Below are 57,671 nucleotides of genomic sequence, written 5' to 3'. Positions count from 1 at the left end.
GCATTGGCAATCTGTTGCTCAGACAGATCATTAAGCTGTGCGAGTTGAGGGGAGGTGTGTTCACCCGCTTGAAAGGCGACTAAGGTGTCGACTGTTTCAGGCTGATGGTCGATAAACTGAAAGGTTTCAGCATTTGCAGCCCCAATATTGAGTAGGCTAAGGCATAGTACAGAGGGTAAAAGAGTTTTTTTAGTTAGCATAATTGTCTCTATGTGGAGGCGTTTCATTTTTTAGTAAATATTGCGAGTGATTTTCATATGCTTTGGGGGGATAACTCATCGCCTGTCTTGTAACAAGTGAGCTAAATATCCCTAGCATGCATCACAAGGTTTGCTAGTGTACAAAATGAAAATTAGCCGAAGCTGAAGAGGTGCCAAGTGCCAGGATATGTGCGGACGGTAGCGCTGGGATGGGGGAAGTCAGAAAGAAAAACGGGCTTCTCCTTAAGGAAAAACCCGTTTAAATACAGCCAACTAAGATTAATTCTTAGTTCATGCCATACTTTTTCAATTTTTTGCGTAGCGTACCACGGTTGATACCTAGCATGTTGGCAGCGCGAGTTTGGTTGCCACGAGTGTGTTGCATGATGATATCTAGTAGAGGTGCTTCAACTTCACATAACACCATTTCGTAAACTTCTTCAGCTTCTTGGCCGTCCATTTGAGCGAAAAAGTTAGTTACTGCGCGCTTTACTGCATCACGTAGTAGCTGAGGCTTGATAGTTCCGTTAGCGGTTTCGATTTTGCCTACGGTAAGCTGATGAGCTTCTGGTTGAGTTGTCTGATCAAACATTCGTATTCTGCTCTTTATTAATTCTGTACTAATTCATCAAAATAACGTTCCAACATGGAACATTGTTCTTCAACAGTTTCTAGCCGATTAAAGTCGGCTCTAAGTTGTCTCTGCGCTTCTTGGCTGAGATACCATCCAACATGCTTTCTGGCGATACGCAAACCTTTGTATTCACCATACAGTGCATATAAGTCTTTGAGGTGTTCCTGCATCACTTGACGCATTTCGTCCACTTCGATGGGCGCTAGCTTATTACCTGTTTCCAAGTAATGTTGGATTTCTCTGAACACCCAAGGTCGTCCTTGAGCACCTCTTCCTATCATTAGAGCATCTGCGCCAGTATGATCGAGCACAAAACGTGCTTTTTCTGGGGTGCAGATATCTCCGTTAGCAACAACGGGAATAGAGACATTCTGTTTTATAGCGGCAATCGTGTCGTACTCAGCATTACCCTTGTACATGCATTGTCTCGTGCGGCCATGAACGGCTAATGAGGCAATGCCACAATCTTCGGCTATTTGGGCTATATGAACACCGTTACGATGTTCTGGTGCCCAACCAGTGCGAATTTTCAGTGTAACTGGGACATCCACTGCGGCAACGACAGCTTGCAAAATCGCTTTTACTTGCTCTGGTTGCTGTAGTAGCGCTGATCCAGCCAGCTTCTTATTCACCTTTTTTGCAGGACATCCCATATTGATATCGATGATCTGTGCGCCTTGTTGTACGTTGACAACGGCGGCATAGGCCATCATATCTGGATCTGCACCTGCAATCTGTACTGAGCGAATCCCATCTTCACCAGCGTGTGCCATGCGCTGACGGCTTTTATCTGTATCCCAAACCTCAGGATTCGATGAAAGCATCTCTGATACGGCTAAGGCTGCGCCATAGCGTAAACAGAGGTTTCGAAAGGGTTGGTCGGTGACTCCTGCCATAGGAGCCACGATCAGCTGATTTTTCAGTTGATAGGGTCCAATCTGCATTTATCATTACACCTTGCGCTTCAAAGGGGCGCTATAGTACGCCTTTTTCAAGCCGGTGAAAAGGTCAATAAATGACCTGAGAGCAACTTTTTTACTTGACTTTTGCATGTTGAGAAGTCAATTGCGGCCTTGAGGCCGCTGGCGTTTACCGTTATTTACGGGTGCCTGTCAAGCGACTCCAATCTTCTTTGTGAGCGGGCGCGTCCATGTCAAACCATTGGGCATAGTGTTGACTAATTTCATCAGCTTGCTCTTTGAGTAAACCTGAAAGTGCGAGCAAACCACCCGGTTGCACCTTTTCTGCAATTAGCGGGGCTAGTTCTCGAAGTGGTCCTGCTAAGATATTGGCGACTAAAACTTCTGCTTTAAGATCGGCTGGTTGATCTTCGGGTAGGAACAGCGCGAGTTTATCTGCGACACCATTACGTTCAGCGTTTGCTTTAGAGGCATCGATAGCTTGATAGTCGATATCAATGCCGGTGACTTTTGAGGCCCCCAGTTTTAGTGCAGCGACCGCAAGGATGCCCGATCCACAACCAAAATCGATCGCTTCTTTGCCTTCAAGATCGAGTCCATCTAGCCATTCTAAACACAGCGCCGTGGTTGGGTGGGTGCCGGTGCCGAAGGCGAGGCCTGGGTCTAACATTACATTGACCGCTTGTGGGTCAGGCACTTCACGCCAGCTAGGACAGATCCATAGACGACGGCCAAATTGAATAGGGTGGAAGTTGTCCATCCACTCACGTTCCCAGTCTTTATCTTCGACTTGCTCTATTTTATGGCTAAAGTCTGCGCCTAAGTATGGTTGTAGCTTTAGCATTTCAACGATAGGAGTCAGGTCATAGTCGGCTTCAAATAGGGCGGTTAACACTGTGTGGCTCCACAGTGGGGTTTCGCCCAAGTTTGGCTCATAAATAGGCGTGTCTTTACCATCTTCATAGGTAATAGACAGTGCGCCAAACTCCATGAGCAAGTCGCTTAATTGGTCGGCATGTTGGTTATCGGTATCGATTTTTATCTGGATCCAGGCCATGGGATCTTCTCTCTTAGGTCATTAATGGCGTTATTGTAAACCATGCGGCAATTAAAGGTAGAATGATCTGTTATCGATATTTACAGTCTTTTGAATAGAGCTGTAGATTCAACTGGTTATCAGTTGAGTTTTTCAGTATCTGTTTTGTTTGAATTGATCGTTTAAATGCATGATTAACATTGGTAAATTGGCTTTACCTATGTTTCTATTTCTGAAACTGTTTGTGATCTTAGTCAAATGTTTGAGCTGCTATTGGTGAGGTATGTCACGCTTTGGTTTCCTGATGATTTTATGGTTTTCGCATACTGCTATGGTGTAGATCCCGACACTAGGCGCTGAATGAAAATGAATCCAAAAAGCATGCAATCTCATCATATCCATTACGCTTCGCTTGGAAGCCCATGGTCTGCTCTGGCCGATAAACTACAGAGTGCGACTGGCATTATGCTCGGTTGTTTTTTATTGGCTCATCTTCATTTTGAATCGAGCATTTTGCTGGGTAAGGAAGCCTTCTATCATGTGGTGCAGTTTTTGGAAGGGGGCATGTTCAGTTCGACGGGTCATGGCATGCCAATAGTCACCAAAGTGTTTTCTATTTTTATCATGTTGGTGGTCATTGTTCATGCTGCGGTAGCCTTGCGACGTTTTCCTGCGCAATTGGGCCAGTGGCGGGCATTAAGGCGTCACATGCATGGTATTCATCATAAAGACAGTCACGCTTGGTTTTGGCAATTAGCCACTGGATTTATTCTGTTTTTCTTAGCCCCTGTACATATTTTTACCATGATCACCAACCCCGAGATTGGCCCCTATCTTTCGGCAGAACGGGTATACCATGCTAATGCTTGGCTGCTTTATATATTGTTGCTTCCTGCTGTCGTGATCCACGCCATGATAGGTTTGTATCGCGTTACGGTGAAATGGGGTTTTACTGCCAATCGTAGTGGCGTGCGAAAAATAGCCAAATTTTTGATTATTTACTTGATTACTATCGGGTTACTTAGTTTGCTTTCTTACATCATGATTGGCCGTCAGCTGACTTTACCTATCACACCATTCGTTCCCTAATTGTGGTCTACACTCAGTAGATTAGCGTTTTGTGAATTATCAGACGGTGTTTTGATCTATCGCACGGTTTACATTGGATTCGTGAGAGACATTAGCATTAAGTGTTTCATATTTTATATAAACCGTGTTGCATACCCAGTAGGGAGAAAATATGTCGTTGACTCGTAACAAACAGAACTTAAGTGGTTGGCTCGATATCAGTCAGAGTCTTACGGGCGTGATTCTGACGTTATTTTTATGGACACATTTAGTCTTAGTCTCATCAATTTTACTTGGCGCCGATGCAATGACTTTTGTTGCTAAAACCATGGAGCTGAGTTTTCTTAGTGCCGATGGTCATGGTTATCCCTGGGTCGTGTCGACCATAGCCGTTGTTGTTGCTGTGCTAGCACTTATCCATGTGTTAGTCGCTGCGCACAAGATGCCGCTTAACCTTGCTCAACAGCGGGCGTTACGCAAACAGATGAGTGTCATTCATCATGACGATACCAAGCTATGGGTGTGGCAAGCGATTACTGGGGTAGGTATTTTTCTACTATTACCTGTTCATTTATGGCTAATAGGCAGCGCGCCAGAAACGATTGGCCCGACAGGCAGCGCTGAGCGTATTTGGAATGATGGTGTATGGATGGTGTATGTGCCATTGCTGCTCTGTGTCGAGCTTCATGCCGCTATTGGCATTTATCGAGTTGCGATTAAATGGGGAGCGGAAAGAGCGCTCAACAATCGATCACGGATTAAAAAAATAAAAACCATAGTAAGTGTTGTATTTGTGGTGATTGGCATTGCGTCATTATTGGCCTTCTTGCCCTACGCCAGTTAATCGATTTGAACGTAATGTGATCTCTCATTCCTCGTAAGGAGCAAGTGTGAAACTGATATATACCGATTCTCTAGTCGTTGGTGCTGGATTGGCAGGATTAAGGGTCGCCATCGCGTCGAAAGAGCGCGGCTTGGATACCCTGGTACTATCGCTGATCCCCGCCAAGCGTTCGCATTCGGCCGCGGCCCAGGGAGGCATGCAGGCCAGTCTGGGGAATACCGTTAAAGGCATGGGAGATGATGAGGACGTACATTTCCAAGATACGGTAAAAGGATCGGACTGGGGGTGTGATCAAGAGGTCGCACGCATGTTTGCGCATTGCGCGCCTAAGGCCGTCCGTGAATTGGCAAACTGGGGCGTGCCCTGGACTCGGGTGACTAAAGGTCCTCGAGATGTGGTCGTTAATGCGCAGAAGGTAACTATCGAAGAAGCAGAAGAAGCACATGGATTAATTAATGCCCGTGACTTTGGTGGAACCAAGAAGTGGCGTACCTGTTATACCGCCGATGGCACGGGGCATTCGTTGTTATATGCGGTCGACAATAAAGCTATTTCGATGGATATTCCGGTGCATGAACGTATCGAGGCATTGGCTCTTATCCATGATGGTAGTCGATGTCATGGGGTGGTCGCACGTTGTCTCATTACTGGCGAGTTAAGGGCATATATCGGTAAATCGACAACCATAGCGACCGGCGGTTATGGGCGTATTTATGAGGTCTCCACCAACGCAATTATTTGTGAAGGTATTGGCCAGGCATTAGCCCTTGAAACTGGCGTTGCCAAGCTGGGTAACATGGAAGCGGTGCAATTTCATCCCACCGCAATTGTGCCTGTGGGGATTTTGACTACCGAAGGCTGCCGTGGTGATGGCGGCTTATTACGTGATAAAGATGGTCATCGTTTTATGCCAGATTATGAGCCTGAGAAGAAGGAGTTGGCCTCTCGGGACGTAGTATCACGGCGGATGACCGAGCATATTCGTAAAGGTAAAGGGGTCGATAGTCCTTATGGGCCTCATTTATGGCTGGATATTACCCTGCTTGGTCGCAAACACGTGGAAACTAACCTGCGTGAAGTCAAAGAGATCTGCGAGAACTTCTTAGGCATAGATCCCGCTAAAGATTGGATTCCCGTGCGCCCGACCCAGCACTATTCAATGGGGGGGATCCGTACCGATGCCACAGGTCAAAGCCCGCAGCTAAAAGGGCTGTTTAGTGTTGGTGAGGCCGCTTGCTGGGATATGCATGGCTTTAACCGTTTAGGTGGGAATTCTCTGGCTGAAACTGTGGTGGGTGGGATGATCATCGGCAAATATGTCGCTGACTTCTGCGAGCAAAATACCTTAGAGATCGATACTGCACTGGTGGACAAGTTTGTCACTCAAGTTGGCAGCGAAATTGATGATCTGCTTGAAGGTCAGGGCAGTGAGTCTGCTTTTGATATCAAGCGTGAGATGCAGCGTATCATGATGGACTACGTTGGTATTTTCCGTAATGGTCCCGAATTACAAAAAGCGGTTGAGCAATTACAAGCCCTGTTGCTGCGTTCACGTAATATCGGTTTGAGTTGCAAAAAACGACATGCCAACCCAGAGCTAGTCGAAGCTCTAAGAGTTAAACGTATGCTCAAGGTGGCGCTCACGGTTGCCTGCGGTGCTGAGGCGCGTAACGAAAGTCGTGGTGCTCATGCTCGTGAAGACTTCCCACAACGTAATGATAAAGATTGGCTTAATCGAACACTCTCTAGTTGGCCAAATCATGATGCTACGCTGCCCGAACTTGATTATGAGCAACTTGACGTGATGAAGATGGAGTTGCCACCGGGATATCGTGGCTACGGGATCAATAATGCGATTGCGCACCCAGACACTGAAAAGCGTGAGCTGCAGATCACTGAAATATTAAGTGGCTTAGGGGAAGACGCCGATCGCTATGAGCGGCAGCGGGCGATAATGCCTTTTGATGTTCCGCCTTCATTAAAAGAGAGAAATGAGCGTTTACACGATAAGCAACTTAAAAGTAGTCAACAGCTTGGAGATAAAAGCTAATGAGCCAGGGGCGTACATTAACCTTTAATATTTTTCGTTATGATCCGCAAGAGCCTGGCGATAAGCCCAAGATGGTCAAATATCAGCTTGAAGAAGCGCCAGGTATGACGGTGTTCATTGCACTCAATATGCTCAGGGAAAAACAAGATCCGTCATTGCAGTTTGATTTTGTCTGCCGTGCTGGGATTTGTGGCAGCTGCGCCATGGTGATCAATGGTTATCCAACATTGGCGTGCCGTACACTCACCAGCAAATACCCTAAAGGTGAGATCACCTTGATGCCACTGCCCGGATTTGAGCTAATAGGCGATCTTTCGGTGAATACTGGTAAGTTTATGCGTGAACTCGCCGAGCGCTTGAAACTATGGTTGCACCCCAAAACTGATGAAATAGATATTCATCGTATCGAAGCGCCAATGGCACCTGAAGAGGCAGCAAAGCTGTATGAGCTTGAGCGCTGCGTCGAGTGTGGCGTGTGCGTCTCGGCCTGTGCAACTAAGCAGATGCGCGACACGTTTGTGGGGGCGGTTGGGATGATGAAAATCGCCCGCTTCGAACTCGATAGCCGTGATGCCCGTAGTGTAGAAGATTTTTATCATGTTATCGGCAATCAAGATGGGGTGTTTGGCTGTATGACGCTACTCGGCTGTCAGGACAACTGCCCTAAAGATCTGCCACATATGCAGCAAATTGCATATCTACGTCGTAAGATGGCTACAGCTTTGGTTTAGCCTACTTGTTCACTATCCAGTAAAAAGCCTGCTAAATGCATAATGCCGATCAGTTAATGCCAATATGATCGGTTGACTGATCTTTAAAAGCCGTCAAAATCCAGTACAGACTCTTGTTTGTACTGGATTTTTTAATGGAACTTTCTGAAGCTTTAGCGCGTACTTCTATCAATCGACCTACTGAGTTCACCAATCTTGGGGAGCTTCTTTGTCCAGAGCTTATTCAAAACTGTTTACAATCCAATGGTGTAGCCACGCTTCGTAAGCGAAAATTACCTATGGAGTCTATGATTTGGGCTGTTATCGGCATGGCTTTATTTCGGGGGGAGTCCGTTAGGCAACTGATTAATAAACTGGATATTATCCTCCCAAATAAGGTCGATTATGTTGCTCGAAGTGCTGTCACTCAGGCAAGAAAGAAATTGGGCAGTGACGTTGTAAAAGATATTTTTCGACAGACTCAAAAGAGATGGAACATGCTGGCTGAGCATCCACAATGGTGCGGCCTTAATCTTTATGGCGTGGACGGTGTCGTCTGGAGAACCCCTGATACACCTGAAAACGATAGCGCCTTTTCTCGCACGAGCAACCAATCGAGTAATGCTTCCTATCCTCAAGTTCGCATGGTGTGTCTAATGGAACTCAGTAGTCATCTGTTAGTCGACTCATCTTTTGGGAGTGTAGCTGAAAATGAAATGGCATTAGCCGCTAATCTCATCAACAATACGCCGGATAACAGTTTAACCCTGTTCGACCGGGGCTTTTACTCGTTGGGGTTATTACATGACTGGTCACAAGCTGGCAGTAATAGACATTGGTTAATGCCATTGAAGAAGAATACACAATATGAAGTGGTACGTTCTTTAGGGCGACAAGATAAGCTTATCAGGCTAACCACAACCCCTCAATCTAGAAAGAAAAGGCCTGATTTACCTGAGTTTATGGAAGCACGTTTACTCACTAAAACAGTGAAAGGAAAAACGCTGCAAATCATCACTTCACTCACAGAGCCAATGCGTTATCCATCAGGTGAAATCGTTGATTTATATGCACATCGATGGGAGATAGAGTTGGGGTACAGAGAGATGAAGCAGTATATGCTTGAAACTCGGTTTACACTCAGAAGTCAGCTTCCGGAATTAATTAGGCAGGAGTTGTGGGGAGTCCTTCTTGCGTATAACTTGCTGAGATATAAGATGGTATTGATGGCACACTCATTAAAAGGGGTCTTCCCTAACCAATTGAGTTTTAGAGAAGCGTCGTCGCATATTATTTTTAAACTATCCCAACTTCCTAGCATATCTCCCGGCAATATTCCTAAGGTAATCTTTGATATAGAAAAAAATGCAAAACAGTTTGTTTTAGAAGGAAAGAGGGAGCGTAGTTATCCTAGAGTGTTGAAGTGTTCGAAGGACCGATATCCCATAAAAAAGAAAGCCGTTCACGTTAAGTGAACGGCATTATGCTAAATGCAGGCTTTTCTTTGAATACTAAAATTTTTTATTGAGACTGCATCGCTAACTATTTTGGTGCAACACAAGAAAAGCTTGCCGCGTCCTCAATGTTACCAGTGCCGTTGTAAGTGGCAACTTGTGGATATGGGCAAAGTGGTCTCGTACGTGTTGGTGACCAGTTGCTTGGTAGTTCAGCATTGTCAGGTCGAACGGATGCTTCAATACTTTGTGGTTGCATACCTTGTTCAACCCAGTCTACAAGCTTGTCGAGCATCTCAAATCTATCGGTGGATGGGCCATTGCCGCAATGATTCATGCCAGGTACAAGGTAAAGGCGGGCAAATTCATCGGCATTTCTGCCGTTAGCATCTTGCAGACCTTCATACCAATTAATGGTGTCCGCTGGAGAGAATACTGAATCAGAAGAACCATGAACCACCATCATCTTAGCACCGCGATCACGAAGCGTTGATAGGTCAGTTGCATTTGGTGGGGTCATAAAGTCGACTGAGGATTCGGTAAAATTCTCATCAATCGCATATATTCTTCCTACATCGGTATCTATGTTGAAGGAGTTGATATATTCAAGTTTACCCATATCGGTACTGCCATCAAATGGTGTCGGCGGGGTAGAGAAGACATAACTAACCGATCCAGAGTCGAACATCATTGCCATAAAGAATTCCCAACCATAATAATCACTCGTTCCCATGCCTGCGTCGTATGGGAAATTGCTATATATAGCTTCATTGGTAATGCTGTTATGTGGGCCCGACATAATATTGTTTAGTACATCTTTTTGTGCGTTTGTTAAGCAGGTTCCATCACGCTCAGTTACACAACTTGGTACATCACGATAGAGATCGAATGCTTCTTGGCAGCCAGCAAGATCGTTGACCATACCATCGCTTGCACCATCTAATGCGTCACACTGCTGTAAAACTTTTTCAGAGACAAGTGCGTATTCTTGCTGAGTAAAGCCGCTTTGAAGAGAGCCAAGGACGTTTTCTGGATCAACATCAACCAGAGTCGCATATTGCTGGATACCATATATTTGCGATATGGCAGATTTAGGAAGATTAAAGCCTGGGTTACCGACTAAGAAACCATCGTACATGTCAGCAAAGCGCGCTGAAGCGACCATCGTATGGCGGCCACCATTAGAACAACCTGCAAAATAAGAGTGATCAGGTTGTTTACCGTAAGCCTTTTCGATTAATGATTTTGCCATTGGCGTGAGTGTCGCTACGGCGTTATAGCCGTAATCGAGGCGTGCTTGCGGATCTAGGCCAAAGGTTGGTGCTGGTGATGGATGCCCCGCATCTGAGCTGATCACCGCAAACCCTTTGTTTAATGCTGATTGACTTTCATCTTCAACGCTCAAAAACTGCCCAATAGCTTGTTTGACGACACCGTCAAACCCACCGTTAGCTTGGTAATAAAAACGGCCATTCCAGTCGACAGGCAGACGCATTTCAAAACCGATTTTATATGTTTGGTTATCAATTAAACTTACACGTTCATTCATGGCTCCAGTAACTACACAATGGGCTGGTGTCGGGGATTGAACTGTATTACTACCTTCGGGTAAAAGCTCTGCGCTGACAATTTTAGTTTCGGAATAGTTAAATTGCTCAGCAAGCTCATGACATAAATTCAGATTTCCCGGGGTCGCAGCTTCAACATCAGGCTGTGACTTATGGTCAGAAGAGCTACTATTACACCCATAAAGAGTGATACATAGCGGAGTCACAATGAGAGGGAGCCACTTAGTTTTTGTTTTCATATAAGCCTTAACATCCACTTGATGATATTTAGCATAAGCAAAATATCGATTAAACATACGTCAAATGTATTATGTATGTATTTTTAGGTAAATGTTAATAAATGCAAATTGAACAGCGGCTCACAAAGTTTAATTTTGTCAATGTTTGGTCACCGATTGAATAAAAAGTGTTTGTTATTCATTGTTTTTTTGTTAGGAATGCGAAGCGAGTATAGAAAGTCAGTCGGTTTTGATAGAGCGGATTAGGTAAGATGCTCAACAAGATCACACTGTTGTAATGGTCACCCTCTCAAAAGGGCATGTAGTGTTTTATGATAGATATATGGACTGCAAGTCGCCGACGATAACTGAACGTTTAAGCCTTGCGTTTAGCCCTTTAAATGGGGCGCGGAGATCAACTGCTCTAAGGACTGTTATGCAATTAGCTGATTTAATCTTGTTTGTCCGTGTAGCCGATTGTGGCAGTCTCACCGGTGCTGCCGTGGAGTTGGATATTTCGACTGCGGTTGCCAGTGCCGGGCTGAAACGTTTGGAGAAAGAGCTTGATACCGTACTCTTTATTCGTAGCACTCGAAGTTTACGTTTAACCGCAGCGGGAGAGCGTTATCTAAGTTACTGCAGGCGAGCGTTGGAGGATCTTCGTTTAGGCGAGCAGGCACTGGCCTGCGCTAAGTCACAGATAGGTGGGTTGCTTAGTATTGCACTGCCATCGGATGCTGGGCGCAACTTTATCTTGCCGTGGTTGGATATGTTGATGGATGAACATCCCAATTTGCAATTACGATTGCACCTGTCGGATAGTTTGACTGACTTTTATCACGATAAGATAGACGTAGCACTGCGTTCTGGTACTCCGAAAGATTCAAACCTCGTCGCATTTAAGATCTGTTCGGCGAAGCGTGTCTTATGCGCTTCTCCCGATTACCTTAAAATTCATGGTCAACCTGAATCTCTTACCGATCTTGAACAGCATAATTGTTTGTTTTTCATGTTAGATCAGCGAACTCATGATCAATGGTGCTTCTATAAGGATGATCAGGCCCAAAAGGTTCGAGTTTCGGGAAATCGAACCTGCAATGATGCAGAGGTCGCACGTAAGTGGGCGATAGCAGGTAAGGGAGTCGTATATAAATCTTCATTAGATCTGGCTGATGATCTTAAAAGTGGTGCTTTGGTTCCACTGTTGACTCAATACACAGGGGAGAGTGCCGATCTCTATTTGGTGTGTCCTGGTAGACAGCATGTGACACAGCTGGTGATCATGCTACGTGAACATTTAAGGGCGCTGTGTCAGCAAAGGATTATAGGGGTCGACAACATTCAGACATAAAAAAAGCCGCATCGAGCGGCTTTTTATATCATTTTCGGTTAAGACTTAGCGCGCTTCATCGCAGTGAAGAACTCTTCATTAGTCTTGGTCATTGCAAGCTTATCGATAAGGAATTCCATCCCGCTGACCTCATCCATTGGATTCAGGATTTTACGTAGGATCCACATCTTTTGTAGCTCATCTGGTGTGGTGAGTTTTTCTTCACGACGAGTACCAGAGCGGTTGAAGTCAATGGCTGGGAAAACACGTTTCTCAGCGGCTTTACGAGAAAGGTGTAACTCTTGGTTACCAGTACCTTTAAACTCTTCGTAAATCACTTCATCCATTTTCGAACCAGTATCAACCAAGGCGGTTGCAATAATGGTTAAGCTACCACCATGTTCGATGTTACGCGCCGCACCAAAGAAGCGCTTTGGACGATGCAGTGCGTTAGCATCGACACCACCAGTAAGTACTTTACCTGATGATGGGATAACCGTGTTATAGGCACGAGCAAGACGGGTGATAGAGTCAAGTAAGATCACTACGTCTTTCTTGTGCTCAACTAAACGCTTTGCTTTTTCTATAACCATTTCAGCAACTTGTACATGGCGGCTGGCCGGTTCATCGAAGGTAGAAGCGATAACTTCACCTTTTACCATGCGCTGCATTTCGGTTACTTCTTCCGGACGCTCATCAATGAGAAGCACCATCAGTACAACTTCAGGGTTGTTGTAGGCGATGCTTTGCGCCATGTTCTGAAGTAATAGTGTTTTACCCGCTTTTGGCGGCGCGACGATTAAGCCTCGTTGACCTTTACCAATTGGTGAACACAGATCTAAGATTCGAGAAGTAATGTCTTCTGTTGAACCATTACCGCGTTCCATACGCATACGTTCTTCAGCATGCAGAGGGGTAAGGTTTTCAAAGAGGATTTTATTACGAGAGTTTTCTGGCTTATCGAAGTTAACTTCGGTCACTTTTAATAGGGCAAAATAACGTTCGCCCTCTTTCGGTGGACGAATTTTACCGAAGATGGTGTCGCCTGTACGCATATTAAAGCGGCGTATTTGGCTTGGAGACACATAGATATCGTCAGGACCTGCTAGGTATGAACCATCAGAGCTACGAAGGAAACCAAAACCATCTTGAAGAATCTCTAAAACACCGCCACCGAAAATATCTTCGCCGCTTTTTGCGTGGGCTTTAAGGATGGCGAAAATGATGTCCTGCTTGCGAGCGCGGGCCATATTTTCTAGCTTCATGTCTTGGGCAAGTTGTACTAAATCTGAAATCGGTGTGTCTTTTAATTCTGATAAATTCATCGTGGTGGGTCTTGTTCTTACGTGACAATGCCATCTTTGATCAACTGATATATAGCTTTAAGAGTATCGATCGGATAGCAAGAAGTGGGTTAGTTAGAATTAGTCTGGTTATTAAAGTAGCACTAACAGGGCTAGTCGTCTAGAAATTTAGTGACTCTCGACAGAATAACTTCACAAAGCTGTGTCGAGAATCACTTTCTATGACCAAAAATGTCATAGCGAACATAATTTTTATAACTGGGCGTCGATAAACTCTTTTAGTTGAGTTTTAGACAGTGCACCAACTTTAGTGTCTGCTAACTCACCATTTTTGAATATAAGTAGTGTTGGGATACCACGCACGCCATATTTAGCTGGTGAAGCGTTATTTTGATCAACGTTTAGCTTGGCGATAGTCACCTTGCCTTCATACTCTTCAGCTACGTCACTTAAGATTGGAGCAATCATTTTACAAGGACCACACCACTCAGCCCAGAAATCAACCAATACAGGAATTTCAGACTTAATTACGTCGTTTTCGAAGCTGTCGTCAGTTAAGGTAATAATTTTATCGCTCATGATGTTCTCCAGTTAGGGTGCCATTGCTGGTTTGTTAATGGCTTAACCTGTATATTGGGTCTGAAATTAGCTTTTCAAGATATTTTAGCGGCTTTCAGAGCTCTTTTTTCATTAGCCGTTATTTCAAACGATCGAGTTCCTTATTGCAACCCTAACTGGTATGCTTGCGCTATGAGCGAAACACATTTAACAAATCAAAAGTTTGCCGACTTTTCTCTTCATCCAGAGATCCAAAAGGCACTAATCGAAAGCGGCTTTGAATATTGCACACCTATCCAGGCATTATCATTACCGATTTTACTTCAGCATAAAGATATTGCGGGTCAAGCGCAGACGGGTACAGGTAAAACCTTAGCCTTTCTAGTCGCCACCTTTAACCACTTACTGACAACTCCTGTTCCTGAAGGTCGTGAAACTAATCAGCCTCGTGCGATTGTTATGGCGCCTACACGTGAGTTGGCGATTCAAATTGCTAAAGATGCAAATTTACTTGCTAAACATACTGGTCTAAAAGTCGGTATTGTCTTTGGTGGTGAAAGCTACGATGTGCAGCGTAAGGTGCTGGATAAGGGCGTAGATATTTTGATCGGTACAACCGGGCGTATTATCGATTATGTTCGCCAAGGTGTACTGAACGTTAGTTCGATTCAGGCCGTAGTGCTCGATGAAGCCGATCGTATGTTTGATCTGGGTTTTATCAAGGATATTCGCTTCCTATTTAGACGTATGCCTGATGCCAAATCACGTCTTAATATGTTGTTTTCAGCTACGCTGTCGATGAAAGTGCAAGAGTTGGCTTATGATCATATGAATGATCCTGAAAAAGTCGAAATTGCACCTAGCGAAAAAACCTCGAAAAATATTACTGAAGAGATCTTTTATCCTTCACAGGAAGAGAAGATGCGCTTGCTGCTGACCTTGATAGAAGAAGATTGGCCTGAAAAAGCGATTGTATTCTCTAACACTAAGCACAGCTGCGAAAATCTATGGGCGCATCTAGAAGGTGACGGTCATCGCGTTGGCTTGCTTACTGGTGATGTGCCACAGAAGAAGCGTATTCGCATTCTTGAGCAGTTCACCTCTGGCGAGTTAGATATCTTAGTGGCAACTGATGTTGCGGCGCGTGGATTACATATTTCAGATGTGTCGCACGTTTACAACTATGATTTACCCGATGATTGCGAAGATTATGTACACCGTATCGGTCGTACCGGACGTGCTGGTCAAAAAGGGATATCAATTAGTTTTGCCTGTGAAGAATACGCGCTTAACTTGCCAGCCATCGAGAGCTACATTCAGCATACTATCCCTGTGACTAACTATGATAGTGAAGCCTTGCTTGATGATCTTCCTCCACCAGTACGAATTCATCGTAAACATACGACACGCCCAGCGGGTCGTCCTGGTAGTGGTAAACCTCAAGGTGGTCGCCCTGGTGCGCGTCCAAGACGTCATGATAGGACTCGTAGACACAGTTAAATGAAGCGCTCCAATTCAGGGCTGCTCTACGCAGCCATCACTTTAGGCTCAAATAGTTTTAATATGCTGGTGGCTAAAACTGTCGCTGGTACGCCTAAAGTTGTGGCTAAGTATAAGCGTAAGGTTCGATTGGCCGAAGGCATTGGCCCTGATGGTACCTTGAACCAAACCGTGTTTAAACGCGGTTTAGATTGTTTAACGATGTTCTCTTCGATGCTCGATAAAGAGGGCGTTAACCGCGATAATATTGCTGTTATCGCCACCGCAACATTGCGTAGTATCAATAACTCAGAGGCATTTTGCGATGCGGCCTTGCCAATTTTAGGTCAACCTATTGAGGTCATTTCAGGCTTGCGAGAAGCTGAACTGATCTATCAAGGTATGGTCGCGACAACCTGCGGTGAAGGACGTCGTTTAGTGATCGATATCGGTGGTGCGAGCACAGAATTTATTATCGGTGATGGCAATAAGGTGCTTTTAAAAACCAGCCTTGATATAGGTTGCGTGACCTTCAATGATAAATTCTTTAATAGCTTCCCTTTCCAACAATTAGATTTCGATGCTGCACAAAACTATGTTGAATCCGCTTTAGGGGGTTATCGAGCCCAGTTGCTCGATTATGGCTGGCACTGTGTTGTCGGTGCTTCTGGTGCGGTGCAATCTGTGGTTGAGTTACTTAACGCTCGAGGTGTATCTGAAACGATTACCTCTGCAGTATTGATGCAGCTCAGAGACGAGGTATTAGCGCAAGCCGATGTTAGCATGCGAGATGTCTTTGGTTTGCATCATGAGCGCGCGCCCACGTTTGCCGCAGGCATAGCGATTTTGTTATCTCTGTTTAATTTGCTGCAGATCCAATCGCTAAATTTATCTGGTGGTGCACTCCGAGAGGGAGTACTTCAGTTACTTGCCGAGCGTATATCACAGGTAGAATCTGTTTAGATATAAATAAAAGTGATCGTAGTTTTGCACTGTTACTGCATGCTTTTTGATTTTTAAATCCATAATATTGTTCTCTCCTAAATTGTTGCGTTATTCCTATCTATAACCTTAGCCTTGAATGAATAATACCAATCAGTATAAGAAAGTGATCTACTCAGCGTGTTTTTTGGCACTTTTGATGTTGCGCTAACGAGTTTGAGCCTAGTTCAACTATGCTCTTCAACCGTTGACTTGCCTCATCTGCGCTAATCTTTAGTGCTAAATCGTCGCTGAGCGATCATACCTTTCTACTCATGGGGCTTCAATTGTGGTGATAAGAATATTGGTGATGATTATGCGGATAGTTTCCAAACACCAAGGTATGTAAGTGCATTAGTACGTTATGATTTCTAGTAAATACAAAAAAGGCCGCATTCGCGACCTTTTGTATCTGCTAACCCTTTAAACGGATTAGTATTAGTTTAAGATTTTCGCTAAATCGACTTCCAGTGAAGTCTCTGGACGCTCAACGATACGACCAATCTCTTCACCTTTTTGCATCACGATAAATGTTGGAATGCGGGTGAATTCATATTGTGCGGCAAGTCCTTCGGGGTCCTTCTTCTTACGATCTACGCCAATATAGGTGACTTTGATATTGGGATTGTTGACCTCTTCCATAATACGAATAAAGCGCGGGGTTTCACGATGGCAATCTGGGCACCAAGTACCAATAATGACCACAATCTCTGTTGGCTCATCAATCGTTTTAAGTGGGGTAATGGCTGCCGTATCTACTTGGTATGTTTTGTAGCCTTTAGTGAACTCATCAAGTTCGGTGACTAAGGTTTGCGATGCGACTTGACCTGTTAAAATCACTTCCTGTTTCTCCTCACTACAAGTGGCAATAAAGCCATCTTGTTTTTCGTCAAAAGCACAACCGCTATTGGCTAGTGCCTGGGTGCTAAAAAAAAGCGCGGTGGTGGCAAGCAACGCTTTAATATTGTTGGTCATGTTATTACCTCTGGCCAGAATAGGAAATGGTAATCGAGTCTCGATTCATATGAACTTATTCAATCATCTAAATCGTTTACAGAATAGCGTTTAACTGAAGAGCTGTTAACTGGATCACTAGATCTACTTGATATAATTCGTGTAGTTCACATGATTTACTGATTTTGCTTTGATCATTGCGGTTTGCGTAACCTTTTAGTCACACAAAAACACACAATAGGCACTTTATGTAGTGTGCCTATTTACCCTAGATGTGTTTTAGTCGCTTGCTAAATTAGGCCGCAACTAACTTAGTGAGATCTGCTGGACGATAATAGACAGATTTGAGTACTTTGCCTTGTCGAACAACTTTACCTGCCATCTCTACATCTTTTGCGCATTTGGCGATAATAAAATCCCCTTTTTGGCTACCGACAATCTCAACGCCTTGCTGGGCGTAATGAGCGATGGTTTCTTCTAGCTCCTGTTCGTTGCGACATACCTTGCTCATATTGCTTGAATGCACTTCATCCCAGCAGCTCACAAAGTCGATATCACGATTTTTAGCGACATGGAGTAATAGGTCGATAACGTAGCTAATTTCAAGCCTATCCTCGACTCGTTTAGCGCCTAGGTGAACAAGACGTCCCATCAATACATATACAGAATCGACAATTGCGTCGGCTTGTTCGACACGGCTATCGGCTTCGGCCAGCTCGGTAAGCTCTTCGATTGCTAATGACGTGTGCAATGTGTCAGCCTTTTCATCGAGTGTATTTTCATCTTCAATCGGTAGATCGAAGGTTGAACGGAACTGGTGAATGTCGCGATATAAATGGTCGTACAGGGGCTGATTGAGAGCGGTGAGTTTCATCTATTTTTGCCTTGGAAGCTAAATTTTATAAACGGTAATTCTAATTTAATGGTCGAGTAATTAAAAGTGAGGGGTCTTCTGCAGCGTTAAGTCAGGCTGTGGCAATTGATTAAAATTTAGATTTATAAAAGTTATTGTAATCACTTCATAAATAGAGGTTATTTGGTGTTCTTGGTGAATGTTGAGTCTGAAGTTTGATAAGACCTTCTGAATGACAGGCTTATTCGAGTAGGAGTTCCTAGACTGGGTTGTTAATTTTGTGTAAATATGGCAAGCCGTAAAGCCTGATAAGTGGACACAGATCCCTAAGATGAGCTGAGCGTAGGAATAGAAATAATGATAATAAGGAATCCCCATGACCTCTAATCAGTCTTTGTCTGATAATCCCAAGAAGCCGACTCATAAAACCCCCTCGTTACTTGATGCCTTAATCCCTTTAATTGCTTTGGTTTGTATGTTGACTGCGTCGGTGTACTTATTCTCATCAGATAGCTCCTATGGTGCTAACCAGATCGCGCTTATTATGGCCGCATGCATCGCTCTAGTTGTCGGCGTAAAAAATGGTTATAGCTGGCAGGAAATGGAGGCTGGGATTGTCAAAAGTGTATCGCTGTCAACTGGGGCGCTACTCATCTTATTTGCTGTAGGTTCGCTTATCGGTACTTGGATTTTAGCGGGTACAGTACCGACCATGATTTTTTATGGCATGAAACTGCTTGATCCTGATTACTTCTATGCTGCCAGCTGTCTTTTATGTGCGGTTGTAGCGTTGAGTATAGGCAGCTCATGGACAGTTGCTGGAACCTTAGGGATTGCGTTAGTCGGTGTGGCTGCTGCTATGGGGTTAAGCGTCGAAATCACCGCCGGCGCGATTATTAGTGGTGCCTATTTTGGCGATAAGATGTCGCCCATGTCTGATACGACCAACTTGGCCCCCGCTGTAGCAGGCAGTGAGCTATTTAGTCATATTCGTCATATGGTGTGGACTACGGCTCCGAGTATCATCATTGCTCTGATTGGCTTCTTATTCTTAGGATTTACCACTGAAGCTGGTGAAGGCGTGAGCAACTTAACGACGACAATGGCATTAATTGATCAGGCCTATAACCCTGGGTTACACCTGTTGTTACCTCTATTGGCCGTGCTGATACTTGCTTACAAAAAGCTACCTGCTTTCCCTACGGTTATTTTAGGCACGTTGGTGGGCGCTATCTGTGCGGTATTGTTCCAATTTGATGGGGTGATTAAGTTTGTGAATGATGAGAGTTTGCCCACAGTGGTCGCCCTTATTAAAGGTGTGTGGCTTGCTATGTTTGACGGCTATACCGCCAACACGGGGGATAAAACGCTCGATAGCCTTTTAAGTCGTGGTGGCATGAGCAGTATGGTTAATACTGTTTGGTTAATTCTCTGCGCCATGGCCTTTGGTGGTGTGATGGAGAAAACGGGCTTACTTAAACGTCTAATGCAAGATGTGTTAACCATGGTTAAGTCTAGCGGTAGTTTGATCATCACCACATTAGCGAGTTGTATTGGTGCTAACTTAATTACGGGCGATCAGTTTATCGCGATATTGCTGCCTGGACGCATGCTTAAAGTTGAGTATGAAAAGCATGGCCTAGCGCCAGTGAATTTAAGCAGGGCATTGGAAGACTCTGCCACCATCACCAGCCCTTTGGTGCCCTGGAATACTTGTGGCGCGTATATGGCGAGCACCTTGGGCGTAGCAACGATCGCCTATCTTCCTTTCGCCTTCTTTAACTTAGTTTGTCCTTTTATCAGCGCCGCATATGCTTATTATGATTTTAAGATTGAGAAGTTAGAAACGGTCGAGCCACAACAGGCACTTGCTTGAGTTTAGTGCGGTGATATTCCTATTTGATCGGTATCAACTATTTTTCAAAACATGTCAGAGGTGATAAAAAAGCCCTAGAATTAACCTTCTAGGGCTTTTTTATCAAATACAGCGGCCTCATTTATTTAATAAAGGCAAACGCATCGCCGTAGAGGTGCTCTTCTTCAACACCGATCTCGCGGAACACTTCACGGGCGGCGCCAACCATATCGAAACGGCCAGCAATATAGATGTCATAACCATTTAGGCTAATAAAATCGCGTTTGATCTGCTCTAGCAGATTGGCTTGTTTGCCATCCCAATCTGCAGGCGCTTCTTCGACGACTGGAACAAAGTGGAGCCATGGATGATCTTTATGCCATTGACGTGCAATGGTTTCATAATACATCGCATCTTGGTTACGACAGCCCCAGTAAAGCGTGGTTTCTACATTTTGTTCCAGCGCTATTTGTGCCTCGACAATGCTTTTTATGTATGAAAACCCAGTGCCGCCAGCAATTAGCAAACGCGGTCTGCAGCTGTCGTCGCGCAGATGGGCCTCTCCACCGGGCGCTTCGATATCGATATAGTCACTTTGTTTTAGTTTCTCAACCACTTGCATTGGGTAGCTTTCGCTAACCGCTGCGCCAATATGTAACTCGATTTGCTCGGCGTGAGGTGCAGATGCGATAGAGAAAGGACGCTTGTCTTTTTCACCCATTACGACGCAAAGATATTGACCAGCCTTGAAGTCGAAACTGGTCTCTGGAGTTAATGTTACCCGATAAACGGCATCATTAAAGGCGGTAACATGTTCTACTTTACAGCGAATGGTGTTCATTACATTTCCTTCTAGACCTCTCTTTGGAGGCTTGCTTTCATGTCTAATACTTGACTGATTATATCGGTTATTAAGCGACTTGGCGCGATTAAAGTCAATATGGATAATATTTCAAATGATCTGCACCATATCTAAAGTTTAGCTAGAGTGTTGGTGCGTCATCGATGCCCAACTCATCCCATATCTTATCGACCTTTTGCTTAACGGCCTCATCCATCACTATGGGGGTACCCCATTCGCGATCGGTTTCACCTGGCCACTTGTTGGTCGCATCCATACCCATTTTTGAGCCTAAACCCGCTACAGGTGACGCAAAATCAAGGTAATCGATAGGGGTGTTGTCGATCATGACTGTGTCACGTTTAGGATCCATACGCGTAGTAATGGCCCAAATCACATCATTCCAATCGCGGCAATTGACATCCTCATCCACTATGATGATGAACTTGGTATACATGAACTGGCGCAAGAAGGACCAGGCCCCCATCATCACCCGCTTGGCATGCCCAGGATACTGCTTGCGAATGGAGATCACCGCCATTCGATAAGAGCAGCCTTCGGGCGGCAGATAGAAGTCGATAATTTCTGGGTATTGCTTACGCAATATCGGCACAAATACTTCATTGAGTGCCACACCTAGCATCGCTGGCTCATCGGGTGGACGGCCAGTATAGGTGCTGTGGTAGATGGCATCTTTTCTATGGGTAATATGGGTTACGGTAAATACAGGGAACTCATCGGTTTCATTATAATAACCAGTGTGATCGCCATAAGGGCCTTCTTCGGCCATTTCACCAGGCTCAATATAGCCTTCCAGAACGATCTCGCTGGTGGCAGGTACCTCTAGATCACAGGTCAGAGCCTTACATACCTCGGTACGTTCACCGCGTAGTAGCCCTGCAAAAGCGTATTCGCTCATGGAGTCAGGCACAGGTGTCACAGCACCTAAAATCGTAACGGGATCGCTACCTAGCGCGACAACGACGGGGTAACGCTCGCCTGGATGTTTTTCTTTAAAATCTTTAAAGTCGAGTGCCCCGCCGCGATGGTCAAGCCAGCGCATGATTAGCTTATCTTTGCCCAGCAGTTGTTGACGGTAGATGCCTAGATTTTGTCGTTTCTGGCGTGGGCCTTTGGTGATGGTTAATCCCCAAGTAACTAGAGGGGCGACGTCACCGGGCCAGCAATGTTGAATGGGCAGCTGGGTTAAATCGACGTCATCGCCCGTTAGTACCACCTCTTGGCAAGGGGCGTTGCGTACCGTTTTGGGTGGCATATTAAGCGCTTGCTTAAACATAGGGATTTTAGCTATAGCGTCTTTAAAGCCACGAGGGGGCTCCGGCTCTTTTAAAAAGGCCAGCAGTTCACCCACATCGCGTAACGCCAGCGGATCTTCTTTCCCCAGCGCCATTGCAACACGCTTAGGTGTGCCAAATAAGTTGGCAAGCACGGGCATGGTTTTGCCGACAGGATTTTCAAACAGTAATGCAGGACCTTTGGCGCGTAGAACCCGGTCTGCTATCTCTGTCATCTCTAAATGGGGGTCGACAGCGTAGCTAATACGTTTAAGTTCACCATTGCTTTCAAGGTGATCAATGAAACTGCGTAAATCCTTAAAACTCATATGGAAATACTCATGCTGAGAAAATGTGATATGGGCCGCACTATACCATTTTTGGACGTTATTCCCAAATGACTTCAGCAGCCCACTATTGGCACAGTGACCTAAGTTTAAACCATGTCACAATCAGCGTAGTATGGTCTTACTGTTTTCTTATGGAGAACTCAAGATGGCACATGAAATACCGAGCAAAATCATTGGTGGTGTTTTGTTAGTTGGTGTGACCTGTTTACTCATTATTACGGGAGTAAATGCTACTGAACGCGTTAGAGATGATGATCGATTTAACTGGTCTAGCAATGTTTGGGTGCAACCAACATGGAGCTCGAGTTGGGGAGTAGGCAGGCACAATGGTTATCGAGATCCTTGGCGAGTCGGTATTGGGTTTAATACAGGTTATCCCTATTGGAATCATCATTACCGTCCATATTGGAAAAACAGCTGGCGATATCCCTATCGTTATGAACGGCGTGAATATGTAGAACCTAAGCCGCGCGTGATTACGCCACCTCAACTCATCACTACTGGCGTAAAGGTCAGCCATGGGATTAAGAGTTTACCTGCTAATGCAAGAGTGAAGCAAAAGAATGGCCGCATGGTCTATGAATGGCAAGGGGTTGAGTATCTTTACGATTGGACAACAGAGAGTTACAAAGTCATAAAGTAAGCTCGCTTGGCTTAGTTCTTGATATTAGAATGAGCGACATTTGATGGTTGAATTCATAAGTTGGAGTGTTTGATGAAGTACCAATGGATATTGTTTGATGCCGACGAAACCCTGTTTCATTTCGATGCATTTAAAGGATTAAGGCTCATGTTTTCACGCTTTGGCGTGGATTTCACTCGTGAGGACTTTGATCTTTATCAAACCGTTAATTTACCGCTTTGGGTTGACTACCAAGACGGAAAAATTAGTGCTGCGCATCTACAAGTCACGCGTTTTCAGACTTGGGCTGAAAAACTTAAAGTTAGCGCGCAGCAATTAAATGATGCCTTTTTAACGGCGATGGCTGACATTTGTACCTTATTGCCTGGGGCGCAAGAGCTCGTAAATGCGCTGCATGGCAAAGTCAATATGGGGATTATCACGAATGGATTTACCGCGTTACAAACCATACGTTTGCAGCGTACTGGTTTACTGCATGCTTTCAGTCCTGTGGTGATTTCAGAAGAGGTGGGAGTCGCTAAGCCCGATCTGGCGATTTTTGACCATGCTTTGTCACAGATGAATCATCCTGCTAGAGAACATGTATTGATGGTGGGAGATAATCCTCATTCAGATATTCAAGGTGGTCTCAATGCTGGCTTCGATACTTGTTGGTTAAATCATAGTAATCAAGCTGTGCCAGAAGGAATAGAACCACATTATCAAGTTGGCTCATTGTCTGAGTTACAGCAATTATTGATGGCGAATGCTGAAGGTTAAATTTCAGAGCCCCTTTATTGTCGAGCCTCTCATTACCTTGAGTGAAACTTGCTACGGTTTGGCCAATCTTTAAACGTTTTGTTTTTTGTTAGCGACGTAAAAGGTGGTTTTTACGACATTTGTAGACTAAAAAAGCCTTAATGGATTATTTGTTGCTCACTTAGATAAATTGGGGCTTTACATTTGCAGGCCATTTCCTTACTATTCTCGGCGTTCGGAGAGATGGCAGAGTGGTCGAATGCACCGGTCTTGAAAACCGGCACGGGTTTATAGCCCGTCTAGGGTTCAAATCCCTATCTCTCCGCCACATTAAGAAAAAGGGCTACTCGAAAGAGTAGCCCTTTTTCGTTATGGTTTTAACCTTGATAGGTCTGTGGGCAGTTTGTGTAACCCTCCCCTAAAATAGTCCCTATTGCTTAAAGTCGCTTCTTCTAGGATGCCCGCTAGCTCGAGTACTCAAGCCTTTTGGGGACCCGATACTCCTCTATTTCAATGAAAAATAGATATCCGTAATCAGTTCGTGTTCGGCCACTTCAGGAAAGAAGTTCTGATATTCAAAGTAGAGCGGAAAATCTCGCAACTCCTCACCACTTTGGGGCAGCCATTCACGGTAAAATTGATAGATTTTATCATCCATCTGATCGTGTGGTCCGTGGTGGCGAATAACCGCGCAGCGTCCAGCTGGGACGGTTTTAGTGATAATGCCATAGTCATTGACGGCAACATCCTGCTTAATAGAACCACAAAGATCGAAACGAAAATCCTCCGGTGCGACACTGTTAGGATCGTTATAAGGGATACCCAAGGTCTTACTCGTTGCGACCGATGATTCATTACTCTGTTTACGCCAATCGATAAATTGCTGAATCGATTGATTTAGCAATGTTGGACTGCCTTGGTGTTCTAGTACGGCAGTTTTTATCGAGTCTCTCTCTGTTAACTCTACTTTCACTTTATCTCTCCTGATCAATTTGACCTTAGTATATTGCTGACTCCATTGCTCCCACTTTGGGGTTAATCGAAATTGGGATGGAGTTTGGTTAAAGGCATTTTTAAACGCACGGGAGAATGATTCACTATTCTCAAAACCAGCATCTAACGCGCTGTCGGTGATCTTGAGTTCAGGGTGAAACACGAGTCGATATGAGGCGCGTTTTAGTCGCATCATTGCGATATATTTACCTGCGTTAATGCCAGTAAATACCTGAAATTGGCGATGGAAGTGATATTTGGAGAAGTGCGCCACCTCACTGAGTTGTTCAAGCGTCAACGGCTGTTCTAGGTGCTGTGCGATATAATCGCATACGGCTTCAATACGCTTAGCGTATTTATGGCTGGCTTCTTGGTTCATATCCATCTCTCTTCAGGTGAGAGGCCATTGTGAATGTGGGTGAGTTAAGTGACCTGACAGATATTGCTCAATCTTTTTTTATTAATAGATAATATGCTGCCATTGACTGATAATTTTTGCTGTTGAGCGTGAGTTATAGTAGGAAAAGAGCGATAGAGCAAAGGTCATTGACTAGGCTATCGTATCGGTCATAGCGTCATATGGATAACAGTATTGGGCTACAGATGGCCAGCTAACCGTAGTGGCATCTCTGCTGTTGAAGCAATTGATGTTACCCTAGCGCAATTTGGTTTAACTGAGCAGAATCGCGAATATCCTTCTTATCGCGCCTTACAAAGTGACAAGTTAAAGGCGTAAATTGATCTTCCATTTATATTCATGCTTGCCAGTGATGGATAAACAAAAGCACTGATTGTCCTGATACTCGCTCAGTTAAACTGATATTGAAAATGTTCGCAGCTAAAATCCCCGTCGTTTCCAAAATGCCGATATTTGACTTTCATCATCCCGTAGATGAACATTAAAGGTCTTTTCTGCGACCACCTTACCTCTTAGCTCAAGAGTCATGCGCCACTTGCCGGCTTTGTTATGTTCTGGCGCCCAGATGGTGTCACCGAGATAAAACTTCCAGTCGTTCGACTCGACAAATACTTCGCCATCAAATGGAGGGCGAATATCGCCATTATCATCGGGTATATCAGGATGATATATACAGTATCTGAGCTTCTGATTTTTGGCTTTTTTGATTTGAGTGACGAAGCCAAATTCAATATCTATTTCAGCTGGGACATGAACCGTTGCCTTAATAAACTTAGGCAGTGCATCACTCTCTTCATCCCATTGGCTAAAAATACCCGCTTGTAAGATGGTGACATCGGCTTTGAGTTTCGACACGCAGAGATATTCCTTCGTTTAGATTTAGTTATGGTATTTCACGGTCATATCGATCATCGGTTCGCGACTTGCTTTCGCTGCACGAATTCTCGCGAGATAGTTTTCCCATAGTTCGACCTGATTGGTCGCTAAGTCATACAACACTTTCCAAGAAAATAGACCCGTATCGTGACCATCATCGAAAACAATTTTAACCGCATAGTTTCCTACAGGGGTAATTGCATCGATATTGACGTTTTTCTTATGGGTGACCAATACTGGATTGCCGTGACCATGTACTTCTGCCGATGGCGAGTAGACTCGTAGTAGTTCACAGCTTAACGTGTATGTGTTGCCATCATCAAAACTGACTTCGAGTAGGCGAGACTTGCGTTTGAGCTTAAGTCCTGTGACGTTGGGGCTTTGAACTGTCATCTGATTTGCCTTGTTGTGTTAGGTAAGGAACGAGACTGCTTATTGGGGCAGATAAAAAGAGGGCTTAGACGGTGTCCACCTAAGCCCTTTAGCATTACAAGATAAAGCGGCTTAAGTCTTCGTCTTGCACTAAGTTATCAAGGTGAGCGTTGACGTACTCGGCATCGATAACAGTGCTGCTGCCGGATTTATCAGACGCTTCGAAAGAGAGCTCTTCCATTAAGCGTTCCATTACAGTATGCAGACGACGCGCGCCGATGTTTTCGGTACGCTCATTTACTTGCCAAGCGGCTTCTGCAATGCGCTCTATGCCAGATTCACTAAACTCGATCTTAACGCCTTCAGTGCCCATTAGTGCCACATATTGCTCGGTAAGCGAGGCGTGTGGCTCAGTTAGAATGCGCTTAAAGTCGTTTGCTGATAGTGCTTGTAGCTCGACACGAATAGGCAAACGTCCCTGAAGTTCAGGGATAAGATCAGACGGTTTTGACATCTGGAATGCACCAGAAGCGATAAACAGAATATGGTCAGTTTTCACCATACCGTGTTTGGTAGTAACGGTGCAGCCTTCAACTAATGGCAGTAGATCACGTTGCACGCCTTCACGCGAAACATCTGGGCCTGATGACTCACCGCGCTTACAGATTTTATCAATCTCATCGAGGAACACGATACCGTGCTGTTCTACTAACTCGATAGCCTGCTCTTTAAGATCATCTGGGTTAACCAGCTTAGCGGCTTCCTCTTCAATAAGCAGTTTATAGGCTTCTTTGATCGACATCTTGCGGCGTTTGCTCGCGCCAGGCCCCATGTTTTGGAACATGCTTTGCAGCTGATTGGTCATCTCTTCCATGCCGGGAGGAGACATAATCTCGATACCGACTTGAGGCGCTGCGATATCAATTTCAATCTCTTTATCGTTTAGTTGACCTTCACGTAGTTTTTTGCGAAAGACTTGGCGAGTCGCTGAATCGTCTTTGTTGTCGCTGTCCCAATCCTCTTTAGGCTTAGGTAACAGGGCATCGAGAATACGCTCTTCTGCGGCTTCTTCTGCTCTAAATTTACATTTCGCCATCTGCTCTTCACGAGTCAACTTGATCGCTGCATCGGTCAGGTCGCGGATGATCTGCTCAACTTCTTTACCCACATAGCCCACTTCGGTGAACTTAGTCGCTTCAACCTTAATAAAAGGCGCTTTGGCAAGTTTAGCTAAACGGCGTGCGATTTCTGTTTTACCTACACCGGTTGGGCCGATCATCAAGATGTTTTTTGGGGTGACTTCTTGGCGCAGATCTTCATTAAGTTGCATACGACGCCAGCGATTACGTAATGCGATTGCAACCGAGCGTTTTGCTGCTTGTTGGCCAATGATATGACTGTCCAGTTCATGAACAATCTCTCTAGGAGTCATCTCAGACATAGTTTTCCCTTAATGCATGGTGCATAGGTTATCGATTTCGAGCTTAGCTCAAGATCAGTAATTCAGTTCTTCAATCGTTTTAAATTGGTTGGTGAACACACAGATATCACCAGCAATCGTTAAGGATTTTTCGGCAATATCTTTGGCGCTAAGCTCGGTGTTTTCTAAGAGTGCGGTCGCTGCGGCCTGAGCAAAGTTACCGCCTGAGCCAATCGCGATAAGGTCGTTCTCCGGTTGTACTACGTCACCATTACCCGTAATGATCAATGAGCATTCGGTGTCTGCTACCGCAAGTAGGGCTTCGAGCTTACGTAGCACTTTATCGGAACGCCAATCTTTAGCCATTTCAACCGCGGCGCGCATTAAGTGGCCTTGGTGCATTTCAAGTTTTGCTTCAAAGCGCTCAAATAGTGTAAACGCATCGGCGGTGCCGCCTGCAAATCCGGCTAATACTTTGTTGTGATAAAGGCGTCGAACCTTCTTTGCGTTTCCTTTCATCACTGTATTTCCCAGTGATACCTGGCCGTCACCGGCAATGACAACTTGATTGTTGCGACGTACTGAAACGATTGTGGTCACGATATTTCCTCTTCTCTAGCCGATAGGTAGGAAACCCATCGGTGGACAATGTTGTAGATATGGGGGATGGCATTTGAAATTTCAAGGGATAAAAGTTGTTCGGTATGTGTGTTTAAGCGAGTTAATGTTGATCTTTGCGCGAGTGCGCTGGGTAATACCAAAATAAAAACGGACTAAAAGCCCGTTTTATATCTATTAGTAGAAAAATGTGATCACTCAGCGACGATTTAGCACTTTAAATGCAGTGTTGAATGGCCTCACAAGAGAACAAGCATTCCATCATCCATTCGCCTTAAATGAGTTGCCAAAAAACACGCTGAGTCGATCACCTTCTTATACTGATTAGTATTAAATGATTGAAAGATTAGCTAACTGCCTTCCCAGAACCAAATTTGGCAGCCATTTAAACCGCCACGTTGCAATATGTGGCGGTGTTTCTCTGCCAGACGTTTACGATCGTAAGGGCCTAATACCACCTTGTACCAAATTCCACTGCTGCCTTCGACTTTACGCACTTGGGCTTCAAGCCCTTGGAACGCGATCATGGCTTTCATCTCTTCAGCTTGAGATTGCTTTCTAAATGAGCCACATTGCATTTGATAGGGGCGAGTCGGTGCGGTATTCTCCGGAATATCCACCTCAACCTGCTTATTTTCCAGTTCCCGCTGATAAGTCCACTCTTCCTTAGGTTTCGGAGGCAACGCATTAGGATCTTTTTTCTGCACTTTAGGTTTGGTCGCTTGTTCAATAACGACCTCTGGTGAGCTATCTCTGGCACTATCATTGATACTCCAGAGAAAGTAACCGAAGCCACCAATCAAGCCTAGAGTCACAAGAAAAAGCAAGATCGGGAAGCGTTTTGGCGCAGGTTGGGCAGACTTACGTCTGCCTCCTTTCGCCTTCGCTCGTCCTTTGGACGCAGGTTTTCTATTTGCGTAATCGCGATTGCTCATCTTTTCGCCTTACTTTACATGCGCTCTAAAGTTTCGATACCTAGTAGCTCTAAACCTTGCTTCAGCGTTTTAGCAGTAAGTTGTGACAGCAATAGACGGCTCTTCTTCTCGGTTTCTGAATCTGCAGCGAGAACAGGGCAAGCTTCATAGAAGCTTGAGAACGCGCCAGCAAGTTCAAATAAGTAACCACATAATGCGTGAGGCTGACCTTTAGCAACCATACGGTTTAGCACTTCGCCAAACTGGGCTAATTTAGTGCCTAACTCTTTTTCTTTGTCATGTTCGAGCGTGATGCTTGCATCATTTAAATCGACATCAGCGGCACGCTTGAAAATACCCGCAACCCGCGTATAGGCGTAAAGTAGGTATGGAGCGGTGTTGCCTTCGAAGCTCAGCATCTGCTCGAAGCTAAAGATATAGTCACTGGCACGATTCTTAGATAGATCGGCATATTTAACCGAACTAATTCCCACCACTTTAGCGATTTTTTCTAGTTCGTCTTGATCCATGTCTGGATTTTTACTGCGAACCAGTTCAAGCGCACGAGTTTCAGCTTCGCTTAATAGGTCGACTAATTTAACCACGCCACCAGAGCGAGTTTTGAATGGGCGGCCATCTTCACCGTTCATGGTACCAAAGCCCATGTGCTCTAAACTCATATTCGGATTAACGAAGTTAGCCTTACGCGCCAGATTAAACACTTGCTGGAAGTGCAGTGCTTGACGTAAATCGACAAAATAAAGCGCGCGATCGGCGTGAAGCACATTTGAACGATAGCGCATAGCAGCCATATCGCTGGTGGCGTATAGGTAGCCGCCGTCCGCTTTTTGGATGATAACAGGGAGTGGCTCACCCTCTTTGGTTTTAAACTCATCTTGGAACACGACTTTAGCGCCGTTACTTTCAGATAATAAACCTTGAGCATCGAGATCGAGTACGACCTGTTCTAAGTCATCGTTGTAGGCACTTTCGCCGCGGACATCTGCACGAGTTAGGCTAACACCTAAACGGGCGTATACGTCATAGCAATGGCTCAATGAAATGTCGTTAAACTCTTTCCATAACTTGTTACAGTACTCATCGCCCGATTGCAGTTCTACCACCAATTTACGAGCTCGGATGGCGAACTCTTCTGACTCATCGAAACGCACTTTGGCTGCGCGGTAAAAGCTTTCGAGATCAGATAGCTCCATTTGCGCTTGTTCACCATTTTTGGCTCGTAGCTCTTCCATGTAAGCCAGCAACATACCAAATTGGGTGCCCCAATCGCCTACGTGGTTTTGACGGATAACCTTGTGACCTTGGAACTCAAGGGCGCGAACCACACTGTCACCGATAATCGTTGAGCGTAGGTGACCTACGTGCATCTCTTTGGCAAGGTTAGGTGAAGAATAATCGACTACCACAGTTTGTGGTGTCGGCAAAACAACACCTAGGTGGTCATCATTTAACGCCGCCATTAACTGATTGGCTAGGGCATTATCATCAATAAAGAAGTTGATGAAGCCAGGGCCAGCGATTTCAACTTTCGCCACTTGGCTATCTTGTGGCAAGCTGTCGATAATTAGCTGAGCTAATTCTCGCGGATTTTTGCGTGCCACTTTGGTTAACATCATGGCTAAGTTGGTGGCAAAATCACCGTGAGTTTTGTCTTTGGTTCGGTCTACCTGAATACGCGCTTCAAAATCGGCCGGGATGATCTCCTGCTGTTTTAGGGTATTGATGGCTTGTTCGAGCAAAGATTGAATATGTGATTTCATTGGCGTTTAATCGACAGTTACTTAAGATAAAAAGATTCAGGGATAACCGCGTATTTTAGCCGTTAGTTATGACTAATTGCTATCCTCTGGGCTGAAATTCATGTGCTATTTTACATATTTTTTATTACAACAGGTCTTGCGGGTCGCGATCTAGGCTCCAGCGGCACTTCTTAGCTAAAGGGAGCGCTTCGATTAGCGGCAGTGCAATTTCAAAAGATTGCTGCAGCTGGCGACGTTCTTGTGTCTGAAACATCAGCTGACGCCGAAATTTACCTGCTTTCTTGTCCATAGGTGCGGGCATTGGACCAATCACTTCACAAAGGTCATTCTGTGGCAAAATGGCAGCCACTTGATTAAGAAACTCATCGGCGTCTTCTGCTTTATGAGCTTCCGCTCGAAGCAGTAACATATGCCAAGCAGGCGGAAGTAGCGCTTGTTTTCGCTCCTCTAGCTGACCTCTAGCAAATTCACCGTAACCTTTATGCATCAGTTCGCGCAAGATCGGATTATCGCATTGATGAGTCTGTAATAACACAGTGCCTGCTTTGCTCGCACGGCCTGCGCGTCCAGAGACTTGTGTATACAACTGACCAAAGCGCTCTGGCGCTCTAAAATCGGCACTAAATAATGCGCCGTCGACGTCGAGTAATCCCACTAAGGTCACATCGGGAAAATGATGGCCCTTAGCCAGCATTTGAGTGCCGACTAAGATTTTATATTCGCCTTTATGAATCGCATTGAGGTGACCTTCGAGCGCACCTTTACGGCTAGTGGTATCGCGGTCGATACGCACGACAGGGTATTTGGGGAACTCTTTCGCCAGTGCTTCGGCTAATTGCTCTGTGCCAACACCTTGCCCCATGAGCATGGTGCTTCCACACTGATGACACTGGCGTGGTATGGCATACTGATTGCCACAATGGTGACAACGGATCTCACCAAGTGATTGATGTACAGTAAAAAAGGCATCACAACGGTCGCATTCGTGCAGATGGCCGCACTCATGGCAGAGTAAGGCTGGGGCGAATCCACGTCGATTAAGAAACAGCAGTACTTGGTTGCCCGCATCTAAATGGATTCGCATTTCATTGAGGAGGGCATGGGATAGTCCGTTTTTTAACGGTTGATTACGAATATCGATAATGCCTTGGCGGACCTTTTCTGCAGCGCCGGCTCGTTCACCTAAGCTTAAATGGTGATAGCGTCCCGATAGTGCGTTTTGTAATGTTTCTAATGATGGGGTGGCGCTGCCGAGTAACACCGGGATCTGTTCTAAATGGCCGCGCATGACTGCTAAGTCTCGGGCGTGATAGCCGACACCTTCTTGCTGCTTGAAGCTGCTGTCATGCTCTTCGTCTAAGATAATTAGCCCAGGATAGCGCATCGGAGTAAATAATGCCGAGCGAGTACCAATAATGATCGCGGCTTCACCTGCGCGGGCTTGACGCCAGGCGTTAAGGCGTTGGTTGTCAGTTAATCCGGAGTGAATAACGGCGACTTGCACATTAAACCTGTGTTTAAACCGACTGATGGTTTGCGGGGTGAGACCGATTTCTGGCACTAAAATAAGTGCCTGCTTACCCTGTTTGAGTACGGTTTCTAACAGCGCTAAATAGACCTCAGTTTTACCCGAACCTGTGATCCCTTCTAATAAGGTGCAGTGGTAACCCGTTTGCTGATTAAGTGTAGCAACGGCGATCGCTTGCTCAGGATTTAGCTTATGAGGCTCTTCGTCTAAAGATAAGTTTTCTCGCCAAGAGAGGTCGAGTTGGTTGTCTCTATCTTGGTAATGGATCCAGCCTCTATCTTGCAGTGCCTTAATCGCCGTTTTGCTAAGCTCTAGTGCATTGAGCTCTTCTTGAGTTAGCTCACCCTCAACTAATTGCTGCATTACTTTGCGCTGGGCAGGTGCGCGTTTTAATGTGTCTATATCAGCATTTTTTCCTGCATCAGTCACTTGCCAATAGCGGGTGCTTTCGGCACTGACTTGGGCGCCTTTGCGCAGGGCAACAGGAATTGCTTGGGATAACATCTGTCCTACGCTACAAAAATAGTAACGCGCTGCCCATTGGGTCAATTTATATAGGGATTCAGGAAGCAGTGGTTCGTTGTCTAAAAACTCAATAACAGATTTAATCTGCTGCGGGGCTAAGTTGCACTCGTCGCTAGTGCTGGTGACTAAACCGATCAGTTGCTGGCGGCCAAAGGGGACTTTGACTCTTACTCCTTTTAGTGCCATTGGGATATTGGTTTCTTTCACCCGATAACTAAAGGTTTGGCGCATAGGGATAGGCAGGGCAACTTCAACAAACAGGGGCATAAACACAGGTAACTGAATTTTAGGTACAAGCAGTGTAACCAGCCATTTTTGCTAGGGCTACCACTATCTGTTTGTTTGCTCACTTTTGTCCTAAATCGACGCTGTTTTGATGGTGGGGGATGCGTAATAAAGATGTTGAATCACAACTGAGAATTGTGCTTAATAGAGGGACTGTTTTTTATCTTAAGACGATGATATGAGAACAATTCTATATGCCATGCTGACAACATTGTTACTCGTAAGCTATTCAAGTATGGCCAAAGTCACTCATGTGAGTATTAATCAGCAGCAGTTTGCCTTGGGAGCGAATCCTAAGCTGAAGGTTAATATCGTTACAGAGCGTTCTCATTTAGATAAGTTACAGTTTGTTGTCGAGCAGCAAAGTGGTAGCGAACGTTTAATGGTGAGTCCAATTAATAGTTTTATGCTGTTGCTTGACGGTGTTGAAGATGTCACCGATGCCGATGCGATGTTGATCGTCAAAGAGTATCAAATTAACCAATGGCAAGAGGTTAAAAGGATGCGCTTGTTTGATGGCGCTACGCTTACTAAGCCATTAGCTACACCGTTAGATAAGAAATTAACCAAGCCAACTGTAGTAAATGATAACCTTGTGAGCACTGCTGTTAATCCTACAGGTGTGGTTACCGCAAAACCGCTTTTGGATAACAATTTGATCGAACCCAATTGTCAGCTGGATTACGACGGAAAACAGACGCTATGGCGTATCGCTTCGATGTACGCCAAAGCGTGGCAACTGAGTACTTATGGTGCCGCGCTCGCGATTTTCGATGCCAATCCCAAAGCGTTTTCCAAGAGGAAAATTGACAAGCTTAGGGCAGATGTTGTACTCGTCTGTCCCTCTTTACTCGTTAAGCAAAGATACCTAGACGCCAAATTTGCTAAACAGACGTTTGATGCAATGTAACCTTGTATTGTTGTATTGACTGATGAACGCTATTTTCTCTAAGTGATTGCTTTTTATCTTGGTTAAATAGTTTTATCAACAAGTTCAGTTCTCTGTATAAAGGCCTTATTTTTGATCGGTATTTACTGGCGGGATTGTGATTAAGGCGCTTTATTGGTGATTTGATACGACAAGCTTGTATCTATTGTGTGTATCCTGTACTATTCCGCGCCTGAATATTCTATTAACTGCATGTGGTGTCCGACTTCGGGTTGGAAGAGCGACATGGCCTTTAACTTGAGGTAATCCCAATGAAAGCAGGCATTCATCCTGATTATGCAGAAATCACTGCAACTTGTACTTGTGGTAACGTTATCAAAGTAAACTCTACTGCTGGTAAGCCACTTCACCTAGACGTTTGTGGTGCATGTCACCCATTCTACACTGGTACCCAGAAAGTTATGGATACTGGCGGACGTATCGACAAGTTCAACAAGCGCTTCGGTATGCTTGGTAAGAAGTAAATATTACTTCTGTAATGAATTTAAAAAAGGTGTCTATATGACGCCTTTTTTGTTGCCTGCGATTTAAGCCCTTTATGTGTTATAACTTGTTTAATCTTAATTCTGACTATAATACCAATTACATTAAGTGCTTGACCATTTAGCGAGAATTTAATGGTTTGTACGTACGCAGGATGGTTGAAGCTAATCGCATCTGATACGCCTTGAGTAGAAAATCCTGAAGAGCTCTGAATTAATGCAAAAGGTATAATACTAACCAGTATAAGTTGGGTTTTACTTTATCGAGGGGTTTGATAAGCGATGAAAAATATCTGCATGATACTGCTGTTTCAATTGCCACTATCTTGTTTAGCTGGGCAAAGCCTCTGTGTACCCACTCAATATGATGAAATAGTTGAGTTTGCAAGTGTGATTGATGGCGATACCATTAAATTAGCAGATGATCGAGATGTTCGCTTGATTGGTATTGATGCTCCAGATATTGATCGCGACTATCCAGAATTATCCGAGCCGTTTGCTAATCAAGCTCGGCAATTTCTCCAACAACATCTTCAGCCTGGCCAAAAACTCAACCTTGCTTTCGATCGTAAACGCTTAGATCCTAAAGGTAAGACCCTTGCTTATGCCTATACTGAGGACGGCATTCATTTGCAGGAATTGATGCTTAGTAATGGTTATGCCAAAGCTCGGGTTTATCAAAATGATTATTTTTGGCAATGTTTGGAGGGCGTCGAACGACAAGCGCGTAATAATCGAGTCGGTTTATGGCAATTTGCACAATACCAACCTATGACTGTCGATCAAATCACTCGTGATGATCTAAATCGTTGGAGAGAGATCCGAGGAGTCGTTACCGGTTTTGAAAGAAAAGGTCAGCATATTTGGCTAATTATTGATGAAAAGTTTTATGTGGGCATACCTAGAGAAGAATCTGGTAAATTTAACAATATTTTGAACCTAAACCTGCTTGAAAGCCCCGTAATTGTCCGTGGAGAGTTGTATTATTCCTACAAAAAGTGGCAGTTAATCAGTTATCATCCTTCACAGATAGGTTTGCAAAATACGCCTTAGAATGATTTGACCGATAACAAACTGAAATTTTCTAATATCTTGTTTAAAAAGTGTCTTGATTCGAGTATCTTAGCCGCTTAACAATCTTGTTCGTTAACTTGTGAATATTTTGTTGGCGGACAGGCAAGTTTAGACCTCACTCTAAGATTCATTTGTCGCATTTTTCAGGATTATTAAAATGGCCGATTTCCGTCAACAAGCCCTTGACTACCATGAGTTCCCCGTTCCAGGTAAAACCGCTGTTAGCCTGACCAAGCCCGCAGAGACCAGTATGGATCTGGCTCTGGCATACAGTCCAGGTGTTGCCGAGCCAGTGCGCGAGATAGCAGCCAATCCTGATGATGCCTATCGCTATACAGCAAAGGGAAATACCGTTGCGGTGATCTCTAATGGCACGGCGATCCTTGGTCTGGGTAACTTAGGCCCATTAGCGTCCAAGCCTGTAATGGAAGGTAAGGCGCTGCTATTCAAACACTTTGCTAATATTGATGCGACAGATATCGAAATCAAACATCGTACCACAGAGGAATTTATCAATACTGTTGAGGCGATTGCCGATACCTTTGGTGGCATTAACCTAGAAGATATTAAGGCGCCAGAGTGCTTTGAAATCGAAAAGGCGCTAATTGAACGTTGTAATGTCCCCGTATTCCATGATGACCAACATGGTACAGCTATCGTTACCGCGGCAGGCATGATCAATGCGATTGAAATCCAAGGTAAGAAGCTCGATGAAGCCGTATTTGTTTGTATGGGCGCAGGAGCGGCAGCGATTGCTTGTATGACGATGTTAGTGAAATGCGGTGTGCAGCGTGAAAACGTTTATATGTTAGATCGTAAAGGGGTCATTCACACCCGCCGTGAAGATATCAACGAGTATAAGGCATTGTTTGCTAACAATACCGATAAACGTACCTTACAAGATGTGATTAAAGGCGCAGATGCATTTTTGGGCTTGTCAGGGGCAGATGTATTAACGGCTGACGATGTTAAATTAATGGCTGACAAGCCTGTAATTTTTGCGTGTTCTAATCCAGATCCAGAAATTAAGCCAGAATTGGCCCATGATGTACGCAAAGACCTGATCATGGGCACTGGACGTAGCGATTATCCAAACCAAGTGAATAATGTGCTCTGTTTCCCATTTATTTTCCGCGGTGCTTTAGATGTGCGCGCGTCGAAAATTAATGATGAAATGAAAATTGCTGCCGTTCACGCAATCGCATCATTAGCAAAAGAGCCGGTACCAGCAGAAGTACTTGCGGCTTATCCTGACGTATCAGAGCTTAAGTTTGGCCCTGACTATGTTATTCCTAAGCCTATGGATACCCGCTTATTATCTAACGTTGCTAAAGCTGTGGCGCAAGCGGCTATTGATTCAGGCGTCGCTGCGATAACGACTTTACCAGAGCATTACATGGCTTGATCATATAGCGCGTAATAAGAAAAGGGCCAAAGGGCCCTTTTTTTATTTTCAGCCCTAAACCACCTACTTCAGTAGGTGGTTATCATCATTTAGGCTTAGCCTGTAATTTGCATTGATGGATAGATGCAGTTACCCATCGTACGGGGCAGTGTAATTATTTTCCCAACGCTATAAGCAGGTTAAATAGAGCCAAAAATAGGTTGGGTAAATAAGTAGACGCTTTTGGCCCCCTTTGAGGGGGCTAATACAAAGCCACCTTCTTCAGAAGGTGGGCCGACCTATCGCTGATGACTGATGCATTTAGCCGTAAGGTTATGAGCTATGAACTCAGTAACGAGATGAAAGCAACGGATGTCGTTAAGGCATTAAAAAATGATGGCGAGTAATCGTCAATATTAGCACCGCGCTATTCGTCACTTGGATAGAGGGTTACAACACGGCTCATAGGTCGACCAGTCTGCACTGAAAGAGAATGATATTCGGGCATCAATGACAGATGGATAGGATTGTCACCAAAATGCATTGGCAAAGCGAATTAATGGTTTTTGAAGCAAGAGTTTTTGCTATATCCGTGTAGTAGCATAAATGAATTGAAACGGCTCGTTGAAGAGTCGGTATTTATATATAATCAGTGAGACCGCACTTAAGTTTGGGAATAAAACGCCAAATCAAGTGCACAAAAATGACCAGCAGCACACGCTAATGGTCTAATAAAAACCGTCAACTTATTTCAGGACGGGACAAGTAGGTTTTGATATTGAAAGTTACCTAAGTGAAAAAATTAACTATTCGATATACTGACTCGATTAATTATTCGTTGCGTTATGTAGGTATAAAATGGCTCGTAAACAAACATCAAGGTCAAAAGGCTCTTCTGGTAGTAACCGTAAAAATAGCGAACAGTTTCTCGAGAAGTTTAGCCGCCATCCCAATACAGTAGTCTGTGAATCAGGGCTTATGTATAAGGTTATAGAGTTAGTGGAAGGCTTGTATGTGAGTGAAACCGATACTGTAGTGATCAATCAACGAATTTTATTAGCTGATGGTAGTGTCATTGCAGATAGCTATCGTGAAGGTATGCCTGAAACTTTTGAGCTACGCGAAGCAATTGACGGCTTACGTGAAGGGATATTGCTGATGCCTATCGGTTCTCGTTATGAATTTGTTCTTCCTCCCGAGTTAGCTTGGGGGAAAAAAGGTAATGGCGGTAAAATAGGTGCAAATGCGGTGCTTCATTTTGATGTGAGATTAATCCGTACAGCTTAATTGTTATTACCGTTGTTTGATTATGGGCGTACTACAGCTGTACTAAATGCCTGTGCTTCATCATATGCTCGATAGTAAGATTAATGCCTATAGTGGAATGGATTGCATGATGAGCTGTAAATCATAAGTATATTACCACATTTTGTGGGTAAGTCTGTGCGTAACTAGTGCAAAGCATGTGCTTATATGAGGTATAAAAAATAAATGTAATTTTATTTAAAAAAGCGCTTGCGCCCATCCGAGAACTCCCTATAATGCGCATCCACTGACACGGCACAGCAGGCCAACGAGTTAGCGACAAGCTAGATTGTATGGGACTTGCAGCGGTGTTAGGGATTCAAAAAGCGTAAGCGATTTGAATTCGGTGATAGCGCTTTTAAGGGCTTCAAATGATGATGGCTGTTTAAGAAATCATCGCTTGAAAAACTTCTTAAAATTAGCACTTGACGCCAACAGCGGGAAGTGTAGAATACGCATCCCTAAGCCAACGACCTAGCGTCAACGGCGGCTAAATGAACGCGTTAAAACGTCATGTTAGCCACGCTCTTTAACAAGATGAAACAAGAAATCTGTGTGGACACTCACAGGTGTTGAGTTATTCGAAATTGCTTTTCTGTCTTCGGATGTAAAGCAATCAAAAAATTTTACTCAATGTAAGATGAGTGTTCATAGCAATATGTACAACATGTTAGAGATTCTTCCGAGTCTTTAATGTGGAATCAGAATTCATTGAGCCGAAGCTTTTAGCTTCAACAAAACTTTAATTGAAGAGTTTGATCATGGCTCAGATTGAACGCTGGCGGCAGGCCTAACACATGCAAGTCGAGCGGTAACAGGAATTAGCTTGCTAATTTGCTGACGAGCGGCGGACGGGTGAGTAATGCCTAGGGAACTGCCCAGTCGAGGGGGATAACAGTTGGAAACGACTGCTAATACCGCATACGCCCTACGGGGGAAAAGAGGGGACCTTCGGGCCTTCTGCGATTGGATGTACCTAGGTGGGATTAGCTAGTTGGTGAGGTAATGGCTCACCAAGGCGACGATCCCTAGCTGTTCTGAGAGGATGATCAGCCACACTGGGACTGAGACACGGCCCAGACTCCTACGGGAGGCAGCAGTGGGGAATATTGCACAATGGGCGCAAGCCTGATGCAGCCATGCCGCGTGTGTGAAGAAGGCCTTCGGGTTGTAAAGCACTTTCAGCGAGGAGGAAAGCTTAAGCGTTAATAGCGTTTAGGTGTGACGTTACTCGCAGAAGAAGGACCGGCTAACTTCGTGCCAGCAGCCGCGGTAATACGAGGGGTCCAAGCGTTAATCGGAATTACTGGGCGTAAAGCGTACGCAGGCGGTTTGTTAAGCGAGATGTGAAAGCCCCGGGCTCAACCTGGGAACTGCATTTCGAACTGGCAGACTAGAGTCTTGTAGAGGGGGGTAGAATTTCAGGTGTAGCGGTGAAATGCGTAGAGATCTGAAGGAATACCGGTGGCGAAGGCGGCCCCCTGGACAAAGACTGACGCTCATGTACGAAAGCGTGGGGAGCAAACAGGATTAGATACCCTGGTAGTCCACGCCGTAAACGATGTCTACTCGGAATTTGGTGTCTTGAACACTGGGTTCTCAAGCTAACGCATTAAGTAGACCGCCTGGGGAGTACGGCCGCAAGGTTAAAACTCAAATGAATTGACGGGGGCCCGCACAAGCGGTGGAGCATGTGGTTTAATTCGATGCAACGCGAAGAACCTTACCTACTCTTGACATCCACAGAATTTGGTAGAGATACCTTAGTGCCTTCGGGAACTGTGAGACAGGTGCTGCATGGCTGTCGTCAGCTCGTGTTGTGAAATGTTGGGTTAAGTCCCGCAACGAGCGCAACCCTTATCCTTATTTGCCAGCACGTAATGGTGGGAACTTTAGGGAGACTGCCGGTGATAAACCGGAGGAAGGTGGGGACGACGTCAAGTCATCATGGCCCTTACGAGTAGGGCTACACACGTGCTACAATGGCAAGTACAGAGGGTTGCAAAGCCGCGAGGTGGAGCTAATCTCACAAAGCTTGTCGTAGTCCGGATTGGAGTCTGCAACTCGACTCCATGAAGTCGGAATCGCTAGTAATCGTGGATCAGAATGCCACGGTGAATACGTTCCCGGGCCTTGTACACACCGCCCGTCACACCATGGGAGTGGGCTGCACCAGAAGTAGATAGCTTAACCTTCGGGAGGGCGTTTACCACGGTGTGGTTCATGACTGGGGTGAAGTCGTAACAAGGTAGCCCTAGGGGAACCTGGGGCTGGATCACCTCCTTACCTATACGACTAACTTAATGTTTGTTGAGTGTTCACACAGATAACTTGTTCTTGTTAGAGCAGGTGGCACGTCTTAACGGCGATGCTTGTTCTTTAAAAATTTGGAAAGCTGATAGTGTTGATGTGAAAGGGACTGTAATTACTTACATTGTAGGTGGTTATGGTTTGTAGCATTGACGCGAAAATTAAAATTGAGTTCTCAAACACTTAAATCAAGTGCCGAATCATTACCTTTAATTAGGATGATGATTCATGAGTATTCTTTTGGCGAAAGTAAACACCATTAGTTACGATACAACGTCCGAGCTTACCCGCTTGGATAGGATGTGATTTGTAGACATTAGTTTATGAAACTCATTTGGGTTGTATGGTTAAGTGACTAAGCGTATACGGTGGATGCCTTGGCAGTCAGAGGCGATGAAGGACGTAGTAACTTGCGAAAAGCGTTGGCGAGCTAGTAACAAGCATTTGAGCTAACGATGTCCGAATGGGGAAACCCGGCAGCATAAGCTGTCATCATTAAGTGAATACATAGCTTAATGAGGCGAACGAGGGGAACTGAAACATCTAAGTACCCTCAGGAAAAGAAATCAACCGAGATTCCCCTAGTAGCGGCGAGCGAACGGGGATTAGCCCTTAAGCGTAGAGGGTGTTAGTGGAATGTGTTGGAAAGCACAGCGGCACAGGGTGATAGCCCCGTACATGAAAACTAACTTTACGTGAAAACGAGTAGGACGGGACACGTGACATCTTGTCTGAACATGGGGGGACCATCCTCCAAGGCTAAATACTCCTGACTGACCGATAGTGAACCAGTACCGTGAGGGAAAGGCGAAAAGAACCCCTGTGAGGGGAGTGAAATAGAACCTGAAACCGTATACGTACAAGCAGTGGGAGCGGTTCTTGAGACCGTGACTGCGTACCTTTTGTATAATGGGTCAGCGACTTACATTTTGTAGCGAGGTTAAGCGAATAGCGGAGCCGTAGGGAAACCGAGTGTTAACTGCGCGTTTAGTTGCAAGGTGTAGACCCGAAACCCGGTGATCTAGCCATGGGCAGGTTGAAGGTTGAGTAACATCAACTGGAGGACCGAACACACGTATGTTGAAAAATGCGGTGATGACTTGTGGCTGGGGGTGAAAGGCCAATCAAACCGGGAGATATCTGGTTCTCCTCGAAAGCTATTTAGGTAGCGCCTCGAGCGAATACCATTGGGGGTAGAGCACTGTTAAGGCTAGGGGGTCATCCCGACTTACCAACCCTTTGCAAACTCCGAATACCAATGAGTACTACTCGGGAGACACACGGCGGGTGCTAACGTCCGTCGTGAAAAGGGAAACAACCCAGACCATCAGCTAAGGTCCCAAAGTTATTGCTAAGTGGGAAACGATGTGGGAAGGCTTAGACAGCTAGGATGTTGGCTTAGAAGCAGCCATCATTTAAAGAAAGCGTAATAGCTCACTAGTCGAGTCGGCCTGCGCGGAAGATTTAACGGGGCTAAGCAATACACCGAAGCTATGGGTACTAGCGCTTGCGCTAGTGCGGTAGAGGAGCGTTCTGTAAGCCGTTGAAGGTGAAGGGGTAACCCACGCTGGAGGTATCAGAAGTGCGAATGCTGACATGAGTAACGATAATGGGGGTGAAAAACCCCCACGCCGAAAGACCAAGGGTTCCTGTCCAATGTTAATCAGGGCAGGGTGAGTCGACCCCTAAGGCGAGGCCGAAAGGCGTAGTCGATGGGAAACAGGTTAATATTCCTGTACTTCTGCTAACTGCGATGGAGAGACGGAGAAGGCTAGGCTAGCGCGGCGTTGGTTGTCCGCGTTTAAGGCAGTAGGTGGTGCACTTAGGCAAATCCGGGTGCACATACACTGAGAGTTGATGACGAGGTTCTACGGAACTGAAGTAGTTGATGCCATGCTTCCAGGAAAATCTTCTAAGCTTCAGGTTAGCAGGAATCGTACCCCAAACCGACACAGGTGGTTGGGTAGAGAATACCAAGGCGCTTGAGAGAACTCGGCTGAAGGAACTAGGCAAAATGGTACCGTAACTTCGGGAGAAGGTACGCTCCTGTTGGTGATGAGACTTGCTCTCTAAGCTGACGGGAGTCGCAGATACCAGGTGGCTGCAACTGTTTATCAAAAACACAGCACTGTGCAAACTCGCAAGAGGAAGTATACGGTGTGACGCCTGCCCGGTGCCGGAAGGTTAATTGATTGGGTTATCTTCGGAGAAGCTCATGATCGAAGCCCCGGTAAACGGCGGCCGTAACTATAACGGTCCTAAGGTAGCGAAATTCCTTGTCGGGTAAGTTCCGACCTGCACGAATGGCGTAATGATGGCCACGCTGTCTCCAGCCGAGACTCAGTGAAGTTGAAATTGCGGTGAAGATGCCGTATACCCGCGGCTAGACGGAAAGACCCCGTGAACCTTTACTATAGCTTGGCACTGAACATTGACCCTACATGTGTAGGATAGGTGGGAGACTTAGAAGCAGGAACGCCAGTTCTTGTGGAGTCAACCTTGAAATACCACCCTTGTAGTGTTGATGTTCTAACTCTGGCCCCTGAATCGGGGTTGAGGACAGTGCCTGGTGGGTAGTTTGACTGGGGCGGTCTCCTCCCAAAGAGTAACGGAGGAGCACGAAGGTTGGCTAAGTACGGTCGGACATCGTACGGTTAGTGCAATGGCATAAGCCAGCTTAACTGCGAGACATACACGTCGAGCAGGTACGAAAGTAGGTCATAGTGATCCGGTGGTTCTGAATGGAAGGGCCATCGCTCAACGGATAAAAGGTACTCCGGGGATAACAGGCTGATACCGCCCAAGAGTTCATATCGACGGCGGTGTTTGGCACCTCGATGTCGGCTCATCACATCCTGGGGCTGAAGTCGGTCCCAAGGGTATGGCTGTTCGCCATTTAAAGTGGTACGCGAGCTGGGTTCAGAACGTCGTGAGACAGTTCGGTCCCTATCTGCCGTGGGCGTTGGATGATTGAAGGGAGCTGCTCCTAGTACGAGAGGACCGGAGTGGACGAACCGCTGGTGTTCGGGTTGTCATGCCAATGGCATTGCCCGGTAGCTACGTTCGGAATCGATAACCGCTGAAAGCATCTAAGCGGGAAGCGAGCCCTAAGATGAGTCATCCCTAGGACTTTAAGTCCTCTAAAGGGCCGTAGGAGACTACTACGTTGATAGGCAAGGTGTGTAAGCGTTGTGAGGCGTTGAGCTAACTTGTACTAATGACCCGTGAGGCTTAACCATACAACCCAAAAGGGTTTCTAACTAAGTGAATACTTAGCGAAAGAATACCGCACTTGATTTAGTGTGACTCAATTTTAAACAGCTTTTCAAATTTCCAATTTTGTCTGGAAACCATAGCATTGTGGCACCACCTGATCCCATCCCGAACTCAGAAGTGAAACGCAATCGCGCCGATGGTAGTGTGGGGTCTCCCCATGTGAGAGTAGGTCATTTCCAGGCGCCTAATTTAGTATCCCGCGTAAGCGTTTTACTAAAGGAGCGGTAGTTCAGTTGGTTAGAATACCGGCCTGTCACGCCGGGGGTCGCGGGTTCGAGTCCCGTCCGCTCCGCCAACATTACGATAAGCCCTAGCAGACATGCTAGGGCTTTTTCGTATTTGTTTCTCAGAGCAATGATAGCGACAGAGCGAGGTGATGTACGTCATTGCTAAAGGAGCGGTAGTTCAGTTGGTTAGCTTCTTTATAAACAGAAAGCGGCCTGTCACGCCGGGGGGCGCGGGTTCGAGTCCCGTCCGCTCCGCCAACATTACGATAAGCCCTAGCAGAAATGCTAGGGCTTTTTCGCATTTGTTTCTCAGAGTAATGATAGCGACAGTGCGAGGTGATGTACGTCATTGCTAAAGGAGCGGTAGTTCAGTTGGTTAGCTTTTTTATAAACAGAAAGCGGCCTGTCACGCCGGGGGTCGCGGGTTCGAGTCCCGTCCGCTCCGCCAACATTACGATAAGCCCTAGCAGAAATGCTAGGGCTTTTTCGCATTTTTTTCTCAGAGTAATGATAGCGACAGTGCGAGGTGATGTACGTCATTGCTAAAGGAGCGGTAGGTTAGCTTCTTTGAGTCGGCCCTTGCTACGCTATAGCGCCGTGTTCTTAGCGGCCGACTATCGTCGTACTTATCCACAAACATGAAAATGAAAGCTTCTGTAGCAATTCAGAGGCTTTGGTTCGGTGGTCATTATCAAAGTAGCCATGAATTCGTCCTTTCGATAAAGACCAAACTTTATCAAAAGGACAGCAGATAATATTGACAATATAGAGGCTATAAAGAGAGGAGCTTCTCGATAATGGGAGTATTGGCTGCGGGAAAGTTGTAATCTTTCAGTGTTTCTATGTCGGCCCAAGTAATAGGTTGCCCTTCAAGTCCCTTAGGTTCTCCAGAGAAATCTTTCACGGTATGAATATCTAATAGTACCTGTTTATCAGGATAATCGTGTGAAATGGTCATTAATGGCGTTGTGGATATGACCGCGAGATTCACTTCCTCTTTAAGCTCTCTGATTAAAGCTTCTGAGGTCGTTTCATTATTTTCAACCTTGCCACCAGGAAACTCCCATTTACCACCTTGATGAAGGTTATCGGGTCTTTTGGCCAACAAAATTTGATTTCGATTGTTGAATATCACGCCAACGGCAACATGAACTCTTTTCATCAATTGTCCTTAAAAAAATCGGCTTCGTCATACCCAAGAGAATCTAATGATTCGGCATCGAATTCGGGTTTAACTGGGATAGCATGTTTTTCAGATGCCCAGTCGCCGAGATCGATAAGTTTGCAGCGCTCACTGCAAAAGGGTTTGAATTTTGATTCTGCAGACCATTCAACTTGTGTTTGGCAGGTAGGGCAATTGACTACTGTAGGCATTAGGTTTCCATTAACACGTTTAACTGTGGGGTAATGGTAATCAGTTTAGCCGCAGGTTGCCAACATAAAGTCGATGGTTTTGTCGGAATGTTTTTGCTGTTCAAATAACACGAAATGGATAGCGTAGCGATGGCGATTACCACTGATGGTTGGATAGCAACCCTGAGAGGCATCCAGTTTAACTCGAATTAACGATAAGTCTTGGTTGCTGTTGCCTTGATAAAATCCAGCTACAGCGGTTGCTGGATTATAATCTGTAGTTTTTCTGGTGAGTTCAAGTAGCAGTGTTATCGGCGTGAGCAAACAGGTGAAATGCGCTATCCAAGTTTTATATTGTTGCTGACGAACTTCCCACGATTTTGCTAACCAATAATGGAGTTGTGGTAGGTCAAAGTTGCAACAAGCACCTGGCATTCCAAAGCGTTGGCGCAACGCCGATAAAAATCGATCTTGTTTTAATGCTTGTCCTGGACGGTCACTGCTGAGTAAACACTTACGCGCATCTTGTAGTTGTTCAACATAGGAAATCACCTGCTGTTCATCGATATGGGGCAGGCTTTGCCACTTTTTGAGGGTGATTAGCTGTTTGTCGATATCTTGGATGATTTCGCCGCGATAGTCACAACGCTCTGTTAAGTCACAGAGTGAAAAAAGAGGGTAAAAACATCGATGTTGATGATCTTGATCTAAATTGCTCTGCAGTTGATTGGCGAGATATTCAAGACGCAAATAGCTGCGAGTTTTCTCGTTAAGTGGCTGTTCATAGATCAATTCATTCATGACATTATCAAGTGCGATCTGCTAATTTTAAGTATTTATTATGTAATAAAGCGACCTTGCTTTTTAACGCTGATATCGTTCCTTGATTGTCGATGACATCATCAGCTCTTGCTAGTTTGTCAGCCCTGCTGGCTTGACTAGCTATTATATTTTGTACTTGTTCTGCACTGACAGAATCTCTGTCCATGGTACGTTTAGTTTGTAGTGCTGGCGAAATATCAACCACTAAGGTGCAATTAACTAACCTATCTAAACCATTCTCAAATAGCAAGGGGACAACTAAAATAGCGTAAGGTGAAGTCGCTTTTTTTAGTTGAGCGAGCATCTCTTCTCTAATCATTGGGTGAAGTAGACTATTAAGCCATTCTCGTTCTTGACTATTGCTAAAGATGCGTTCTCGTAATGCGGCTCTGTCTAGATCGCCTGTGGGGAGCAATATCGAGCTGCCAAAGTGTTCGACAATCTTGTTTAATCCTGTCGAGCCTTTAGCAACGACTTCGCGGCTTACTATGTCGGCATCGACCAATGTGACTCCTAATTCGGCAAACAGATTGGCGACCGTGGTCTTGCCACTGCCTATCCCGCCGGTGAGGCCTACGATAAAATTAGACATGGTCTAGGTTCGCTCTTGTGAGATTGAAATGATCATCAAAGTGTAGAGAGGTACCAGTTCACTATCTGCTCGCCCCAGATCATCGCTATCCAGCCAGCAAGGGCGATATAGGGACCAAAGGGGATTGGGTTACCAGAATTAATGCGTTTACTGATTATCAGCAAGACACCAACCAGAGCGCCGACAACAGATGATAGCAGTATGATTAGTGGTAGCAGTTGCCAGCCAAACCAAGCGCCAAAGACTGCTAACAGCTTAAAGTCACCGTAACCCATACCTTCCTTACCCGTAAGGAGTTTAAAGCCCCAGAAGACGCTCCATAAACTTATATAACCCGCTGCGGCACCGATTATAGCTTCGGTAGGCGACGTGAAGGTGCTATTTAGATTAATCAGTAAGCCAAACCAAAGTAGCGGCAGGGTTATTTGATCTGGCAGTAGCATTTCATCGAGGTCGATTCCAGTGAGTGCAATCAAGCCAAAGGTTAACAGTGTCGAAAACACAAACTGCTCGGTTGGGCCAAAATGGTAGGCTAAATAGGCTACCGCTAAACCTGTTATCGCTTCAATGATGGGGTAGCGAGCAGAGATAGCCGTTTTACAGCTGGCGCACTTACCGCCGAGTATTAGCCAACCTAACACTGGCAAATTATGCCAAGGTTTAATACTGGTTTTACATTTGGGACAGGCTGAGCCAGGCACTACAAGATTATATTTTTCGGGATAATCATCGATAGGTTTAGCAAGTTTGTCGGCGAACTCTTTTGGGATCGGTTGGTGATATTCACCAAGGTATTGATTGCACTCTTGTTGCCATTCTCGCTTCATCATCACTGGTAGGCGATGAATTACGACATTTAAAAAGCTGCCAATGGTGGCAGCGAAGATAAAAGCGAGTGCGGCAAACAGTAAAGGGTACAGCGCCATTAATTGGATAAATTGATTCATTATTATTCTTAAATTAATACATTCAATGTAGAGTTATAAATAACAGGGTCTCTTGCCCTGTTATTAGTTACCCTATTATTTACAAAAGATGTTAAGAGCTAGCCTACTACTTTACCTAATTGGAAGATAGGTAGATACATACCGACAATTAGTCCGCCGACTAAGGTGCCGATCACTACCATCATGATGGGTTCGATGAGACTCGATAATCCATCGACGGCATCATCGACCTGCATCTCATAGATGTTAGCAACTTTGTTAAGCATCTCATCGAGGCCACCCGATTCTTCACCTATCATCACCATCTGAATCAGCATATCGGGAAAAATCCCAGTAGTACGCATGGCGACATTCATCTGCATGCCTGACATCACTTCTTGTCTGACCTTTATCAAGGCGCTGCGATAGACATAGTTACCCGAGGCTCCGGCTGCAGATTCTAAGCCATCAATCAATGGTACGCCCGCTGCAAAGGTAGTAGCTAAGGTCCGCGCAAAACGAGCCATGGCAGCTTTATGCAGGATGAGTCCAATTGCAGGAATTTTTAAAACAAATTGATCGACTTTATTTCGGAAAGCCTGAGAAGTTAAATGTGCCCGTTTAAATGCAATAACGGTTGCGATCATGCCTATAACAAAGAAATACCAAGAGGATTGTAACCAACGTGAGATCCCGATAATCATTTGGGTAAAGGCTGGCAACTCGGCACCGAAGCCATTAAATATCTCTTCAAATTGTGGTACAACGAAAAGTAGTAATAGTGCTGTAACGGCTACAGCAACAACTACAACTGCCGCAGGATAAAACATCGCCTTCTTGATTTTTGATTTGAGGGCTTCGGCTTTCTCGCGATAAGTTGCGATGCGATCGAATACGGCATCCAGTGAACCAGAATGTTCGCCGGCACCCACTAAGTCTACGTATAGATCATCGAAATATTTTCTATGGGGCTTCAAGGAATCTGACAGTGGAATCCCAGACTGAACATCACTAACAATTGTCGCCAAAAGCTCACGCATTCTGGGTTTTTCGTGACCGCGTCCGAGCATTTCAAGAGTGGTTACAATTGGCACGCCCGCTGCCAGCATTGTTGCAATTTGCCTAGTCATCATGGCGATATCCATGGCGGTGATTTTGGGGTTGCTTTTAAACAGAGATTCAGGTTTTTTCCTGACGACTTTGGGGTTAACCCCTTGGGATTTGAGCTGAGCCTTTACCTCGTTAACAGATGTTCCGCGGAGTTCTCCTGAGGTTTTATTGCCATCGCGGTTGGTGCCTTTCCACTCGAAGGTGACGACTTTAGGTTGCGCCTTGGCCGCTTTTTGCTTTTTACTTTTTATTTGAGCCTTACTCTTAGCAAGTGATGCGGTTGCCATGATAAATCCTTATTCTTAAGGTGCTAGGATACTAGGTAGTAAATGTAGTTGTTAAAAACTGGTGACTCGGTTAATTTCGGCGATACTGGTTACTCCTGCGATCACCTTACGAAGACCAGAGTCTCGCAAATCACGCATACCTTGTTGTTTCGCAATGGTGGCGATGTGTAGCGAGTTTCCTCCTTCCATAATAGTACGGGCAATCTCATCTGACATCTTCATCACCTCATAAATACCGACGCGGCCCTTATAACCGCCGGAGCAAAGGTCGCATCCTACCGGTTTATAGGCAGTAAACCCTTCATCGATTTGTGCTTGAGTAAAGCCTAAACGCAGTAGTTCGTGCTCGGGCACCTCTTCTGGTGCTCGGCACTCGGTGCATAATCGGCGTGATAGACGCTGAGCAATAATCAGGTTGACCGAACTGGCAATGTTATACCCAGGGACTCCCATGTTAATCAGGCGAGTGAGGGTTTCGGCTGCTGAGTTAGTATGTAAAGTGGAAAGGACTAAGTGACCCGTCTGCGCCGCTTTAATGGCGATTTCGGCGGTTTCTAAGTCTCGTATCTCACCGACCATCACCACATCGGGGTCTTGACGCAGGAATGAGCGCAGAGCTGATGCGAAGGTGAGGCCAGCTTTTAAGTTAATATGGACCTGATTGACGCCCTCTAAGTTAATTTCAACCGGATCTTCAGCGGTAGAGATGTTGCGCTCTTCGGTATTGAGAATATTGAGACCTGTGTAGAGGGAAACGGTTTTACCTGACCCCGTGGGGCCAGTGACTAAGATCATGCCTTGGGGTTTGGCTAGCATCTGTTCATAAAGCTCTCGCTGGTCGTCCTCGTAGCCCAACTTTTCAATGCCGAGTTGTGCCGATGAGGAGTCCAAGATACGCATCACGATCTTCTCGCCCCAGATTGTTGGCAGGGTGCTGACACGAAAATCGATAGATTTAGTGCGAGACAGCTTCATCTTGATGCGGCCATCTTGAGGGACGCGGCGCTCTGCGATATCCAGCTTTGACATGACCTTTAATCGAGCAGAAATTCGACCTGCGAGGTTTACTGGTGGCTCGGAAACTTCATGTAAAATACCATCAATACGAAAACGGATGCGATAACGCTTCTCATAAGGCTCAAAGTGGAGATCCGATGCGCCCTTACGTATGGCATCGGTTAAAATTTTATTGATGTAGATGACGATGGGGGCGTCATCACTGGCTTCCCCTTGCGGTTCTTCATTACGCTTATCGGTATCGGTGATTTCTATACCCGATAGAGAGTCTTCATCGATACCATCTAAATTCAGCGCTGAGATATCTTCTTCGAGGACTTTTTCCAGCGCCTTGGTCAGTTTGTCATCTTCGACCAGTATGGCTTCGGCGTGCAGGCCGGCACTAAATTGAAAATCTTCAAGTGCGGCAATATTGGTGGGGTCTGAGGTGCCTATATAGAGGCGATTGCCACGCTTAAATAGCGGGAGACATTTATGCTTGTCAATCAGTTTGCGATTCAGGAAGTCTTCGGGGATACTGGAAATATCGAATTCATTAAGATCTAACAGCGGGGTGCCATATTCTTCGTAACAGAGTTCAGCGATTTCTCGAGCGGATAGTAACTGTTCAGATACTATAGTTGATACAAGAGAAAGCTTAGATTGGCGAGACTGTTGTATCGCGGTGGCGATCTGTTCTTCGCTTAGCAGTTGTTTGCGAATGAATAGTGTAGATAGACCAAGATGCAAACCGCTTGTAGGCATAATTTAAACCTAAATAGACATGATTCCAAAAATCAATAGGTATAACTGAAAGAAAATTAAGTCAGATAAATTTTATCTGACTTAATTTGGAACAAGTGACTTTATGACTTATAGCATTTTTAGAGTAAGCCCGCACCTTCTTCACATTGAGTTGCCGTTGTTCCACCAGTAGAAGAAGCTGACACAGTAGCCGCATAGGTAACAACGCTGTTTGCAGGTATTGTTGCGGTAACAACGCATTCACCATCGTCATATGCAAGTGAGCCACCAGTACCTTCAGCCACTGTTCCACTCATTTCATTTACAGCTCCTACTTCAGTAGCTAAAGTGTCACAACCAATTCCTGTTTGAGCACATGCAACCCCTTTCTGGGCAAAGCCTGCAACACCCTTCATTGCTGCGCCACCGTGAGAGGTTGCTACATAATCCCGATAAGCTGGTAGTGCAATTGCAGCGAGAATACCGATGATTGCAACAACGATCATTAATTCAATTAGGGTGAAACCCTTAGCATTGCTCATGTTACGAGACATTTTGATACCTTTCATTTTTTCTCTCTCCGTTTGACAGAACGCTGACTCGATTCACCTAACCCTTTGCTTGCAGCTTTGAGGCGTTAACCTTTGAGCCTGTAGCAACTGTAACTTTAAGTTTAAGTTTAGTCATAATATTAGTGGTTAACACTCTTGCTTAAAGCACTAGCACACTATTAATACAACATTAGACCTAAACGTTACGCTCCTGCGTGTGGTCGGCTGTTTCATCCCTGGTCAAATCGTTATTGCTATCAACTATATTTAGTTACGGTTTAATCATCAATATGATGTATGTCGTTTCGGCAAACTGCACCATTTAGTTGCTTGTTAGATCGAAGTGACCCTTGTAATTTGGCTTATTGGTATTGTGCATTTATGTTTGCATGTTATACCAGTTTTTAACGCTAGTTGATGAACTTCATCATTGTGTACCGTATTAACTTGTTGATAACAATGCTGTGATAAAATTCAGTACTAGAGCTTTAAACCTAATTCCCGACCACTTCAATTTCACAATTTGGTCTACCTTAATGGTGAGCTGGCCGAAAGGGCCATCTCGCCTACTGTCAAAGTTAGTACAAAGTTAAATAAAATGAAACCATAAATTACACCAAAGTATTAATTTGATGGTAAATTTGTCTAACGAGGTACTATTGTTGTTAAAAAAGTTATAGCATCTTTTTGGCGCTGACTGAAAAAATGACACTTGGTGGGTTTTAGTCAAAAAAATAGCACTGCTGTTTTGGGGGAATTGTGAACACCCACGCTTGCGTTACAGGATTGTTGCGAAGATGTTTTGGCTCGGGCGAGGTAAGGGCAGCGAGGTTAGAGGCGAGCATAGTGAGGACCTAGTTCCTAGAGGCTAGGAACTAGGAACAGCTCGTTAGTCTTTTAAGCGCAAAGAGAGATCTAATGCTTTGACATGTTTGGTCAAGGCACCGACAGAAATGTAATCGATGCCGGTTTTGGCAAAGTCGGCGATGGTATCTAAGGTAACATTACCTGAGACTTCTAATTTCACTCGCTGGGCTGCTGGGTAGCCCTGCTCTTTATGAAAGCGTTGGTTGAGCTCGACGGCTTGGATCATCATGGTGACATCAAAGTTATCCAGCATCACGATGTCAGCTCCGGCATCTAAGGCTTGCTTTAGCTCATTAATGCTTTCGACTTCCACTTCTACCATTTTGTCGCTGGCGAGGGCTCGTGCTGATTCAATCGCTTTAGCGATAGATCCGCAGGCCATGATGTGGTTTTCCTTAATAAGGAAAGCATCGAACAGCCCGATACGGTGGTTTTTACCGCCGCCGCAGGTGACGGCATATTTTTGCGCAGTGCGCAGGCCGGGAATCGTTTTGCGGGTATCGAGCAGTTTACAATTTGTACCAGCAACTCTATCCACATAATGCTTAGTCAGTGTGGCAACGCCAGATAATGTTTGGATAAAATTCATCGCGGTACGTTCACCCGTTAAGATGACTCGTGCAGGACCTGACATTTCGCATAACACTTGATTTGGTACCAGCAGATCGCCGTCATCGACGTGCCAATGAAGTGCTACTTCACCGCCTAACTGATTAAACACTTGCTCGGCCCAAGCTTTACCAGAGAACACGCCTTCTTCACGGGTGATAAGTGTCGCTTCGGCGTATTTGTCGCTTGGGATCAACTGAGCCGTGATGTCCGCCTCGAGTTTCTCCTCGGCGTTAAGGTTGCTATCGGCTTGATAACCTAAATCTTCTTCTAATGCGATTTTGACTGATAATCGAATATCATTTTCGAGCATGTTTCTATCCTCAATGGGCTTAGCGTTGAGCATGAGTTTCTTTATGACTACTTTCATCTAATGGCTTTACTCTGTAGGCTTTTGCCTTTTGCGACTGGCTCTTTAGATGAAGGAATGTGAGTTCCACTTTGCTCTGTTTTAGCGGCTAAAGTGTACGCTGCAAGCACTTGTTCTTATTGCATTGATGATAGCAAATTTGCTAATGAAAAAGCAGGTTAAAATTGATTGGAATAATTACGTCAGTAGAAACAGAGATAGCCTGCTAATCACTTGGGTTAAAAGTCTAGCACCAATAGTGAAAAGTGGGTAAAGTGGATTGAGGTTTATCTTTTATAATTTATAGAGTTAATTGGTGAGTATGAAACCATTTAAAGCTGGCTGGATTGATTATGGGAGAAGATGTGAGTCGCCCCATTTTAATGCTCGTCCAGATGGCGAAGTGAGCTTACTGGTGATCCATAATATTAGTTTGCCAGCGGGCAAATTCGGCACTCCTTTTATCGATCAGCTTTTCCAAGGTTGCTTAGAAGTGGAAGCCGATCCCAGTTTTTGTGAGTTAAAAGGATTACAAGTTTCGGCGCACTTTCTTATTCGGCGTGACGGTGAGCTGGTGCAATATGTGAGTTGTGATGATAGAGCATGGCACGCTGGTGTTTCTTGTTATCAGGGAAGAGATGGATGTAACGACTTTGCCGTTGGGATTGAGTTAGAGGGAACGGATAATATTGCGTATACCGATGAACAATACCAACAATTGCAGCAATTAACGTTGGCCTTGTTTGAAGCGTATCCTATGCTCAATGTTGGATCGATTGTGGGTCATTGCGATATTGCGCCAGGGAGAAAAACCGATCCTGGCGATAGCTTTGATTGGCCAAGGTACAAAATGAGTCTTGTCGATAAGGGGAATTAGATGGCGCTATTTTCATTGTTAGTTGCGATCATGATTGAACGTTTAAAGCTATTACCTCAGGCATGGCAGTTAGAGACACTATTGTCGTTTTATGCCAAGGCTTTTTTCGGCAGCAAGCAGCTCGGTAATGATCTCATGATGGCAATCGCTTTAGTGCTGCCAGCCATAAGTGTACAAGTGCTAGCATGGTTCGTGACAGGTATGGTTTGGGGCGTTGTTAGCCTAGTGCTTTGGGTTGCTGTCGCAATTTTATGTTTTAGTCATTTAAAGCAACGTCAAATATTTAAACAATATATTCAGGCCGCATGTCGTGGCGATGTGCAGGCGTGCTATCACTTTGCTGATGCGCTCGACCCTTCAATTGCTGTGGATGCCGTTTCTGAAGAGGATTTAGGCGCGAAAGTTGGACAAACGGTCGCTTGGCTTAATTATCGCTTTTATGGTGCTGTAGCACTTTATTTTATCTTCTTTGGTCCGGCCGGCGCGGTGCTTTATTGTACTACTCGCTATTTTGCTGATGATGCAAAGGCTAAGGGGAAATCATTACCTTTAGTTGACTCGACATTAACCTTGTTAGACTGGTTACCCAGTCGATTGATTGCTTTTGGTTATGTGTTGAGTGGTCATTTTTCTGCTGCATTTTCAAAGTGGCGACATTTAGCTTTTGACTGGACAAAGTCGGCGAGGGAGATAGTCACCGAGGTTGCGCTGGCGGCAGAAACTATCGAAACTTCATCTAAAACCCCCATTTGTGTGCAATCGACCATCTCTTTACTACAGTTGAGTAAGCGTAATTTTATCTTATTGGTTACGGGGTTGTCTTTGTTAACGATTTTTGGTGTGGTGGTGTAATGTTAGCCTGCAGCTAGTCGGTGTTTGCTTTAGCTGCTATAGATAGCAATGTTCAATATTGGTTGACGCGATTATAGGTACTTTATCGGTGTAATTGTCGTATTTAACCTAATGGTCAGACCCCTTGCTAAGAAATATCAGCTATTCTCACAAATCGTGAGTTTACATGATGTAGATCACAAGCTAGACATCTGAAATGTGATTTGATAAAGTGCGCTCAGTCAATTAAATTGGTAAGACCAATTTACAATAGGAGCTGAGGGCCATATGGCTTATAGCAAAATCAACCAGCCAAAAATCTCTGATGTGATTATGGGGCAGTTAGAGCAGATGATCCTTGAAGGGAGTTTGCAACCTGGCCAGAAGTTACCTCCAGAGCGTGAATTGGCACTTCAATTTGAAGTCTCTCGACCATCTCTTCGTGAAGCCATTCAAAAGTTAGAAGCAAAAGGCTTATTGCTCCGCCGTCAAGGTGGTGGCACCTATGTCAAAGAGCAACTTTGGCAGAGCCTTGCCGATCCTATTGTGGAGCTGATGCATAGCGATTCTGAGAGTCAGTATGACTTACTCGAGTTTCGTCACGCCACTGAAGGCATGATGGCCTATTTTGCTGCGCTTCGGGGCACCGACGCGGATATGGCAAACATCAAACAAAAAATCCAAGCAGTAGAGGCCGCCTCCGATATTGAGGTTAAATCTAAAGCCATCGTCTGTTTTTATCGTGCGATTGCCGAAGCATCTCACAATGTGGCGATGCTGCACTTGGTATTAAGTTTATCCCCTGTGTTGCATAAGAATGTGGCGCAAAACTTGGAACTGCTTAAGCGTAGAGCCGATGCATCCAAGATGGCAAATGATCATCGGCGAGACCTGCTTGCCGCTATCGTGCGCCGTGATCCCGAAGCAGCAAGAGAAGCCTCGAATGAACATCTAAGTTATATCGAGGAAGTGATGTTGTCTGTAAGGGAAGAAGATAGCCGGTTGCAGCGTAGTCTGCGTCGTTTGAAGGGTAGCGTTTAGATAATTGTTCTAATCGTTACTTTTTATCAATTAATTCATACTATTAATGTATATAGGGAAGGACTGCGAAATGTCTGAACATATGCTACAAGATTTAGATCCGTTAGAGACTCAAGAGTGGGTGGATTCACTGCAAGCGGTATTAGAGCAGGAAGGCCCTGAGCGTGCTCATTATTTATTAGAGAAGCTGATTGATAAGGCGCGCCGTAACGGTACTCATCTGCCTTACAAAGCAACTACCGCTTATTTAAACACTATCCCTGCGGGCCAAGAGCCACATATGCCTGGCAACCAAGAGATGGAGCGTCGTATTCGCGCGATCGTGCGTTGGAATGCGCTGGCTATGGTACTTCGCGGATCGAAAAAAGATCTTGAGTTAGGTGGTCACATTTCTAGTTTCGCTTCTAGTGCGACTATTTACGATGTGTGTTTTAACCATTTTTTCCGTGCACCTAATGAAAAAGATGGCGGCGATTTGGTTTATTTCCAAGGTCACATCGCGCCAGGTATCTACTCGCGTTCATTCCTAGAAGGGCGGATTACTGAAGAACAGATGAACAACTTCCGTCAAGAAGTTGATGGTAAAGGCTTGTCTTCATATCCACATCCTAAGTTGATGCCTGACTACTGGCAGTTCCCAACGGTTTCTATGGGTCTTGGTCCTATCCAAGCGATTTACCAAGCACGTTACCTTAAGTATCTTACCGACCGCGGTCTAAAAGATTGCTCTGAGCAAACCGTATATTGCTTCTTGGGTGATGGTGAGTGTGACGAGCCTGAAACTTTAGGTGCCATCGGCCTTGCTGCTCGCGAAGAACTCGACAACTTGGTGTTTATTGTTAACTGTAACTTACAGCGTCTTGATGGCCCTGTTCGTGGTAACGGTAAAATTATCCAAGAACTTGAAGGTGAATTCCGCGGTGCAGGCTGGGAAGCGGTTAAGGTGATTTGGGGGCGTTATTGGGATCCACTATTAGCGCGTGACACTAGCGGTAAGTTACTGCAGTTAATGGAAGAAACCGTTGATGGTGAATACCAAAACTGTAAAGCTAAAGGTGGCGCTTATACTCGCGAACATTTCTTTGGTAAGTATCCC

Annotated in this window: 49 protein-coding genes, 4 tRNA genes, 3 rRNA genes and 1 pseudogene (2 of these 57 only partly in view); 29 read left to right on the top strand and 28 right to left on the bottom strand. The window is 45.1% G+C overall.

The genetic code is table 11. The features are described 5' to 3' along the window. The 4 genes from K0I62_RS17530 to prmA all read right to left on the bottom strand — a co-directional run. Positions 1 to 200: the beginning of a leucyl aminopeptidase gene (locus K0I62_RS17530; protein WP_220069312.1), read on the bottom strand. The gene continues 1,327 nt to the left of window position 1, outside the view; 200 of the gene's 1,527 nt are visible here — the first part of the coding sequence; it begins with the start codon at positions 198 to 200; its stop codon lies beyond the left edge, outside the window. A 286-nt stretch (positions 201 to 486) separates the two neighbouring features. Next, a complete protein-coding gene (gene fis / locus K0I62_RS17525) occupies positions 487 to 792 on the bottom strand; it encodes a DNA-binding transcriptional regulator Fis (protein WP_011864135.1) in 306 nt (101 codons plus the stop codon). Positions 793 to 809: 17 nt separating this feature from the next. Continuing rightward, positions 810 to 1,778, bottom strand: a complete 969-nt coding sequence (dusB, locus tag K0I62_RS17520) for a tRNA dihydrouridine synthase DusB (protein ID WP_220069311.1) — start codon at positions 1,776 to 1,778, stop codon at positions 810 to 812. Positions 1,779 to 1,929: 151 nt separating this feature from the next. Next, positions 1,930 to 2,811: a 50S ribosomal protein L11 methyltransferase gene (gene prmA / locus K0I62_RS17515; RefSeq protein WP_220069310.1), complete on the bottom strand. Its 882-nt coding sequence runs from the start codon at positions 2,809 to 2,811 to the stop codon at positions 1,930 to 1,932. Positions 2,812 to 3,156: 345 nt separating this feature from the next. Here prmA and K0I62_RS17510 point away from each other — a divergent pair, with 345 nt between their 5' ends. The 5 genes from K0I62_RS17510 to K0I62_RS17490 all read left to right on the top strand — a co-directional run bounded on the left by K0I62_RS17510 (position 3,157) and on the right by K0I62_RS17490 (position 8,937). Further along, positions 3,157 to 3,879 (top strand): fumarate reductase cytochrome b subunit, encoded by a 723-nt coding sequence (locus K0I62_RS17510; protein WP_258405035.1) that lies wholly within the window; start codon positions 3,157 to 3,159, stop codon positions 3,877 to 3,879. A 151-nt stretch (positions 3,880 to 4,030) separates the two neighbouring features. Then, entirely contained in the window at positions 4,031 to 4,702 is a 672-nt protein-coding gene (locus K0I62_RS17505; RefSeq protein WP_220069308.1) for a fumarate reductase cytochrome b subunit, read from the top strand. Between the two features lie 46 nt (positions 4,703 to 4,748). Next, positions 4,749 to 6,752 (top strand): fumarate reductase flavoprotein subunit, encoded by a 2,004-nt coding sequence (locus tag K0I62_RS17500; RefSeq protein WP_220069307.1) that lies wholly within the window; start codon positions 4,749 to 4,751, stop codon positions 6,750 to 6,752. Beyond that, the gene (locus K0I62_RS17495) at positions 6,752 to 7,483 is read left to right on the top strand and encodes a fumarate reductase iron-sulfur subunit (RefSeq protein WP_220069306.1); all 732 of its coding nucleotides are present in this window, start codon (positions 6,752 to 6,754) and stop codon (positions 7,481 to 7,483) included. Before K0I62_RS17500 ends, K0I62_RS17495 begins: the two co-directional genes overlap by 1 nt. Before the next feature lie 134 nt (positions 7,484 to 7,617). Next, entirely contained in the window at positions 7,618 to 8,937 is a 1,320-nt protein-coding gene (locus K0I62_RS17490; RefSeq protein ID WP_220068122.1) for an IS4 family transposase, read from the top strand. 67 nt (positions 8,938 to 9,004) lie between these two features. On the opposite strand, the gene K0I62_RS17485 is transcribed toward K0I62_RS17490, so the two are convergent. Then, a complete protein-coding gene (locus K0I62_RS17485) occupies positions 9,005 to 10,723 on the bottom strand; it encodes a tannase/feruloyl esterase family alpha/beta hydrolase (protein WP_220069305.1) in 1,719 nt (572 codons plus the stop codon). 415 nt (positions 10,724 to 11,138) lie between these two features. Here K0I62_RS17485 and K0I62_RS17480 point away from each other — a divergent pair, with 415 nt between their 5' ends. Next, entirely contained in the window at positions 11,139 to 12,053 is a 915-nt protein-coding gene (locus K0I62_RS17480) for a LysR family transcriptional regulator (protein ID WP_220069304.1), read from the top strand. Between the two features lie 38 nt (positions 12,054 to 12,091). Here the strand turns inward: K0I62_RS17480 and rho are convergent, their stop codons facing one another. Next, positions 12,092 to 13,357, bottom strand: coding sequence for a transcription termination factor Rho (rho, locus tag K0I62_RS17475; RefSeq protein WP_220069303.1), 1,266 nt, complete (start codon positions 13,355 to 13,357; stop codon positions 12,092 to 12,094). 231 nt (positions 13,358 to 13,588) lie between these two features. Beyond that, a complete protein-coding gene (gene trxA / locus K0I62_RS17470) occupies positions 13,589 to 13,915 on the bottom strand; it encodes a thioredoxin TrxA (RefSeq protein ID WP_220069302.1) in 327 nt (108 codons plus the stop codon). A gap of 171 nt (positions 13,916 to 14,086) precedes the next feature. On the opposite strand from trxA, the gene rhlB reads away from it, so the two are divergent. Both rhlB and K0I62_RS17460 read left to right on the top strand, forming a co-directional pair. After that, positions 14,087 to 15,394 carry an ATP-dependent RNA helicase RhlB gene (rhlB, locus tag K0I62_RS17465; protein WP_220069301.1) on the top strand — a complete coding sequence of 436 codons (1,308 nt, stop codon included), beginning with the start codon at positions 14,087 to 14,089 and terminating at the stop codon, positions 15,392 to 15,394. After that, positions 15,395 to 16,336 (top strand): Ppx/GppA phosphatase family protein, encoded by a 942-nt coding sequence (locus tag K0I62_RS17460; RefSeq protein WP_220069300.1) that lies wholly within the window; start codon positions 15,395 to 15,397, stop codon positions 16,334 to 16,336. 456 nt (positions 16,337 to 16,792) lie between these two features. On the opposite strand, the gene K0I62_RS17455 is transcribed toward K0I62_RS17460, so the two are convergent. Beyond that, positions 16,793 to 17,329, bottom strand: coding sequence for a thioredoxin family protein (locus tag K0I62_RS17455; protein ID WP_220069299.1), 537 nt, complete (start codon positions 17,327 to 17,329; stop codon positions 16,793 to 16,795). Positions 17,330 to 17,603: 274 nt separating this feature from the next. Continuing rightward, positions 17,604 to 18,182, bottom strand: coding sequence for a nucleoside triphosphate pyrophosphohydrolase family protein (locus tag K0I62_RS17450; RefSeq protein WP_220069298.1), 579 nt, complete (start codon positions 18,180 to 18,182; stop codon positions 17,604 to 17,606). 355 nt (positions 18,183 to 18,537) lie between these two features. On the opposite strand from K0I62_RS17450, the gene nhaC reads away from it, so the two are divergent. Next, positions 18,538 to 20,037, top strand: coding sequence for a Na+/H+ antiporter NhaC (nhaC, locus tag K0I62_RS17445; RefSeq protein ID WP_220069297.1), 1,500 nt, complete (start codon positions 18,538 to 18,540; stop codon positions 20,035 to 20,037). Positions 20,038 to 20,158: 121 nt separating this feature from the next. On the opposite strand, the gene fre is transcribed toward nhaC, so the two are convergent. Continuing rightward, a complete protein-coding gene (fre, locus tag K0I62_RS17440) occupies positions 20,159 to 20,857 on the bottom strand; it encodes an NAD(P)H-flavin reductase (RefSeq protein ID WP_220069296.1) in 699 nt (232 codons plus the stop codon). Between the two features lie 142 nt (positions 20,858 to 20,999). After that, on the bottom strand, positions 21,000 to 22,481 hold the full coding sequence (ubiD, locus tag K0I62_RS17435) for a 4-hydroxy-3-polyprenylbenzoate decarboxylase (protein ID WP_220069295.1): 1,482 nt from the start codon (positions 22,479 to 22,481) through the stop codon (positions 21,000 to 21,002). A gap of 166 nt (positions 22,482 to 22,647) precedes the next feature. Here ubiD and K0I62_RS17430 point away from each other — a divergent pair, with 166 nt between their 5' ends. From K0I62_RS17430 to K0I62_RS17420, 3 genes are all read left to right on the top strand, one after another. Continuing rightward, positions 22,648 to 23,145, top strand: a complete 498-nt coding sequence (locus K0I62_RS17430) for a hypothetical protein (RefSeq protein WP_220069294.1) — start codon at positions 22,648 to 22,650, stop codon at positions 23,143 to 23,145. Between the two features lie 72 nt (positions 23,146 to 23,217). Then, positions 23,218 to 23,904: a pyrimidine 5'-nucleotidase gene (gene yjjG / locus K0I62_RS17425; RefSeq protein WP_220069293.1), complete on the top strand. Its 687-nt coding sequence runs from the start codon at positions 23,218 to 23,220 to the stop codon at positions 23,902 to 23,904. A 216-nt stretch (positions 23,905 to 24,120) separates the two neighbouring features. Further along, positions 24,121 to 24,211, top strand: a tRNA-Ser gene (locus K0I62_RS17420). 177 nt (positions 24,212 to 24,388) lie between these two features. Here the strand turns inward: K0I62_RS17420 and K0I62_RS17415 are convergent. After that, positions 24,389 to 25,255, bottom strand: a complete 867-nt coding sequence (locus K0I62_RS17415) for an AraC family transcriptional regulator (protein ID WP_220069292.1) — start codon at positions 25,253 to 25,255, stop codon at positions 24,389 to 24,391. 213 nt (positions 25,256 to 25,468) lie between these two features. Between K0I62_RS17415 and K0I62_RS17410 the strand changes: the two genes are divergently transcribed. After that, positions 25,469 to 25,612, top strand: a complete 144-nt coding sequence (locus K0I62_RS17410; protein WP_220069291.1) for a hypothetical protein — start codon at positions 25,469 to 25,471, stop codon at positions 25,610 to 25,612. A gap of 102 nt (positions 25,613 to 25,714) precedes the next feature. Here the strand turns inward: K0I62_RS17410 and K0I62_RS17405 are convergent, their stop codons facing one another. From K0I62_RS17405 to priA, 7 genes are all read right to left on the bottom strand, one after another. Beyond that, on the bottom strand, positions 25,715 to 26,149 hold the full coding sequence (locus K0I62_RS17405) for a DUF3859 domain-containing protein (protein ID WP_220069290.1): 435 nt from the start codon (positions 26,147 to 26,149) through the stop codon (positions 25,715 to 25,717). 24 nt (positions 26,150 to 26,173) lie between these two features. Next, positions 26,174 to 26,563 (bottom strand): gamma-butyrobetaine hydroxylase family protein, encoded by a 390-nt coding sequence (locus tag K0I62_RS17400; protein WP_220069289.1) that lies wholly within the window; start codon positions 26,561 to 26,563, stop codon positions 26,174 to 26,176. A 94-nt stretch (positions 26,564 to 26,657) separates the two neighbouring features. Further along, positions 26,658 to 27,983 (bottom strand): ATP-dependent protease ATPase subunit HslU, encoded by a 1,326-nt coding sequence (hslU, locus tag K0I62_RS17395; protein WP_220069288.1) that lies wholly within the window; start codon positions 27,981 to 27,983, stop codon positions 26,658 to 26,660. A gap of 54 nt (positions 27,984 to 28,037) precedes the next feature. Beyond that, entirely contained in the window at positions 28,038 to 28,562 is a 525-nt protein-coding gene (gene hslV / locus K0I62_RS17390; RefSeq protein WP_220069287.1) for an ATP-dependent protease subunit HslV, read from the bottom strand. A 368-nt stretch (positions 28,563 to 28,930) separates the two neighbouring features. After that, positions 28,931 to 29,515 carry an SPOR domain-containing protein gene (locus tag K0I62_RS17385; RefSeq protein WP_220069286.1) on the bottom strand — a complete coding sequence of 195 codons (585 nt, stop codon included), beginning with the start codon at positions 29,513 to 29,515 and terminating at the stop codon, positions 28,931 to 28,933. 14 nt (positions 29,516 to 29,529) lie between these two features. Next, complete coding sequence (argS, locus tag K0I62_RS17380) at positions 29,530 to 31,275, bottom strand: arginine--tRNA ligase (protein WP_220069285.1); 1,746 nt, start codon at positions 31,273 to 31,275, stop codon at positions 29,530 to 29,532. A gap of 124 nt (positions 31,276 to 31,399) precedes the next feature. Then, complete coding sequence (gene priA / locus K0I62_RS17375; RefSeq protein ID WP_220069284.1) at positions 31,400 to 33,595, bottom strand: primosomal protein N'; 2,196 nt, start codon at positions 33,593 to 33,595, stop codon at positions 31,400 to 31,402. A 196-nt stretch (positions 33,596 to 33,791) separates the two neighbouring features. On the opposite strand from priA, the gene K0I62_RS17370 reads away from it, so the two are divergent. The 12 genes and pseudogenes from K0I62_RS17370 to K0I62_RS17315 all read left to right on the top strand — a co-directional run bounded on the left by K0I62_RS17370 (position 33,792) and on the right by K0I62_RS17315 (position 45,068). Continuing rightward, positions 33,792 to 34,523: a LysM peptidoglycan-binding domain-containing protein gene (locus K0I62_RS17370; RefSeq protein WP_220069283.1), complete on the top strand. Its 732-nt coding sequence runs from the start codon at positions 33,792 to 33,794 to the stop codon at positions 34,521 to 34,523. Between the two features lie 290 nt (positions 34,524 to 34,813). Beyond that, complete coding sequence (gene rpmE / locus K0I62_RS17365; protein WP_220062832.1) at positions 34,814 to 35,026, top strand: 50S ribosomal protein L31; 213 nt, start codon at positions 34,814 to 34,816, stop codon at positions 35,024 to 35,026. 300 nt (positions 35,027 to 35,326) lie between these two features. After that, entirely contained in the window at positions 35,327 to 36,097 is a 771-nt protein-coding gene (locus tag K0I62_RS17360; protein ID WP_220069282.1) for a thermonuclease family protein, read from the top strand. Between the two features lie 178 nt (positions 36,098 to 36,275). Further along, positions 36,276 to 37,523, top strand: coding sequence for a malic enzyme-like NAD(P)-binding protein (locus K0I62_RS17355; protein ID WP_220069281.1), 1,248 nt, complete (start codon positions 36,276 to 36,278; stop codon positions 37,521 to 37,523). 278 nt (positions 37,524 to 37,801) lie between these two features. Beyond that, positions 37,802 to 38,234, top strand: a pseudogene (locus K0I62_RS17350) (integrase core domain-containing protein); the annotation flags it as partial. A 126-nt stretch (positions 38,235 to 38,360) separates the two neighbouring features. Next, complete coding sequence (locus tag K0I62_RS17345) at positions 38,361 to 38,789, top strand: FKBP-type peptidyl-prolyl cis-trans isomerase (protein WP_220069280.1); 429 nt, start codon at positions 38,361 to 38,363, stop codon at positions 38,787 to 38,789. A 761-nt stretch (positions 38,790 to 39,550) separates the two neighbouring features. Next, positions 39,551 to 41,093 (top strand): 16S ribosomal RNA (locus tag K0I62_RS17340). Between the two features lie 369 nt (positions 41,094 to 41,462). Continuing rightward, positions 41,463 to 44,356 (top strand): 23S ribosomal RNA (locus K0I62_RS17335). A gap of 103 nt (positions 44,357 to 44,459) precedes the next feature. Further along, positions 44,460 to 44,575: ribosomal RNA gene (gene rrf / locus K0I62_RS17330) — 5S ribosomal RNA — on the top strand. The 16S, 23S and 5S rRNA genes sit together here with 3 tRNA genes alongside, the layout of an rRNA operon. A 36-nt stretch (positions 44,576 to 44,611) precedes the next feature. Beyond that, a tRNA-Asp gene (locus K0I62_RS17325) sits at positions 44,612 to 44,688 on the top strand. A 99-nt stretch (positions 44,689 to 44,787) separates the two neighbouring features. Beyond that, positions 44,788 to 44,878: transfer RNA gene (locus tag K0I62_RS17320), tRNA-Asp, on the top strand. A gap of 99 nt (positions 44,879 to 44,977) precedes the next feature. Then, positions 44,978 to 45,068 (top strand) — tRNA-Asp (locus K0I62_RS17315). A gap of 324 nt (positions 45,069 to 45,392) precedes the next feature. Here K0I62_RS17315 and mutT read toward each other — a convergent pair. From mutT to nadC, 9 genes are all read right to left on the bottom strand, one after another. Continuing rightward, a complete protein-coding gene (gene mutT / locus K0I62_RS17310) occupies positions 45,393 to 45,785 on the bottom strand; it encodes an 8-oxo-dGTP diphosphatase MutT (RefSeq protein WP_220069279.1) in 393 nt (130 codons plus the stop codon). Continuing rightward, positions 45,782 to 45,994: a DNA gyrase inhibitor YacG gene (gene yacG, locus K0I62_RS17305; RefSeq protein WP_220069278.1), complete on the bottom strand. Its 213-nt coding sequence runs from the start codon at positions 45,992 to 45,994 to the stop codon at positions 45,782 to 45,784. Before yacG ends, mutT begins: the two co-directional genes overlap by 4 nt. Positions 45,995 to 46,039: 45 nt before the next feature. Beyond that, the gene (zapD, locus tag K0I62_RS17300) at positions 46,040 to 46,774 is read right to left on the bottom strand and encodes a cell division protein ZapD (RefSeq protein ID WP_220069277.1); all 735 of its coding nucleotides are present in this window, start codon (positions 46,772 to 46,774) and stop codon (positions 46,040 to 46,042) included. Positions 46,775 to 46,781: 7 nt separating this feature from the next. Beyond that, positions 46,782 to 47,387, bottom strand: a complete 606-nt coding sequence (gene coaE / locus K0I62_RS17295) for a dephospho-CoA kinase (RefSeq protein ID WP_220069276.1) — start codon at positions 47,385 to 47,387, stop codon at positions 46,782 to 46,784. Between the two features lie 35 nt (positions 47,388 to 47,422). Continuing rightward, positions 47,423 to 48,334: a prepilin peptidase gene (locus K0I62_RS17290; protein ID WP_220069275.1), complete on the bottom strand. Its 912-nt coding sequence runs from the start codon at positions 48,332 to 48,334 to the stop codon at positions 47,423 to 47,425. A 98-nt stretch (positions 48,335 to 48,432) separates the two neighbouring features. Beyond that, on the bottom strand, positions 48,433 to 49,710 hold the full coding sequence (locus K0I62_RS17285; RefSeq protein WP_220069274.1) for a type II secretion system F family protein: 1,278 nt from the start codon (positions 49,708 to 49,710) through the stop codon (positions 48,433 to 48,435). A gap of 51 nt (positions 49,711 to 49,761) precedes the next feature. Further along, entirely contained in the window at positions 49,762 to 51,471 is a 1,710-nt protein-coding gene (gene pilB / locus K0I62_RS17280; protein ID WP_220069273.1) for a type IV-A pilus assembly ATPase PilB, read from the bottom strand. 119 nt (positions 51,472 to 51,590) lie between these two features. Further along, positions 51,591 to 52,019, bottom strand: a complete 429-nt coding sequence (locus K0I62_RS17275; protein WP_434086818.1) for a prepilin-type N-terminal cleavage/methylation domain-containing protein — start codon at positions 52,017 to 52,019, stop codon at positions 51,591 to 51,593. 871 nt (positions 52,020 to 52,890) lie between these two features. Next, positions 52,891 to 53,790 (bottom strand): carboxylating nicotinate-nucleotide diphosphorylase, encoded by a 900-nt coding sequence (gene nadC, locus K0I62_RS17270; RefSeq protein WP_220071437.1) that lies wholly within the window; start codon positions 53,788 to 53,790, stop codon positions 52,891 to 52,893. A gap of 358 nt (positions 53,791 to 54,148) precedes the next feature. On the opposite strand from nadC, the gene ampD reads away from it, so the two are divergent. From ampD to aceE, 4 genes are all read left to right on the top strand, one after another. Next, positions 54,149 to 54,703 carry a 1,6-anhydro-N-acetylmuramyl-L-alanine amidase AmpD gene (gene ampD / locus K0I62_RS17265; RefSeq protein ID WP_220069272.1) on the top strand — a complete coding sequence of 185 codons (555 nt, stop codon included), beginning with the start codon at positions 54,149 to 54,151 and terminating at the stop codon, positions 54,701 to 54,703. Then, positions 54,704 to 55,555, top strand: coding sequence for a beta-lactamase regulator AmpE (gene ampE / locus K0I62_RS17260; RefSeq protein ID WP_220069271.1), 852 nt, complete (start codon positions 54,704 to 54,706; stop codon positions 55,553 to 55,555). It begins immediately after the preceding gene. Positions 55,556 to 55,822: 267 nt separating this feature from the next. After that, complete coding sequence (pdhR, locus tag K0I62_RS17255) at positions 55,823 to 56,575, top strand: pyruvate dehydrogenase complex transcriptional repressor PdhR (RefSeq protein ID WP_220069270.1); 753 nt, start codon at positions 55,823 to 55,825, stop codon at positions 56,573 to 56,575. Between the two features lie 70 nt (positions 56,576 to 56,645). Beyond that, on the top strand, positions 56,646 to 57,671 hold the beginning of the coding sequence (gene aceE / locus K0I62_RS17250; protein WP_220069269.1) for a pyruvate dehydrogenase (acetyl-transferring), homodimeric type. It continues 1,641 nt past the right edge of the window; only the first 1,026 of its 2,667 coding nucleotides appear in the window; it begins with the start codon at positions 56,646 to 56,648; the stop codon falls past the right edge of the window.

The sequence above is a fragment of the Shewanella psychrotolerans genome (assembly GCF_019457595.1).
In the GTDB taxonomy this organism is placed as follows: domain Bacteria; phylum Pseudomonadota; class Gammaproteobacteria; order Enterobacterales; family Shewanellaceae; genus Shewanella; species Shewanella psychrotolerans.
The sequence above is the reverse complement of the archived record's forward strand: the minus strand, read 5'-3'. Positions and strand labels throughout refer to the sequence as shown.

What these genes read in the sequence shown, in the direction of transcription:
- fis (WP_011864135.1), bottom strand. Translation starts at nt 792, where the DNA reads ATGTTTGATCAGACAACTCAACCAGAAGCTCATCAGCTTACCGTAGGC.
- dusB (WP_220069311.1), bottom strand. Translation starts at nt 1,778, where the DNA reads ATGCAGATTGGACCCTATCAACTGAAAAATCAGCTGATCGTGGCTCCT.
- prmA (WP_220069310.1), bottom strand. Translation starts at nt 2,811, where the DNA reads ATGGCCTGGATCCAGATAAAAATCGATACCGATAACCAACATGCCGAC.
- K0I62_RS17510 (WP_258405035.1), top strand. Translation starts at nt 3,157, where the DNA reads ATGAATCCAAAAAGCATGCAATCTCATCATATCCATTACGCTTCGCTT.
- K0I62_RS17505 (WP_220069308.1), top strand. Translation starts at nt 4,031, where the DNA reads ATGTCGTTGACTCGTAACAAACAGAACTTAAGTGGTTGGCTCGATATC.
- K0I62_RS17495 (WP_220069306.1), top strand. Translation starts at nt 6,752, where the DNA reads ATGAGCCAGGGGCGTACATTAACCTTTAATATTTTTCGTTATGATCCG.
- K0I62_RS17490 (WP_220068122.1), top strand. Translation starts at nt 7,618, where the DNA reads ATGGAACTTTCTGAAGCTTTAGCGCGTACTTCTATCAATCGACCTACT.
- K0I62_RS17485 (WP_220069305.1), bottom strand. Translation starts at nt 10,723, where the DNA reads ATGAAAACAAAAACTAAGTGGCTCCCTCTCATTGTGACTCCGCTATGT.
- K0I62_RS17480 (WP_220069304.1), top strand. Translation starts at nt 11,139, where the DNA reads ATGCAATTAGCTGATTTAATCTTGTTTGTCCGTGTAGCCGATTGTGGC.
- rho (WP_220069303.1), bottom strand. Translation starts at nt 13,357, where the DNA reads ATGAATTTATCAGAATTAAAAGACACACCGATTTCAGATTTAGTACAA.
- trxA (WP_220069302.1), bottom strand. Translation starts at nt 13,915, where the DNA reads ATGAGCGATAAAATTATTACCTTAACTGACGACAGCTTCGAAAACGAC.
- rhlB (WP_220069301.1), top strand. Translation starts at nt 14,087, where the DNA reads ATGAGCGAAACACATTTAACAAATCAAAAGTTTGCCGACTTTTCTCTT.
- K0I62_RS17460 (WP_220069300.1), top strand. Translation starts at nt 15,395, where the DNA reads ATGAAGCGCTCCAATTCAGGGCTGCTCTACGCAGCCATCACTTTAGGC.
- K0I62_RS17455 (WP_220069299.1), bottom strand. Translation starts at nt 17,329, where the DNA reads ATGACCAACAATATTAAAGCGTTGCTTGCCACCACCGCGCTTTTTTTT.
- K0I62_RS17450 (WP_220069298.1), bottom strand. Translation starts at nt 18,182, where the DNA reads ATGAAACTCACCGCTCTCAATCAGCCCCTGTACGACCATTTATATCGC.
- nhaC (WP_220069297.1), top strand. Translation starts at nt 18,538, where the DNA reads ATGACCTCTAATCAGTCTTTGTCTGATAATCCCAAGAAGCCGACTCAT.
- fre (WP_220069296.1), bottom strand. Translation starts at nt 20,857, where the DNA reads ATGAACACCATTCGCTGTAAAGTAGAACATGTTACCGCCTTTAATGAT.
- ubiD (WP_220069295.1), bottom strand. Translation starts at nt 22,481, where the DNA reads ATGAGTTTTAAGGATTTACGCAGTTTCATTGATCACCTTGAAAGCAAT.
- K0I62_RS17430 (WP_220069294.1), top strand. Translation starts at nt 22,648, where the DNA reads ATGGCACATGAAATACCGAGCAAAATCATTGGTGGTGTTTTGTTAGTT.
- yjjG (WP_220069293.1), top strand. Translation starts at nt 23,218, where the DNA reads ATGAAGTACCAATGGATATTGTTTGATGCCGACGAAACCCTGTTTCAT.
- K0I62_RS17415 (WP_220069292.1), bottom strand. Translation starts at nt 25,255, where the DNA reads ATGAACCAAGAAGCCAGCCATAAATACGCTAAGCGTATTGAAGCCGTA.
- K0I62_RS17400 (WP_220069289.1), bottom strand. Translation starts at nt 26,563, where the DNA reads ATGACAGTTCAAAGCCCCAACGTCACAGGACTTAAGCTCAAACGCAAG.
- hslU (WP_220069288.1), bottom strand. Translation starts at nt 27,983, where the DNA reads ATGTCTGAGATGACTCCTAGAGAGATTGTTCATGAACTGGACAGTCAT.
- K0I62_RS17385 (WP_220069286.1), bottom strand. Translation starts at nt 29,515, where the DNA reads ATGAGCAATCGCGATTACGCAAATAGAAAACCTGCGTCCAAAGGACGA.
- argS (WP_220069285.1), bottom strand. Translation starts at nt 31,275, where the DNA reads ATGAAATCACATATTCAATCTTTGCTCGAACAAGCCATCAATACCCTA.
- priA (WP_220069284.1), bottom strand. Translation starts at nt 33,595, where the DNA reads ATGCCCCTGTTTGTTGAAGTTGCCCTGCCTATCCCTATGCGCCAAACC.
- K0I62_RS17370 (WP_220069283.1), top strand. Translation starts at nt 33,792, where the DNA reads ATGAGAACAATTCTATATGCCATGCTGACAACATTGTTACTCGTAAGC.
- rpmE (WP_220062832.1), top strand. Translation starts at nt 34,814, where the DNA reads ATGAAAGCAGGCATTCATCCTGATTATGCAGAAATCACTGCAACTTGT.
- K0I62_RS17360 (WP_220069282.1), top strand. Translation starts at nt 35,327, where the DNA reads ATGAAAAATATCTGCATGATACTGCTGTTTCAATTGCCACTATCTTGT.
- K0I62_RS17355 (WP_220069281.1), top strand. Translation starts at nt 36,276, where the DNA reads ATGGCCGATTTCCGTCAACAAGCCCTTGACTACCATGAGTTCCCCGTT.
- K0I62_RS17345 (WP_220069280.1), top strand. Translation starts at nt 38,361, where the DNA reads ATGGCTCGTAAACAAACATCAAGGTCAAAAGGCTCTTCTGGTAGTAAC.
- yacG (WP_220069278.1), bottom strand. Translation starts at nt 45,994, where the DNA reads ATGCCTACAGTAGTCAATTGCCCTACCTGCCAAACACAAGTTGAATGG.
- zapD (WP_220069277.1), bottom strand. Translation starts at nt 46,774, where the DNA reads ATGAATGAATTGATCTATGAACAGCCACTTAACGAGAAAACTCGCAGC.
- coaE (WP_220069276.1), bottom strand. Translation starts at nt 47,387, where the DNA reads ATGTCTAATTTTATCGTAGGCCTCACCGGCGGGATAGGCAGTGGCAAG.
- K0I62_RS17290 (WP_220069275.1), bottom strand. Translation starts at nt 48,334, where the DNA reads ATGAATCAATTTATCCAATTAATGGCGCTGTACCCTTTACTGTTTGCC.
- K0I62_RS17285 (WP_220069274.1), bottom strand. Translation starts at nt 49,710, where the DNA reads ATGGCAACCGCATCACTTGCTAAGAGTAAGGCTCAAATAAAAAGTAAA.
- pilB (WP_220069273.1), bottom strand. Translation starts at nt 51,471, where the DNA reads ATGCCTACAAGCGGTTTGCATCTTGGTCTATCTACACTATTCATTCGC.
- K0I62_RS17275 (WP_434086818.1), bottom strand. Translation starts at nt 52,019, where the DNA reads ATGAAAGGTATCAAAATGTCTCGTAACATGAGCAATGCTAAGGGTTTC.
- nadC (WP_220071437.1), bottom strand. Translation starts at nt 53,790, where the DNA reads ATGCTCGAAAATGATATTCGATTATCAGTCAAAATCGCATTAGAAGAA.
- ampD (WP_220069272.1), top strand. Translation starts at nt 54,149, where the DNA reads ATGAAACCATTTAAAGCTGGCTGGATTGATTATGGGAGAAGATGTGAG.
- ampE (WP_220069271.1), top strand. Translation starts at nt 54,704, where the DNA reads ATGGCGCTATTTTCATTGTTAGTTGCGATCATGATTGAACGTTTAAAG.
- pdhR (WP_220069270.1), top strand. Translation starts at nt 55,823, where the DNA reads ATGGCTTATAGCAAAATCAACCAGCCAAAAATCTCTGATGTGATTATG.